The sequence below is a fragment of the Neisseria sp. P0009.S008 genome (genome assembly GCF_051958615.1).
In the GTDB taxonomy this organism is placed as follows: Bacteria; Pseudomonadota; Gammaproteobacteria; order Burkholderiales; family Neisseriaceae; genus Neisseria; species Neisseria subflava.
In genome coordinates this window covers 57,672-110,672 of the sequence record NZ_JBQCVG010000007.1, presented here as the reverse complement: position 1 = coordinate 110,672, position 53,001 = coordinate 57,672, and the positions used below count along the sequence as shown (strand labels likewise).

67 protein-coding genes and 3 tRNA genes (2 of these 70 running past the window's edge) are annotated in these 53,001 nt (G+C 52.2%); 24 read left to right on the top strand and 46 right to left on the bottom strand.

What is annotated here, in order from left to right; genetic code table 11:
* Positions 1 to 611 carry the 5' portion of a glutamate racemase gene (gene murI / locus ACTHSQ_RS07515; protein WP_049331752.1) on the bottom strand. Its footprint begins 199 nt before the window's first position, so the window shows 611 of its 810 coding nt (coding positions 1–611); its start codon is at positions 609 to 611; its stop codon lies off the left edge, out of view.
* A 61-nt stretch (positions 612 to 672) separates the two neighbouring features.
* Entirely contained in the window at positions 673 to 1,902 is a 1,230-nt protein-coding gene (locus tag ACTHSQ_RS07510; RefSeq protein ID WP_440371538.1) for a multidrug effflux MFS transporter, read from the bottom strand.
* Between the two features lie 241 nt (positions 1,903 to 2,143).
* Here ACTHSQ_RS07510 and ACTHSQ_RS07505 point away from each other — a divergent pair, with 241 nt between their 5' ends.
* Positions 2,144 to 3,673 (top strand): helicase HerA-like domain-containing protein, encoded by a 1,530-nt coding sequence (locus ACTHSQ_RS07505; protein ID WP_440371537.1) that lies wholly within the window; start codon positions 2,144 to 2,146, stop codon positions 3,671 to 3,673.
* Positions 3,674 to 3,740: 67 nt separating this feature from the next.
* Here the strand turns inward: ACTHSQ_RS07505 and ACTHSQ_RS07500 are convergent, their stop codons facing one another.
* From ACTHSQ_RS07500 to ACTHSQ_RS07490, 3 genes are all read right to left on the bottom strand, one after another.
* Positions 3,741 to 5,096, bottom strand: coding sequence for a PFL family protein (locus ACTHSQ_RS07500; RefSeq protein WP_440371536.1), 1,356 nt, complete (start codon positions 5,094 to 5,096; stop codon positions 3,741 to 3,743).
* A gap of 15 nt (positions 5,097 to 5,111) precedes the next feature.
* Positions 5,112 to 5,384 (bottom strand): ACT domain-containing protein, encoded by a 273-nt coding sequence (locus ACTHSQ_RS07495; protein ID WP_063076269.1) that lies wholly within the window; start codon positions 5,382 to 5,384, stop codon positions 5,112 to 5,114.
* Between the two features lie 107 nt (positions 5,385 to 5,491).
* Complete coding sequence (locus tag ACTHSQ_RS07490) at positions 5,492 to 6,637, bottom strand: polyamine ABC transporter substrate-binding protein (protein WP_440371535.1); 1,146 nt, start codon at positions 6,635 to 6,637, stop codon at positions 5,492 to 5,494.
* A gap of 328 nt (positions 6,638 to 6,965) precedes the next feature.
* On the opposite strand from ACTHSQ_RS07490, the gene ACTHSQ_RS07485 reads away from it, so the two are divergent.
* Both ACTHSQ_RS07485 and parE read left to right on the top strand, forming a co-directional pair.
* Positions 6,966 to 7,502, top strand: coding sequence for an RNA pyrophosphohydrolase (locus ACTHSQ_RS07485; protein ID WP_004520487.1), 537 nt, complete (start codon positions 6,966 to 6,968; stop codon positions 7,500 to 7,502).
* Positions 7,503 to 7,570: 68 nt separating this feature from the next.
* Positions 7,571 to 9,556 carry a DNA topoisomerase IV subunit B gene (gene parE, locus ACTHSQ_RS07480; RefSeq protein WP_440371534.1) on the top strand — a complete coding sequence of 662 codons (1,986 nt, stop codon included), beginning with the start codon at positions 7,571 to 7,573 and terminating at the stop codon, positions 9,554 to 9,556.
* 197 nt (positions 9,557 to 9,753) lie between these two features.
* Here parE and ACTHSQ_RS07475 read toward each other — a convergent pair.
* From ACTHSQ_RS07475 to ACTHSQ_RS07460, 4 genes are all read right to left on the bottom strand, one after another.
* Positions 9,754 to 9,830, bottom strand: a tRNA-Asp gene (locus tag ACTHSQ_RS07475).
* Between the two features lie 32 nt (positions 9,831 to 9,862).
* Positions 9,863 to 9,938 (bottom strand) — tRNA-Val (locus tag ACTHSQ_RS07470).
* Between the two features lie 124 nt (positions 9,939 to 10,062).
* Positions 10,063 to 10,656, bottom strand: coding sequence for a GTP cyclohydrolase II (gene ribA / locus ACTHSQ_RS07465; protein WP_003685106.1), 594 nt, complete (start codon positions 10,654 to 10,656; stop codon positions 10,063 to 10,065).
* Positions 10,649 to 11,314 carry a hypothetical protein gene (locus ACTHSQ_RS07460; RefSeq protein ID WP_036472873.1) on the bottom strand — a complete coding sequence of 222 codons (666 nt, stop codon included), beginning with the start codon at positions 11,312 to 11,314 and terminating at the stop codon, positions 10,649 to 10,651. Before ACTHSQ_RS07460 ends, ribA begins: the two co-directional genes overlap by 8 nt.
* 161 nt (positions 11,315 to 11,475) lie before the next feature.
* Here ACTHSQ_RS07460 and ACTHSQ_RS07455 point away from each other — a divergent pair.
* A tRNA-Leu gene (locus tag ACTHSQ_RS07455) sits at positions 11,476 to 11,560 on the top strand.
* A gap of 91 nt (positions 11,561 to 11,651) precedes the next feature.
* Here the strand turns inward: ACTHSQ_RS07455 and ACTHSQ_RS07450 are convergent.
* From ACTHSQ_RS07450 to ACTHSQ_RS07355, 20 genes are all read right to left on the bottom strand, one after another.
* Positions 11,652 to 11,828, bottom strand: a complete 177-nt coding sequence (locus ACTHSQ_RS07450; protein WP_440371533.1) for a hypothetical protein — start codon at positions 11,826 to 11,828, stop codon at positions 11,652 to 11,654.
* Positions 11,803 to 12,147, bottom strand: a complete 345-nt coding sequence (locus ACTHSQ_RS07445) for a hypothetical protein (protein ID WP_440371532.1) — start codon at positions 12,145 to 12,147, stop codon at positions 11,803 to 11,805. The genes ACTHSQ_RS07450 and ACTHSQ_RS07445 overlap by 26 nt, the downstream gene beginning before the upstream one ends.
* Positions 12,128 to 12,286, bottom strand: a complete 159-nt coding sequence (locus tag ACTHSQ_RS07440; RefSeq protein ID WP_440371531.1) for a hypothetical protein — start codon at positions 12,284 to 12,286, stop codon at positions 12,128 to 12,130. Before ACTHSQ_RS07440 ends, ACTHSQ_RS07445 begins: the two co-directional genes overlap by 20 nt.
* Positions 12,287 to 12,294: 8 nt before the next feature.
* Positions 12,295 to 12,813 (bottom strand): D-Ala-D-Ala carboxypeptidase family metallohydrolase, encoded by a 519-nt coding sequence (locus tag ACTHSQ_RS07435; protein WP_440371530.1) that lies wholly within the window; start codon positions 12,811 to 12,813, stop codon positions 12,295 to 12,297.
* The gene (locus ACTHSQ_RS07430; RefSeq protein ID WP_440371529.1) at positions 12,810 to 13,139 is read right to left on the bottom strand and encodes a hypothetical protein; all 330 of its coding nucleotides are present in this window, start codon (positions 13,137 to 13,139) and stop codon (positions 12,810 to 12,812) included. The genes ACTHSQ_RS07435 and ACTHSQ_RS07430 overlap by 4 nt, the downstream gene beginning before the upstream one ends.
* Positions 13,136 to 13,519 (bottom strand): hypothetical protein, encoded by a 384-nt coding sequence (locus ACTHSQ_RS07425; protein WP_088383353.1) that lies wholly within the window; start codon positions 13,517 to 13,519, stop codon positions 13,136 to 13,138. Before ACTHSQ_RS07425 ends, ACTHSQ_RS07430 begins: the two co-directional genes overlap by 4 nt.
* Positions 13,516 to 14,004, bottom strand: a complete 489-nt coding sequence (locus ACTHSQ_RS07420; RefSeq protein WP_440371528.1) for a hypothetical protein — start codon at positions 14,002 to 14,004, stop codon at positions 13,516 to 13,518. The genes ACTHSQ_RS07425 and ACTHSQ_RS07420 overlap by 4 nt, the downstream gene beginning before the upstream one ends.
* Positions 14,001 to 14,630: a hypothetical protein gene (locus tag ACTHSQ_RS07415; protein WP_440371527.1), complete on the bottom strand. Its 630-nt coding sequence runs from the start codon at positions 14,628 to 14,630 to the stop codon at positions 14,001 to 14,003. The genes ACTHSQ_RS07420 and ACTHSQ_RS07415 overlap by 4 nt, the downstream gene beginning before the upstream one ends.
* Positions 14,631 to 14,643: 13 nt before the next feature.
* A complete protein-coding gene (locus ACTHSQ_RS07410; RefSeq protein WP_440371526.1) occupies positions 14,644 to 15,753 on the bottom strand; it encodes a gp53-like domain-containing protein in 1,110 nt (369 codons plus the stop codon).
* 65 nt (positions 15,754 to 15,818) lie between these two features.
* The gene (locus ACTHSQ_RS07405; protein WP_440371525.1) at positions 15,819 to 22,439 is read right to left on the bottom strand and encodes a hypothetical protein; all 6,621 of its coding nucleotides are present in this window, start codon (positions 22,437 to 22,439) and stop codon (positions 15,819 to 15,821) included.
* Between the two features lie 10 nt (positions 22,440 to 22,449).
* The gene (locus ACTHSQ_RS07400; RefSeq protein WP_440371524.1) at positions 22,450 to 24,765 is read right to left on the bottom strand and encodes a hypothetical protein; all 2,316 of its coding nucleotides are present in this window, start codon (positions 24,763 to 24,765) and stop codon (positions 22,450 to 22,452) included.
* A gap of 10 nt (positions 24,766 to 24,775) precedes the next feature.
* Positions 24,776 to 25,432, bottom strand: coding sequence for a virion core protein, T7 gp14 family (locus ACTHSQ_RS07395; protein WP_440371523.1), 657 nt, complete (start codon positions 25,430 to 25,432; stop codon positions 24,776 to 24,778).
* Between the two features lie 10 nt (positions 25,433 to 25,442).
* Entirely contained in the window at positions 25,443 to 28,040 is a 2,598-nt protein-coding gene (locus ACTHSQ_RS07390) for a hypothetical protein (RefSeq protein WP_440371522.1), read from the bottom strand.
* A complete protein-coding gene (locus ACTHSQ_RS07385; RefSeq protein WP_440371521.1) occupies positions 28,037 to 28,618 on the bottom strand; it encodes a hypothetical protein in 582 nt (193 codons plus the stop codon). Before ACTHSQ_RS07385 ends, ACTHSQ_RS07390 begins: the two co-directional genes overlap by 4 nt.
* Positions 28,619 to 28,673: 55 nt before the next feature.
* On the bottom strand, positions 28,674 to 28,892 hold the full coding sequence (locus ACTHSQ_RS07380; protein ID WP_440371520.1) for a hypothetical protein: 219 nt from the start codon (positions 28,890 to 28,892) through the stop codon (positions 28,674 to 28,676).
* 9 nt (positions 28,893 to 28,901) lie between these two features.
* Positions 28,902 to 29,318, bottom strand: a complete 417-nt coding sequence (locus tag ACTHSQ_RS07375) for a Bbp16 family capsid cement protein (RefSeq protein WP_440371519.1) — start codon at positions 29,316 to 29,318, stop codon at positions 28,902 to 28,904.
* 11 nt (positions 29,319 to 29,329) lie between these two features.
* Positions 29,330 to 30,322: a major capsid protein gene (locus tag ACTHSQ_RS07370; protein WP_440371518.1), complete on the bottom strand. Its 993-nt coding sequence runs from the start codon at positions 30,320 to 30,322 to the stop codon at positions 29,330 to 29,332.
* Between the two features lie 12 nt (positions 30,323 to 30,334).
* On the bottom strand, positions 30,335 to 30,922 hold the full coding sequence (locus tag ACTHSQ_RS07365; protein ID WP_440371517.1) for a hypothetical protein: 588 nt from the start codon (positions 30,920 to 30,922) through the stop codon (positions 30,335 to 30,337).
* Positions 30,912 to 31,154, bottom strand: a complete 243-nt coding sequence (locus tag ACTHSQ_RS07360; RefSeq protein ID WP_126982144.1) for a Bbp19 family protein — start codon at positions 31,152 to 31,154, stop codon at positions 30,912 to 30,914. The genes ACTHSQ_RS07365 and ACTHSQ_RS07360 overlap by 11 nt, the downstream gene beginning before the upstream one ends.
* Before the next feature lie 203 nt (positions 31,155 to 31,357).
* Positions 31,358 to 32,236, bottom strand: a complete 879-nt coding sequence (locus tag ACTHSQ_RS07355; RefSeq protein ID WP_440371558.1) for a KilA-N domain-containing protein — start codon at positions 32,234 to 32,236, stop codon at positions 31,358 to 31,360.
* A 285-nt stretch (positions 32,237 to 32,521) separates the two neighbouring features.
* Between ACTHSQ_RS07355 and ACTHSQ_RS07350 the strand changes: the two genes are divergently transcribed.
* Both ACTHSQ_RS07350 and ACTHSQ_RS07345 read left to right on the top strand, forming a co-directional pair.
* Positions 32,522 to 33,274, top strand: a complete 753-nt coding sequence (locus ACTHSQ_RS07350; RefSeq protein WP_440371516.1) for a hypothetical protein — start codon at positions 32,522 to 32,524, stop codon at positions 33,272 to 33,274.
* Positions 33,275 to 33,282: 8 nt separating this feature from the next.
* Entirely contained in the window at positions 33,283 to 33,681 is a 399-nt protein-coding gene (locus ACTHSQ_RS07345; protein ID WP_440371515.1) for a hypothetical protein, read from the top strand.
* A 35-nt stretch (positions 33,682 to 33,716) separates the two neighbouring features.
* On the opposite strand, the gene ACTHSQ_RS07340 is transcribed toward ACTHSQ_RS07345, so the two are convergent.
* The 17 genes from ACTHSQ_RS07340 to ACTHSQ_RS07260 form a co-directional block, all read right to left on the bottom strand.
* Entirely contained in the window at positions 33,717 to 35,366 is a 1,650-nt protein-coding gene (locus ACTHSQ_RS07340) for a portal protein (RefSeq protein WP_440371514.1), read from the bottom strand.
* A 3-nt stretch (positions 35,367 to 35,369) separates the two neighbouring features.
* On the bottom strand, positions 35,370 to 35,693 hold the full coding sequence (locus tag ACTHSQ_RS07335) for a hypothetical protein (protein ID WP_440371513.1): 324 nt from the start codon (positions 35,691 to 35,693) through the stop codon (positions 35,370 to 35,372).
* A 5-nt stretch (positions 35,694 to 35,698) separates the two neighbouring features.
* Entirely contained in the window at positions 35,699 to 36,151 is a 453-nt protein-coding gene (locus ACTHSQ_RS07330; RefSeq protein WP_440371512.1) for a GNAT family N-acetyltransferase, read from the bottom strand.
* Positions 36,144 to 37,709, bottom strand: coding sequence for a hypothetical protein (locus ACTHSQ_RS07325; RefSeq protein WP_440371511.1), 1,566 nt, complete (start codon positions 37,707 to 37,709; stop codon positions 36,144 to 36,146). Before ACTHSQ_RS07325 ends, ACTHSQ_RS07330 begins: the two co-directional genes overlap by 8 nt.
* Positions 37,702 to 38,265: a terminase small subunit gene (locus ACTHSQ_RS07320; RefSeq protein WP_440371510.1), complete on the bottom strand. Its 564-nt coding sequence runs from the start codon at positions 38,263 to 38,265 to the stop codon at positions 37,702 to 37,704. The genes ACTHSQ_RS07325 and ACTHSQ_RS07320 overlap by 8 nt, the downstream gene beginning before the upstream one ends.
* Before the next feature lie 250 nt (positions 38,266 to 38,515).
* On the bottom strand, positions 38,516 to 38,917 hold the full coding sequence (locus ACTHSQ_RS07315; protein ID WP_440371509.1) for a recombination protein NinB: 402 nt from the start codon (positions 38,915 to 38,917) through the stop codon (positions 38,516 to 38,518).
* A 22-nt stretch (positions 38,918 to 38,939) separates the two neighbouring features.
* Positions 38,940 to 39,233 carry a Ref family recombination enhancement nuclease gene (locus ACTHSQ_RS07310; protein ID WP_440371508.1) on the bottom strand — a complete coding sequence of 98 codons (294 nt, stop codon included), beginning with the start codon at positions 39,231 to 39,233 and terminating at the stop codon, positions 38,940 to 38,942.
* Positions 39,234 to 39,450: 217 nt separating this feature from the next.
* A complete protein-coding gene (locus tag ACTHSQ_RS07305; protein WP_440371507.1) occupies positions 39,451 to 39,942 on the bottom strand; it encodes a RusA family crossover junction endodeoxyribonuclease in 492 nt (163 codons plus the stop codon).
* Between the two features lie 37 nt (positions 39,943 to 39,979).
* Complete coding sequence (locus ACTHSQ_RS07300) at positions 39,980 to 40,576, bottom strand: hypothetical protein (RefSeq protein ID WP_440371506.1); 597 nt, start codon at positions 40,574 to 40,576, stop codon at positions 39,980 to 39,982.
* On the bottom strand, positions 40,566 to 40,691 hold the full coding sequence (locus ACTHSQ_RS07295; protein ID WP_440371505.1) for a hypothetical protein: 126 nt from the start codon (positions 40,689 to 40,691) through the stop codon (positions 40,566 to 40,568). Before ACTHSQ_RS07295 ends, ACTHSQ_RS07300 begins: the two co-directional genes overlap by 11 nt.
* A complete protein-coding gene (locus ACTHSQ_RS07290) occupies positions 40,688 to 41,164 on the bottom strand; it encodes a hypothetical protein (protein WP_440371504.1) in 477 nt (158 codons plus the stop codon). Before ACTHSQ_RS07290 ends, ACTHSQ_RS07295 begins: the two co-directional genes overlap by 4 nt.
* Positions 41,165 to 41,167: 3 nt before the next feature.
* The gene (locus ACTHSQ_RS07285; protein WP_440371503.1) at positions 41,168 to 41,413 is read right to left on the bottom strand and encodes a hypothetical protein; all 246 of its coding nucleotides are present in this window, start codon (positions 41,411 to 41,413) and stop codon (positions 41,168 to 41,170) included.
* A gap of 10 nt (positions 41,414 to 41,423) precedes the next feature.
* Entirely contained in the window at positions 41,424 to 42,734 is a 1,311-nt protein-coding gene (locus ACTHSQ_RS07280) for a replicative DNA helicase (protein WP_440371502.1), read from the bottom strand.
* A gap of 2 nt (positions 42,735 to 42,736) precedes the next feature.
* Positions 42,737 to 43,558, bottom strand: a complete 822-nt coding sequence (locus tag ACTHSQ_RS07275) for a DnaT-like ssDNA-binding domain-containing protein (protein WP_440371501.1) — start codon at positions 43,556 to 43,558, stop codon at positions 42,737 to 42,739.
* Positions 43,530 to 43,679: a hypothetical protein gene (locus ACTHSQ_RS07270; protein WP_440371500.1), complete on the bottom strand. Its 150-nt coding sequence runs from the start codon at positions 43,677 to 43,679 to the stop codon at positions 43,530 to 43,532. The genes ACTHSQ_RS07275 and ACTHSQ_RS07270 overlap by 29 nt, the downstream gene beginning before the upstream one ends.
* Positions 43,676 to 43,903 (bottom strand): helix-turn-helix domain-containing protein, encoded by a 228-nt coding sequence (locus ACTHSQ_RS07265; RefSeq protein WP_440371499.1) that lies wholly within the window; start codon positions 43,901 to 43,903, stop codon positions 43,676 to 43,678. Before ACTHSQ_RS07265 ends, ACTHSQ_RS07270 begins: the two co-directional genes overlap by 4 nt.
* 62 nt (positions 43,904 to 43,965) lie before the next feature.
* The gene (locus ACTHSQ_RS07260) at positions 43,966 to 44,196 is read right to left on the bottom strand and encodes a transcriptional regulator (RefSeq protein WP_440371498.1); all 231 of its coding nucleotides are present in this window, start codon (positions 44,194 to 44,196) and stop codon (positions 43,966 to 43,968) included.
* 113 nt (positions 44,197 to 44,309) lie between these two features.
* On the opposite strand from ACTHSQ_RS07260, the gene ACTHSQ_RS07255 reads away from it, so the two are divergent.
* The 18 genes from ACTHSQ_RS07255 to ACTHSQ_RS07170 all read left to right on the top strand — a co-directional run.
* A complete protein-coding gene (locus tag ACTHSQ_RS07255; RefSeq protein WP_440371497.1) occupies positions 44,310 to 45,008 on the top strand; it encodes a S24 family peptidase in 699 nt (232 codons plus the stop codon).
* 78 nt (positions 45,009 to 45,086) lie between these two features.
* Complete coding sequence (locus tag ACTHSQ_RS07250) at positions 45,087 to 45,524, top strand: hypothetical protein (protein ID WP_440371496.1); 438 nt, start codon at positions 45,087 to 45,089, stop codon at positions 45,522 to 45,524.
* A gap of 16 nt (positions 45,525 to 45,540) precedes the next feature.
* The gene (locus tag ACTHSQ_RS07245) at positions 45,541 to 46,002 is read left to right on the top strand and encodes a helix-turn-helix domain-containing protein (RefSeq protein WP_440371557.1); all 462 of its coding nucleotides are present in this window, start codon (positions 45,541 to 45,543) and stop codon (positions 46,000 to 46,002) included.
* Positions 45,999 to 46,412 carry a hypothetical protein gene (locus ACTHSQ_RS07240; RefSeq protein WP_440371495.1) on the top strand — a complete coding sequence of 138 codons (414 nt, stop codon included), beginning with the start codon at positions 45,999 to 46,001 and terminating at the stop codon, positions 46,410 to 46,412. Before ACTHSQ_RS07245 ends, ACTHSQ_RS07240 begins: the two co-directional genes overlap by 4 nt.
* 213 nt (positions 46,413 to 46,625) lie before the next feature.
* Positions 46,626 to 46,838: a hypothetical protein gene (locus ACTHSQ_RS07235; RefSeq protein ID WP_440371494.1), complete on the top strand. Its 213-nt coding sequence runs from the start codon at positions 46,626 to 46,628 to the stop codon at positions 46,836 to 46,838.
* A gap of 55 nt (positions 46,839 to 46,893) precedes the next feature.
* A complete protein-coding gene (locus tag ACTHSQ_RS07230) occupies positions 46,894 to 47,154 on the top strand; it encodes a hypothetical protein (RefSeq protein WP_440371493.1) in 261 nt (86 codons plus the stop codon).
* Between the two features lie 9 nt (positions 47,155 to 47,163).
* Positions 47,164 to 47,346 (top strand): hypothetical protein, encoded by a 183-nt coding sequence (locus tag ACTHSQ_RS07225; protein ID WP_440371492.1) that lies wholly within the window; start codon positions 47,164 to 47,166, stop codon positions 47,344 to 47,346.
* Positions 47,346 to 47,657, top strand: a complete 312-nt coding sequence (locus ACTHSQ_RS07220) for a hypothetical protein (RefSeq protein ID WP_440371491.1) — start codon at positions 47,346 to 47,348, stop codon at positions 47,655 to 47,657. Before ACTHSQ_RS07225 ends, ACTHSQ_RS07220 begins: the two co-directional genes overlap by 1 nt.
* Before the next feature lie 102 nt (positions 47,658 to 47,759).
* Positions 47,760 to 48,335, top strand: coding sequence for a Sak single strand annealing protein (locus ACTHSQ_RS07215; protein WP_440371490.1), 576 nt, complete (start codon positions 47,760 to 47,762; stop codon positions 48,333 to 48,335).
* Positions 48,335 to 48,823: a siphovirus Gp157 family protein gene (locus ACTHSQ_RS07210; RefSeq protein WP_440371489.1), complete on the top strand. Its 489-nt coding sequence runs from the start codon at positions 48,335 to 48,337 to the stop codon at positions 48,821 to 48,823. Before ACTHSQ_RS07215 ends, ACTHSQ_RS07210 begins: the two co-directional genes overlap by 1 nt.
* Positions 48,824 to 48,835: 12 nt before the next feature.
* Positions 48,836 to 49,132 (top strand): hypothetical protein, encoded by a 297-nt coding sequence (locus ACTHSQ_RS07205; RefSeq protein ID WP_440371488.1) that lies wholly within the window; start codon positions 48,836 to 48,838, stop codon positions 49,130 to 49,132.
* A gap of 51 nt (positions 49,133 to 49,183) precedes the next feature.
* Entirely contained in the window at positions 49,184 to 49,675 is a 492-nt protein-coding gene (locus ACTHSQ_RS07200) for an HNH endonuclease signature motif containing protein (RefSeq protein WP_377078366.1), read from the top strand.
* Positions 49,672 to 50,082, top strand: coding sequence for a single-stranded DNA-binding protein (locus tag ACTHSQ_RS07195; protein ID WP_440371487.1), 411 nt, complete (start codon positions 49,672 to 49,674; stop codon positions 50,080 to 50,082). The genes ACTHSQ_RS07200 and ACTHSQ_RS07195 overlap by 4 nt, the downstream gene beginning before the upstream one ends.
* 15 nt (positions 50,083 to 50,097) lie before the next feature.
* Entirely contained in the window at positions 50,098 to 50,337 is a 240-nt protein-coding gene (locus tag ACTHSQ_RS07190) for a hypothetical protein (RefSeq protein ID WP_440371486.1), read from the top strand.
* A 69-nt stretch (positions 50,338 to 50,406) separates the two neighbouring features.
* The gene (locus ACTHSQ_RS07185; RefSeq protein WP_440371485.1) at positions 50,407 to 51,396 is read left to right on the top strand and encodes a hypothetical protein; all 990 of its coding nucleotides are present in this window, start codon (positions 50,407 to 50,409) and stop codon (positions 51,394 to 51,396) included.
* Positions 51,393 to 52,454, top strand: coding sequence for a DNA cytosine methyltransferase (locus ACTHSQ_RS07180; RefSeq protein ID WP_440371484.1), 1,062 nt, complete (start codon positions 51,393 to 51,395; stop codon positions 52,452 to 52,454). The genes ACTHSQ_RS07185 and ACTHSQ_RS07180 overlap by 4 nt, the downstream gene beginning before the upstream one ends.
* A 109-nt stretch (positions 52,455 to 52,563) precedes the next feature.
* On the top strand, positions 52,564 to 52,767 hold the full coding sequence (locus tag ACTHSQ_RS07175; protein WP_440371483.1) for a DUF1653 domain-containing protein: 204 nt from the start codon (positions 52,564 to 52,566) through the stop codon (positions 52,765 to 52,767).
* Positions 52,768 to 52,791: 24 nt separating this feature from the next.
* A protein-coding gene (locus ACTHSQ_RS07170; RefSeq protein WP_440371482.1) for a hypothetical protein crosses the window boundary here: on the top strand, positions 52,792 to 53,001 show its 5' portion. It continues 144 nt past the right edge of the window; the window shows 210 of its 354 coding nt (coding positions 1–210); its start codon is at positions 52,792 to 52,794; its stop codon lies beyond the right edge, outside the window.

The window sequence follows — 53,001 nt, the reverse complement described above, 5'->3', positions numbered from 1 at the left end:
TTTTGTGCTTCGCGGCCGATAAGCGGTTTGAGCAATGGAAAGTGGGTACAACCCAACACCAGCGTATCGATGTCGTCGGCCAAGAGCGGCTTCAAGTATTCGCGCACGGTCAGGCGGGTGACTTCGTGATCGAGCCAGCCCTCTTCTACCAATGGCACAAGCAAGGGCGCGGCTTGTGTGCGCACCAGCGTGTCGTTGTTTTTTGAATGGATGGCGCGTGCGTAGGCATTACTGTTGACGGTGGTATTGGTCGCGATAATGCCGATTCGGTTGTTTTTGGTGGTTTGCAAAGCGGCTTCCGCACCGGCAGAGATGACGTCCAATACGGGCATATTGCCTGCTTTTTGACGGATTTTTTGTCCGGCAACGGCGGCGATGGTGTTGCATGCGATAACAAGTGCTTTGACATCGTTTTCCAGCAGGAAATCGACAATCTGCATGGCGAAGGTTTCGATGGTGGCGCGGGATTTGGTGCCGTAGGGAACGCGTGCGGTATCGCCGAAATAGATGATGTTTTCCATCGGCAGGCGTTCCATCAGGGCGCGGACGTTGGTCAAGCCGCCGACGCCGGAATCGAATACGCCGATGGGGCGTTGTTTGCTGGTACTCATGGTTAATTTCTTCAATATAAAGTTGAGGCCGTCTGAAACCGTTTTTCAGACGGCCTGAAGGTTAAACATATTCTTTTTTATCGTTTTCCATCCAAGCCTGATGCGAGCAAATCCACAACAGCACGATACCGCACACGGTCGAGCTCAACATCATACCGGCCATCACCAAGGCGGAACCATTGTGCAGCCAAGTCGTTGCCATGCCGACTGATGCGCCGACAAGGGATTGGAACACGCCTAAAACCGCATTTGCGCTGCCGCCCTCTGCACTGAAATAGCTCATAAAGCAGGCCTGAGTGTTCGCACCGACCAAGCCTTGTGCACCGACTGAAAACATCACACATGGCACTAAAGCCCACAAAGGCGGCAAAGACAGCGACAACACCAAAACCGTCATCAGCAGATTGGCGGAAAATTGGACGATAATACCCCATTTGAGGATGTTTTGCGGATGCGTACCGGTTTTCAAACGCCATGCGGTAACGCGGTTAAACGACATCATGGTAATGATATTGAGCGCAAATATCCAAGCGTATTGGTTTGGTGAAACATGATACAGATGTTGGTACACAAACGATGATTCGGTCAAAAAGGCAAACATCGAACCAAAACTGAAAGCTTGGAAAAACAGATAGCCCATCGCGGCGCGCGTCCTCAAAACGCGTTTAAACCTGCCTGCCACCACGCCGAACACATCCATGCTGATTTTGCCTTTTTGGTGCGGCTTGGGCAGGAAATACCACATCAAACCCCAAAGCAGCAGCGAATAGCAGGCCAGAAAGCCGAAAATCATGCGCCAGCCGCCCAAATTCTGCAAGCCAGCACCAATCATCGGCGCCATCAATGGCACAATCATCAGAATAATGCCGATTAAGGCAAACATCTGCGCGGCTTTGCGTCCGGAATAATAATCGCGCACCAGCGCGCCGGAAATCACCACGGTCATCCCCGCGCCAAACGCCTGCACGGCACGCAAGTTCAGCAGCTGCTCGACATTATTCACCATCGTCAAACCGACAACGGCGGCAAAGTAAATGCTCAAGCCCACCAAGGCGACAGGTTTGCGGCCTTTAATATCCGAAATCGAACCGCCGACCACCTGACCAAACGCCACGCCAAACATAAAAAAGCTCAGGCTTTGCTCAATACGGTGGATGTCCGAACCCAGCGACTTCGCCATTTCGGGAATCGCAGGCAGATAGGCATCGACAGAAAACGGCATCAGCGCGACCAACATCGCCATCAGCACGGCCATGGTTTTTTCGCCCAAAGGGGCTTGTTGTGCAGTCATTCCGACTTTCGCTTTCGTAAAAAATATTCAAAAAACAAAGAAAACAACCGCCTTGTCAGACGGTTGCGGATTGGATGGAATTATAGCAGATTTCAACCTTGTCCAATCACTGCAAAAAAACCTTTGCAAAACTTAAGGCCGTCTGAAACTTTGCTTGGTTGAACCCCCTCGCCGCAAACGTTAAAATGCTTGTTTTTTAAGACAACAAATTGTTTCACATCACGGATTCTAAGGAATAATCATGACTACATTTCAAATTGCGCGTGCCGACGGGAAAACGCTCGAAATCCAAGGCAAAATGGCCAACCGCCACGGCTTGATCGCCGGTGCGACCGGTACGGGTAAAACCGTTACCCTGCGCCGTATGGCGGAAGCCTTCAGCAGCGAAGGTGTCCCTGTATTCTTGGTCGATGTCAAAGGCGATTTGTCGGGCATCGCGCAAGCCGGTGCCAACAGCGGCAAAGTGGGCGAACGCATTGCCGAGTTTGGTTTGGGCGAACAATGGCTGCAAAATTTCCCCGTGCGCTTTTGGGATGTTTACGGCGAAACCGGTATTCCCGTACGCGTAACCGTTTCAGAAATGGGCCCTATGCTTTTGGCACGCCTGATGAATCTGAACGACACGCAAGAAGGCCTGCTCAACCTCGTGTTCAAAGTTGCCGACGACAGAGGCTGGCACATTCTGGACTTAAAAGACCTGCGCAGCATGTTGAAACACGTTTCCGACCACGCTTCGGAATACCGCACGCAATACGGCAACGTTTCTGCCGCCAGTATCGGCGCGATTCAACGCCAACTGCTGACTTTGGAAAACGAAGGTGCAGAAAAATTCTTCGGCGAACCTTCCCTCAACCTGCAAGACTGGATGCAAACCGACAACGGCAAAGGCATCATCAACATCCTTAATTCCGAAAAACTGATGCGCTCGCCGCGTATGTACAGCGCGTTTTTGCTGTGGATGCTGGCAGAATTGTTTGAAACCCTGCCCGAAGTCGGCGATTTGGACAAACCCAAATTCGTGATGTTCTTCGACGAAGCGCATTTGATGTTCGACAATGCCGCCAATGCGCTGGTCGAACAAATCGAACAAGTCGTGCGCCTGATCCGTTCCAAAGGCGTGGGCGTATATTTCGTTACCCAAAACCCGCTCGACTTGCCCGATACCATTCTCGGCCAACTGGGTAACCGAGTACAACACGCCCTGCGCGCCTTCACACCGCGCGACCAAAAAGCAGTTAAAGCCGCTGCCGAAACCTTCCGCAGCAACCCAAATATCAAAGTTGCCGAAGCGATTGCCGAACTCGGCGTCGGCGAAGCCCTCGTTTCCTTCCTTGATGAAAAAGGTATGCCCGAGCCGGTAGAACGCGCCCTCATCCTGCCGCCGCAATCCGCCCTGACCCCGCTTGCTGCAGAAGAGCGCAACCGTTTGTTCCAAAACGACGATTTGTATCCAACCTATAAAGATATGGTGGACAACTACTCCGCTTTTGAAGCATTGGCCGAAGCAGACAGCCAGGCTGCCGCTGAAAAAGAAGCCGCAAATGCCGCCAAAGAGCAGGAAAAAGCACAAAAAGCCGCAGAAAAAGAGGCTGCCAATGCTGATCCCGGCATCCTCGGCGGACTGATTGGCGGTTTGAGCGGCGGACGTAAAAAATCCGGCCAAGGTTTGGGCTACAACGTTGCCGACGCCATCGGCAGCCAAATCAACCGCCAAGTAACCAACGCCATTTCCCGCAGCGTAATGGGCATTATTAAAAATATGTTCAAATAATCAGCCTGCGAAAATAAAAGGCCGTCTGAAAATCAATTTCAGACGGCCTTTTTATTCATCAACCCAATCAGTTTTTCATTGACTGAACCGGAGCCGGGATTCTGCCGCCTCGGTTGACAAACACTTCGCACGAACCTTCTTTAACCGGCATCACAGGCGCGTAGCCCAACAGGCCGCCGAACTCGACGCTGTCGCCGACGGTTTTGCCGGTTACCGGAATAATACGCACGGCAGTGGTTTTGCTGTTAATCATGCCGATGGCGGCTTCGTCGGCGATGATGCCGGAAATGGTATGAGCAGGCGTATCGCCGGGGACAGCAATCATGTCCAAACCAACGGAGCAGACGGCAGTCATGGCTTCGAGTTTGTCCAGTGTCAGCACACCAGCTTCGGCAGCCGCAATCATGCCCTCATCTTCCGAAACAGGGATAAACGCGCCGCTCAAACCGCCGACCGCGCTTGAAGCCATCATGCCGCCTTTTTTCACGGCATCGTTCAGTAAAGCCAAAGCCGCTGTCGTGCCGTGCGTACCGCAGACGCTCAAACCCATTTCTTCAAGAATGCGCGCCACCGAGTCGCCGACGGCAGGGGTTGGTGCCAATGACAAGTCGAGAATACCAAACGGGATATTCAGCATTTTTGAGGCTTCGCGGCCGATGAGTTCGCCCACGCGGGTAATTTTGAAGGCCGTTTTCTTCACTACTTCCGCAACTTCGGTCAATGTCGTTGCATCTGAATTTCCCAACGCGGCTTTTACAACACCCGGGCCGGACACGCCGACATTGATAACGGCATCCGCTTCGCCCGAACCATGAAACGCGCCCGCCATAAACGGATTGTCTTCCACCGCGTTACAGAACACGACGATTTTGGCGCAACCGAAACCTTCGGGCGTGATTTCAGCAGTGCGTTTGATGGTTTCACCTGCCAGCTTGACCGCATCCATATTGATACCGGCGCGCGTGCTGCCGATATTAATGGAGCTACACACGATATCGGTAGTCTTCATCGCTTCAGGAATAGAACGAATCAGCACCTCATCCGAAGGCGACATGCCTTTTTGCACCAGCGCAGAGAAGCCTCCGATAAAGGATACGCCGATGGCTTTGGCAGCCTTATCCAAAGTTTGCGCCACGCTGACGTAAGAATCGGCTTTGGTTGCCGCCGCGATTTGGGCAATTGGCGTGACTGAAATACGCTGATTCACAATCGGTACGCCGTATTTGGCAGACAGATATTTTGCCGTTGCCACCAAGTCTTTGCCGACTGTGGTAATTTTATTGTAAATATTTTGGTTCAACACATTGATATCGCTGCTGATGCAGTCGTGTAAATCAATGCCGATGGTAATGGTGCGCACGTCAAAATTCTGGTCGGCCACCATTTTGACGGTTTCTAAAATCTCGCCGGATTGAATACTCATGGCTCTCCCTCCGACTTAAATACGATGCATGGCTTGGAAAATTTCTTCGTTTTGCATACGGATATCAAGCGCGAGTTTTTTGCTCTCTTCCGCAAACAAATCCAAAACCTCTTGACGCGATTTGGTGCATTTTGAAGTGTCCACCAAAATAATCATGGTAAAAAAATCGTCCATCAGCTGTTGGCTGATGTTGAGAATATTGATTTGGTTTTCCGCTAAAATTTTGGAAACGTCGTACACAATGCCCACACGGTCTTTGCCGATGACGGTGATGACTGAATTGCTCATAACGCGGCTTCTCCTGATAGGATATTTGAAAAGTGTTGACAATTATAACACTCAGGCCGTCTGAAAAACTGTTTCAGACGGCCTGAGTATTCAAATTTCAATTTTGATTATCGCCCTGCTTTCAAACCCTGCCACAAGCGAACGCTGAGTTTGCTCGCATCGGTTGACTTAGGCGAAACGATGAAACTTTTTTCCATCAATTCTTTATTCGGGAAAATCGATGCATCAGATGTGTACTTTTCATCCATCAAATCACGCGCCGGACGACTGGCCGGAGCATAAGTTACATAGTTGCCGTTTTTAGCCGCTGTTTCCGGATTGAGCGTGTGATTAATGTATTTGTGTGCATTGGCCACATTTTGCGCATCACGCGGAATCATCAGCGAATCCACCCAAATACCAACGCCGCTTTTTGGCGCCAATACTTCGACTTCGACGCCGTTTCCTGCCTCTTTGGCACGGGTTTTGGCAATGTTGAGGTCGCCACCATAACCCACCGATACGCAAAGATTACCAGCCGCCATATCGTCGATATAACCCGACGAAGTAAAGCGTTTGATGTCGGGACGCACTTTTTTCATCATTTCAACAGCAGCTTTGATGTCGTCAGGGTTTTCGCTGTTCGGATCTTTGCCCAAATAATGCAAAGCCAAAGGAATCTGCTCTATGGCGCTGTCGAAATAGCTGATGCCGCAGGATTTCAATTTTTGGGTGTATTCAGGATTAAACACCAAATCCCATTCATTTTCAGGCAACTTGTCCGTACCCAAAGCCTTTTGAACCTGCAGTTTGTTGATTGCCAGCGTATTGATGCCCCAAAAATAAGGCACGGCATATTCGTTGCCCGGATCGACGGTTTCCATCATTTTCAACAAATCAGGATCAATATTGGCGTAATCGGGAATTTGCGATTTGTCGATTTTTTGATACGCGCCGGCTTTAATCTGACGGCCGACATTGGCAATAGACGGCGCAACCAGGTCATAACCCGACTTGCCGGTCAGCAGCTTGGCTTCCAGCGCTTCGTTGCTGTCGTAGTAATCGTAGCGGACGTTGATATGCGTATTTTTTTCAAACGCAGACAGCGTGGCAGGATCGACATAATCCGACCAGTTGTAGATATTGAGTTTATCCGTTTGAGAGGAAGAAGTTTGAGTTTGAGATGCGGAAGATTCTGCGGCGGTTTCTTTTCCACCGCTACACGCAGTCAAGACGAGGCTCACGATTGCCGCCGCCATCAAAGATTTTTTCATGGTTTCAGACCTTTTGTTCGGGGGGTAAAAATATTGCAGCGGTGGCAGATGCCACTTACAAAAGGGAAACTGTGGGGGCGGCCGGCATGTGTCCTTTGCCCTTGATTCAGCAAGGTTTGCATTAAACGGCAAAAAGCTTTTGAATGCAATACCTTAAAGCAGAAAAAATTCTCTCTTTTCAGACGGCCTGAAGCTATAGTTTTATTCATAAACAACATTTTTTCAGAAACGGTTTCATGCCGTCTGGAAAAAACTGTGGGCTTATTCAGACGGCCTCAAGATTTGTCAAAACCGCCCAATTTGTGGGAAAATTGCACGATTGAATTTAATGAAGGGCGACACCGTGTTAGACAGAGAAGGCTATCGCCCCAATGTCGGTATTATCCTGATTAACGAACGTAACGAAGTCTTTTGGGGTAAACGCGTACGCGAACATTCATGGCAGTTTCCGCAAGGCGGCATCAAGCCGGGCGAAAGTCCTGAGACTGCTATGTACCGCGAGTTGTACGAAGAAGTCGGCCTGTTGCCGCAACACATCAAAATCGTTGGCCGTACGCGCGACTGGTTGCGTTATGACGTTCCCAGTCATTGGGTGCGCCGCGAATGGCGAGGTTCGTATCGCGGACAAAAACAGATTTGGTATCTTTTGCGTTTGGTCGGCCGCGACAGCGACGTCAACCTCCGCGCCTGCCATCATCCTGAATTCGACGGCTGGCGCTGGCACCAATACTGGGCGCCGGTTGACGAAGTCATCGACTTCAAGCGCGGCGTGTATTTGGACGCATTGACCGAACTCTCCCGTTTCTTGCGCGGCATAGAAAGCTATGAAGACTTTATCCGTCGCAATCCAATAGAAAACCTATAACCCAAACGCTTTCAGGTCGTCTGAAAGCGTTGTTTTTCATCCTTTCAGACGGCCTTTACATTATTCCTATGGCTAAAAACAATCAATACAGCGAATCCAGCATTACCGTCCTCAAAGGCTTGGAGCCGGTCAAAGAACGTCCCGGCATGTACACCCGTACCGATAGCCCGACCCATATCTGTCAGGAAGTCATCGACAACGCGGCGGACGAGGCATTGGGCGGCTTCGCCACTGAAATCGACGTACGCATCCACGACGACGGTTCGCTTTCCGTACACGACAACGGACGCGGCATTCCCGTCGGGCTGCACCCTGTCGAAGGCGTGCCCGTGGTTGAACTCGTGTTCACCCGTCTGCACGCAGGCGGCAAGTTCAACAAAAAAGACGGCGGCAGTGCCTATGCCTTTTCAGGCGGTCTGCACGGCGTCGGCGTATCTGTTACCAACGCCCTTTCCACCCGCCTTGAAGTAACGGTCAAACGCGAAGGCAAAGTCCACCGCATCGTCTTTTCCGGTGGCGACGTCATCGAGCCTTTGACTGAAGTAGGCAAATGCGCGGTTAAAGACAGCGGTACCGAAGTGCGCGTCTGGCCGGACGGCAAATATTTTGAAAGCCCGAATTACAGCATTCCCGAACTCGAACGTCTGCTGCGCGCCAAAGCCGTGCTGCTGCCGGGCGTACGCGTTTCCCTGACCCGTCCGGTCAAAGGCGAAGACGAAGCACACACTCAAACCTGGCACTACCCCGACGGTCTGAAAAGCTATCTGACCGACCTGATTGCCGACGCGCAAGAGGCCGTGCCGCTGTTCTCCTGCGAAAACTACATTTCAGACGACCACAACGGCGATTTCAGCATCGGCGAAGGAGCCGCGTTTGCCCTGACCTGGCTGGAAGAAGGCTCATGCGCCAACGAAAGCTACGTCAACCTCATCCCCACCCCGCTGGGCGGCACGCACGAAGCAGGCTTGAAACAAGCCGTGTTCAACGCCGTCAACAACTTCATCAATCTGCACAACCTTTTACCGCGCGGCGTGAAAGTGCAAAGCGACGACGTGTTCGGCAAAACCGCCTTCGTCCTATCCGCCCGCGTCCTCGACCCGCAGTTCCAAGGTCAGACCAAAGACAAACTGACCAACCGCGACGCGCTGAAACTCGTTGCCGCCGTATCGGGCGACCCTTTGGAATTGTGGCTGAACCAAAACGTGGACTTCGGCAAAAAAATCGCCGAACTCGCCATCCGTCAGGCACAGGCGCGGATGCGTTCGGTTAAAAAAATCGAAAAGAAAAAAGGCAGCGGCGTCGCCGTCCTGCCCGGCAAACTGACCGACTGCGAAAGCGAAGACATCCGCGAAAACGAACTCTTCCTCGTCGAAGGCGATTCCGCCGGCGGCTCCGCCAAACTCGCCCGCGACAAAGCCACCCAAGCCATCCTGCCCCTGCGCGGCAAAGTGCTCAACAGCTTCGAAGTCCATCCCGACCAGCTCTTCGGCAACGCCGAAATCCACGACATTTCCGTCGCCATCGGCGTCGATCCGCACGGCATCAACGACAATCCCGATTTAAGCGGCCTGCGCTACGGCAAAATCGCCATCCTGTCCGATGCCGACGTGGACGGCTCTCATATTCAAGTTTTGCTGCTGACCCTGTTCTACCGCCACTTCCCGAAACTGGTCGCCGACGGACACATCTACGTCGCCCAGCCACCGCTGTTCCGCGTCGATGTCAACGCACAAGGCAAAAGCAAACCCGCCCGCAAATTCTACGCCCTCGACCAAAACGAACTCGACAGCATTTTGGAGCGGCTGCAAAAAGAAGGCGTCAAAGAAACCGCCTATTCCATCAGCCGTTTCAAAGGCTTGGGCGAGATGAACCCCGACCAGCTCAAAGACACCACCATGCACCCCGACACCCGCCGCCTGTTGCAGGTACAAATCCCCGAAGGCGCGGATGACGAAACACACGACATCTTCGTCAAACTGATGGGCAAAGGCGAAGCCGCCGCCCGCCGCGCATGGATGGAAAAAGAAGGCGATACGGCAGAATTGGATATTTAATCCATTGTTTCAATAGACTAAAGGCCGTCTGAAACTTTAAAAGTTTCAGACGGCCTTTTTTTTAAAATCATCAGAAATTAAGGTTAAACAGTATTTAACTTTCAATACTCTATACTTACCTGTTTCTATTTTTGCCACTTAATTGTATCTTTAAGACAAATAAAAAAGCACTGATATAATCAGTGCTTTTTAAATAATGGCGCGGCGGACGGGGCTCGAACCCGCGACCCCCGGCGTGACAGGCCGGTACTCTAACCAACTGAGCTACCACCGCGCATCCACTGTCAAAGACAATGAAAGGAAACTTGGTGGGTGATGACGGAGTCGAACCGCCGACATTCTGCTTGTAAGGCAGACGCTCTACCAACTGAGCTAATCACCCGACAAGCCGACATTAAATCAAAAAATCAGACCACGCGCAAGGTTTTTATTTAAATAAAAATATATCCCATTGAAAGAATGTAGAATATTTTATTTAACCGAAAAAACACCGTTATGCCTATCTATCAATCAAAAATCAAATGTCCCAATTTATCCGCTTTAGTATGCAGATAACGTTCATTTTCCACATTTTCGCCGACATGTAATGCAATCCGTTCGACCACATTAATGCCGGAATCTTTCAACGTTTGGATTTTTTCAGGATTATTGGTCAACAACCTGACTTCACGAATATGCAGATAATCATAAATCTGCTTGGCTAAAGTGAAGTCGCGCGCATCAACAGGAAGGCCGAGTGCAACATTGGCCTCGACCGTATCCAAGCCCTGATCTTGCAGACGATAAGCACGGATTTTGTTTATCAAACCAATGCCCCTGCCTTCTTGGCGCAAATATACGATAACGCCACGCCCTTCTTTCTGAACGGCCTGCATCGCCGCTTGTAACTGAGGGCCGCAATCACATTTCACCGAAAATAAAGCATCGCCGGTCAAACACTCTGAATGGATACGCGACAACACAGGCAGGCCGTCTGAAACATCGCCCATCGTCAATGCGACATGTTCCTGACCGCCCTCTTCTTCAAAGCCGTGCATGGTAAATTCGCCCCATTCCGTAGGCAAACGGCATGACGCAACAAACTTTAAGGCGTTACTCATTTTCCGCTTCCTCGTTTTCAGCCACGCCCAACAGATTTTTCAAAGAATCCGACAGGGCCAAGGCAAGGGCAATCCAAGCCACCAATACTTCGTCAGACACGCCGTCTTTGACATCAAACTCGGCATGCACCACACCTAAAACCGCACCGCTGGGCATACAGACAGGAACAGAAATCTGGCTCAAGCCGGGATGATTGCGTTCGCCCGACAATTCACCAATTTTCTGCCAATACGCCACATTCTGACAAACATTCATCCAACCGCTTTGCGCCGTACGCACAGCCAAAAAAGCCTGTCCGGCCTGCTCGTCGATTGGAATCATATTTTCCAACGGCACGCCCCAACGGCTCAGTCGAACCAGCGACAACGCGCCATCTTTCGGAAATGCTGTATAAACCGCTGCGCTTTTCAAATGCTCGGTGCGCTCGGCAACCGAATCCAAAGCCATAAAAATCTGTTTCAGCAACAATTCATGTTCGGCATCAACATAATCCGCCAACTGCCAACCGTCTTCAGACGGCCACAAAATCGAACGCTCAACCGAAGCATTGCCCATTTTAATCACAGCCTGGGCAGTCAAATAAGCCACATGTATCTCATCTGCAGGCAACTTCAAACCTTGCATCTGCAAAAAATCTTTAATCAATAAAGCAGGCATCTGCCCTTCCTCACCAATAGTAAAGTTGAGGCCGTCTGAAAACAAACCCTGCTTTCAGACGGCCGGAATAAACCATTATATAAGGGATAAGCCGAAAAATTCAAGCAAACAAGACTTTGCACCCCCATTAATCTTGTGTATAATCCACGGTTCAAATTAGTGCGGACGTGGCGAAATTGGTAGACGCACCAGATTTAGGTTCTGGCGCCGCGAGGTGTGAGAGTTCGAGTCTCTCCGTCCGCACCATCAACAATAAATAAATCAAGCACTTAAAACGTATTGGGACAGTTTAGGGACAAAAGACACAGGTCGCCTGAAATCTCAGACGGCCTTTGTTTTACTGAAGGGTATCAGATAACGCCTTATGTCGCGCCTTGCAATCATTGTACAAGCCGATGACTTGCAACGACCACGGCAACACATCCGCGCCTGTTCCGCCCTTAAGTTTAGGCAGGCTTGGGCATGGCTGTACCAAGTCGGCAGGCGGTTTAGTTGCCGTCGGCAGTGGCGGCATTGATGATTGACACGCCGTCAGAATCAAGACAGACGTTGCGATAGACAACACGTTCAATAAGTTTCGGCACTTGCACATAGCGCACCCTTTCTTTTTCCTCACGCACCGCTTTGCCCGATTGATACGTGGCGGACGTTTCGCGGTCTTGTTTCGCCTTTTCAATCGCGGAATCTTTCAGACGGCCTGAAATTTCCGCCGCCATTGATTCACGCCCGAGCCGATATTGGGCGGCATGGTCGTATTGCCACGCGCCCACAATCAGCACAAAACAAGCCGCAATCAGAATCAGTTTCCAGTTTTTAAGTAGCAGGCTGTTCATAGGTTTTCAGCATTGTTTGGTAGTTTTTAATTTCGCTTTCGGCAAACTCAAAGGCTTTCAGGTCTGCGTTTTCGCTCGCCTGTTTGCGTTTCTCTTCCCATTCTGCGATACGCGCTTTCAGAAATTCGACATGATTCATGGCCGTCCTTATGCGTGTAAGCCTTGCAAGTAAACAGTTTTGCCGTTTTTCTTGGTGGCGGTCAGAATCTGATTGCGCTCCGCCGAATTGTGGCGGCAGCCGAAATGCACCCAGCCTAATTCACCGCGTTCCGGGAATTCGTAAATCAGCTGGTCAAATGTGATTTCCCCGGCATCACGCATTTGGATAATATCGCGTGCCAGTTGCAGATTGCTGATGCCGGCCGCATCAATATCCGCCGCCGAGCCGAAGCGGTGTGCCGAAGTTTTCGAGCCGCCAACCGCGCCGTTTACCGCCGCGCTGCGGAAGCAGGATAAAACGTGGATGCTCACTTCGCGCTCGTATTTCTTGCCCAGCCAGGCGCGGATTTTTTCCAAGCGTTCCGCCGTTTTGCGGATGTTGGCCAACTCTTGCTCGTTCGGTTTGTTCTCCAGCCCGAGCCGCCTGCCGGTGGCGCTGTTGGTCAGCTCACGGTAGGTAAAGTGTTCTGTGATTTTGGTTTCCGGTGTCATTGCCTGTTGTGTCATTTCGTTTCCTTTCCCATTTTCAGGTAATCTTTTCCCTTGCGCTGCAATATCCCGGCCAGCAGATGGATACGGTGCGAGCGCAGCATAAAGTAGGCTGCCGCCGCCACGTTGAACATAACCTCCGTCCAATGGTGCAGCTGCCAGTTGCCCGCCGTGTGGCCGATAACCGCAATCGAACCACCGACCAGGAAGCTGTGAATCCAGTAATCGGGCTGCTTGGCCGTCCAGCGTTTCACCGAGAGCGAGCAGGCGGAGTAAACAAATATCGCCGCCATCGCCGCTACGTTTGCCATCATCAGCCCCAAGGTAATCATTTCCGAGCTCATCTTCTCCTGCCTCCCCATTTGTCAATCCAGCCCGCCCACAAACGGCGCAGGCCGTCGTTCAAGAGCGGCGTTGCCCAAGACCAGCCCAAGCCAATCAGCATCGGCACGGCGGCCTTGAACACCTCCTGCTCCAGCCCCAAACTCAAAGCCAGATAGGCCATAATCATCGGCGACAAAGAGCCGGCCAGTAGCATACTGGTGATGATGACCAGCATGCCGTTCTTGCGGCTGCCCGGCTCCTTCAAGCCGTGATGCAATGCCCCGGCCACCGCACCCAGCACCAAGGCTTCCAAAGGCATTCCGGCCAGCGTTCCGCTCAAGCCAATCATGCCCATGTTCAGCACATGGCCGGATGCGTTAGATGTTTCCAACGGTGTCATTTCTCCTCCCTTCCTATTCTTGCAATCACCGCTAAATCATTCGGCGAAAAACGCCAGCTTTCAGGTAGCCCTAAAGCCACGCCTACCCACTCGCTGCAAAACCAGCGCTTACGGTTTTCAGGTAGCCCGAATACCACGCCGAACGCGCCGGGCAGGTCGTAGCCTTGGCCTCGGGTTTCCGTCCATACCCGTTGCAGGCGTTCGTGCGCTTCGGAGGTTGACTCCATTTGGATTAAGTCCCATTTGGCCTCAGGCAGCGGCATTACTTTGCAGCGCACGCCCTTGTCGCGGATGCTGGCGGAGTAGCACTCGTATTCCTGCCCGCCTGCCGTTTCAGGCAGCCTCACCGCAATCTCGCAATGGCTGTATTGCCCGCGCGTGAGGAAGCGGGTGAGCCAATCCGAAAAGCGGGCCAGCCACACACGCCAGCCCGTGCCGTCGCGGCGGCCTTTGTACAAGGCCAGATAGATTTGGCGATTACTCATTTGCCCACCTCGCCCAGCTTGTCGGCAATCGGCTTAATCTCCGCCAAGATTTCCGCCGTGCGTTTGTCCACTTCGGCGGCAGTCTTCAGCCCTTTCAATTCAAACTTACGCATCCGCAACACACCCAGCTTGCCCATTACCATGCGCAGGTTGTCGGCTTGGGCAATGATGATGTCGGTGGCTTCGCAGGCGGTTTTCCCGGCAGGCTTGGCAAATGCCGCCACTTGCAGCGGTGCTTCGCCTTTACAGCCGCCGGCCTTGTAGTCCCTTGCCTGTTGTTCGCGCACTTCATATTCAGGCTGAAAACGGGTTACATGGCGATAGGCTTTATCCACCAAATCGTTAATTTCCTTAGTGCCATTGTCGATGGCTTCGGCCAGCAACTGGGAAGCGGCGGCATTATCTAACGTCCATTCTTTGCCGTTCCATTGGTGCAAATGACTGGGCGCGGGGTCGGCCAGTACGGGCTTGCCGTCTTTGCCCGGCATAATTACCTGCCCGGCAGATTGCCCAGCTAGTAACGCGGCGTGCTGCTCGGAGCTAATCTCTAGCGCATCATTAGGTAAGGTGGCGTGGATGGCGCTGTCGTAAAAGGCGTTGTTGGTTGTTGAATAATGGATGTCCATGCTTTGTCTCCGGTCAATAGCCGATAGCGATAACGAACAGTTGTGCCGCCTTACCTAAGGCTGCATTTACGAAATTGTTTTCCGTGATGCTGAAATGGCTTTTTGAATTGACGCCCAAACTGGTTACATAACCGTTTGCGGTTCTAGTCCAAGCATTCCCGCACAATGCGCCGAAACACCGGTTGGGGAAGGCGATAGGAAATTGATATTGGCCGCTATAACCACCAATGTTTTTATTAATCTGAACCCACTGGATAATCAACCCGTTGGGCAGTTTCAGGTAGCCGTTGTCGGATTTTTCAACCGGGAATGCCCCGGTTATGGCCGCAGCCAGCACCGAATCCCAATCGCTGATTTGCGTGTGGGTGTGCGTGTGGGCGGCATCGGCCTTGCCGTCCGCCAAAGTCTTTGCCGCTTCGGCCTTGCCGTCTGCCGCTAGGGCGGCAGTGGCGGCGGACACGGCTTTGTCGTCCGCCGCTAGGGCGGCAGCGGTGGCGGACACGGCTTTGTCGTAGGCAGTCTTGACTGCTTTGGAAGTTGCGGCGACGTCTTCGCGCTCACTATTTACTTCCGAACTAAGTTCTGTTGGGCGCAGTTGTGGGTTTTGCTCCAAAATCGCCAACAACCGAACCATCTCATCACTGGTCAATAACTGCCATATCCCAGGCAGCGAGCGGGATAATTCCACAATCTGCCGCGCCAATTCCTTGCCTGTAACGTTGTCCGTTGCCGGCACTTGCGGCGTACGGGCCTGCAACTCCATCAGTTGTTGTATCAGCATGATCAGCCGGTCGTGCACCGCGTTCAACACGTCGGGATAAAACCCGCCCTGATTGGTCAAATCCACCTGCTGCAGAGGGCGCACGTTACTTAACACCACCGCCTTGCTGCCGGGCGGCAATGGGGTATCCAGCCGCACCGTACCGCCCGGCTGCACGTCCTGCTCAGTGTTCAGCGACACTGTGCAGCCATGCCCGTGCGATAATGTGCGCTCCACCCCGCCCTCATTCAGCACCACCGCAATCTCGGTCGGCAGGAATACCTTAAAGCCGAACGGCAGGGCGGTGCTGCTACCATCGCCCAGATACACATCGCTGCGCCTGCTTTCGCGTTCAATCGTCATAAAAAATACCCTCCGGAGTTACCGTGTCTATGGTAACGCCGAAGGGTAAAAATCAAGTGTACCTGCTAGTTCTGCTCTTCGCTGAACATATCCAGCCCGCTCCAATCATCAATTTGCTCCCCATCTTTCAACACCCCTCGCACCGGCAAGCCGAGTGTCATGCTGATCAAGGTGGCCGTGTCGTACACCCCTTTACGTTTCTGCCGGTAGTTGGCATCCGGCTCTACCGCCTTGGCAACAGACCACGGCGCAAGCAAAGCCGCTTCCGCTACACTCAAGGCCGGTGCACCACCTAAGCGGCTGCCGTAAGTCTTGCCGTTGAAGCGGTTGTAAACAAAGGTGCCGACTTGGCCAACGCCTGGAATCATCGCCAACCCGTTCTTCACTTGACCGTCTAGCAAGGCAGTCTTCAGGATTTCGTCGGCGTAGCCGTCGCCGTCGTCATCCTTCAGGCCGTAGCCGGCGGCGGCAATCAGTTCCGCCACCGCCGCTGGAAGGAAGTAGCCCATCATATACAGGTGCGCCGCCGCCAGCTTGTTCTGGCGCAAACCGCCCTGCCGCATCAGCTTCACGAAGCCGTTACCCAATAAGTTGGCCTGCATATTGAAGTAGCCCATAAACTGCGTGAACAGGCGCACAAAGGCCGTACCGCCTTCTGCCCGGCTGATGTCCTCCGGCAGGGTCGAGCCTTGCGTTTGGCGGATTACCCCGTCGGCAAAGAACGCCGCATCCGTTTCACTCATCCCTTGTTCTAAAGCTTGTCGGTAGGCTGCCGTCCAGATGATCGGCTCCATGTTGTTGGCCATCAGTTGTTGCAGGAAGTAGGCATTGCGATTAGTCCAGTTCTGCGCCTTCTGTAATAGATTGGGGTTAATCAGCGTTTCTTGGATAAAGTCATCCATAGCTGCAATTTCGTTATCCATACGGCTGCGCATGAACTCTGAATGCTCTGCTACCGACTGCTTCATTTCTTTATAGTTAGAAACAAAGTCCAATGATGCCGCCGCCATGTAACGGGTTTTCACTTTCACCCCGGCCAAGAGAAAGCCGGTAATCTGCTGGATGGTGTTTACGATGTTGCCGAACATCAGCGCCATCCCCGCACGTTGCCGCATCACAGACCAGAAGCGGCTGAAGCCGCCGTCCTCTTGAATCTTGGTTACGGTGCGCTGTTTGGCCGCACGGTTCAGCCACGGCATCAGCATAGACTCCAGTGCCTTGTGTTGATGGCGGTTCAACTCCGGCGTGATATCAGACAATAGGCGGCGCACATCACGCACCGGCACTTCCATATTCGAGAACAAGGCTACCTGTTCGGCGTGGCTCATCAGCCGCGACAAATCCAACACCAGCGGGCGGTTGTATTCCACCCGCGCCTTGGTAAAGCCTTTCGCCGTGGTCGGGAAGGCATAATCCATATTCTCGTTTTCTTGGTTGGCCAGTTCGCGCATCTGCCCGTCCACCACCAGATCGGCATCAATCTGTGCCGGCACATACCCGCCGCGAAATTCGCCCCACGGGGTCTGAATCGGGTTGGCGGCAATCTCGTCAAAGTAGTAACCGAACACCTCGAAATGCGCCTGCTGGGCTTTCGGCTTGCTCTGTTCCAGCAAATCCCACACTCCTTGTGCGAACTGCCAATGCCGCTCTTGGATGATGCCTTCTTCCTGCATGCGGTGGATAAACGCTTCCCAGCGGGCGGTATTCAGCCCGTCCGGCGTGTCTTCGCCCCAGCTACGCCCGATCAGCAGCTTGCGCAGGTTGCTCTCGTTGCCGCTGTGCAGCATGGCGTGCAGCAGTTCGTTGAAGGTAAAGGTGTAGTTGAGTTCCGGGCTGTGGATTTTCGGGCGGTCGAAGTCTTGCTGGATGGGTTCCAGCAAAGCCTTAAAGCCTTGTTTGAACTCATTGGTTTGCTTGCGGTAGGCTTCCGCACCCTGCTTGATTGGTCGGTAGATGTAATTCAGGAAGCCTTGACCCATCGCTTCCGCCCAGCTTTCCACGCGGGTGGCGCTATATACTAGGCTGCGCAGGTTCCAACGAGACCTCTCCAACTCACCAACAGCTTGGTCGGTGGTTACGCCCTTGGCATCAGGCTTAGCGGCACGCAACTCTTCCCGCAGCACTTCGGCGGTTTGCTCGCGGTCTTGCAGCTTACCGTCAATCCGCACTTGGTGCTCGCGCTTGGCCTGTTCGCGCAAACCGGCCAGCTGGTCATGGATGGCCTGCAATTCGTCACGGCTCAATTCATTGAACTGCTTATGCTCGCCGTTGCGTTTCACATCACTAAGCGCCCGCTCCCACGCCTGCCGAACTGCCTCTTGGTTTTCGCCCTGATATTGCGAAGCGGTTTCCAGATATTCAGCCGCCGCCAAGCCTTTGCGCGGGGCAATGCCGTACAGCCCCACCACCGCCCGCACCACTTCAGTCAGGGCGGCATCATGGGTTTTCGCGCTTTTCTGTCGCGGCTTATTCGCCCACTTCTGCCATTGGCCGCGGATTTTATCCGCCTGTTGAAGTGCTTCGGTGGCGGCCTGCGCCAGCGCGGTTTGCAGGATTTGATTGCGCTTCTCCGCTGCCGCCGCTGCGGTATCGCCTTTCTTCAATGCGGCTTCCGCCTGCCGTGCCGCCTTGGCTGCCATACGCCGGTAGCGGGTGGGGTTCACATCTTTCAGCTGCAGGCGGCCGATGGTACGTTGTGCCGCTTCTTTCGCTGCCGCAGTCAGCAGCGTGCGGTTGCCCACCGCCTTGGCCAGCGCGTTGTATTCGCGGGTCAGCACGCGCAGCCGCACTTCGTTGTGCGCCGCCTCGTCTGCCGCCGCTTCAACTGCTTCCGGCGTGGCCAGTTCACCGTACCGTTGCAGCATCAGGTTGTCGGCCAAACCTTCCACCACCTGCTGCGGCGGCGGAGCCTGCACGATGGCACGGGCCAACTCTTCGCCCGAGCCGAAGTAGGGGTTACCGTCTTCATCCAGCACCATTTCGGCAATCAAATCCGGATGCCAGCCGTGAGCACTGTTTACCATCTTGCGCTCGCGCAGCAGCTGGATTTCGCTATCGTTCAAACCCAGTTCGCGCAGGCCGCCCTCGTCAAAGCGTACCGCATACACCGCAAACGGATTGGCCACCTGTTCTCCGGCCTTGGTTTCCTCGCGCGGCACAAAGGCCGTACTGTATTGCCGCTCGCCGCGATGCTCGTCAAAGAAGCGCTCTTCTAGGTCGCGTAAATCCCATTTACCGTTGCTGTCCAGCGGCAGGTAGCCATACTGAGCCAGCCGCTCTGCCATCTCGTCGATACCCAACCCGTTCTTTCGCCGCAATACCGGATAGCCCGCCGCCACCGCTGCAATCTTGTCCTGGCGGTCAAAACCCCATTCGCGCACCAGTTCGTCTTTATTCAGGCCGCCCAGTTTGGCAATCGCCGCAAACAGGCTGTCGTGGGTTTCGTCTACCTGCGGGCTGAACTTTGGCGTTTCTGCGCGGCCGATCTTGTCCGCATCAGTCAGTTTGGCAGTCAGCTTCTGCCATGCTTGATACACCGGCTGCCGCATCACTTCGCGCCGCACTTCGGTTTCTGCTTCGATGCGTGCCGCCTTGGCCTCGCGTTGCAGCGCGCGCAAATGCCTGATGCGGGCATTGCGTCCGTACTGCATATCGCGCACCGCCTTGGCGGATAGCTGTTCCTGCGCTTCGGCGGTGGCCGCCTGCCCCAGTGCCTGGTATTCGGCAAACTCTTCCGCGCTCATACCTGCGGCTTCAGGGTCATCAAACAGCATGGCCATGCTGCGGTTTTGTTCGGCCAGAGCAATTTCCTCATCGCTGGCCAGCAGGCGGTCGAACACCCCGCGCACCTCATCACTCAACTGTACATCCAGCCGGGTCAGGTTCTGATACACCCGTAGCATCCATGCCTTCATGCGCTGGAACACGCTGCGCATTTCTAAGCTGGGTGCCTTTCCTTCCATAACGTAGGCTTCAAAGCCGCGTGCCAGCTGTTCGTGGTAAGGCCGTTGCTGTTCGAAGGTAAGCGCATTCCATGCCTGCAAATCAGCCAAACCCAGCCAGTTCAAAGTCGCCTGCATATCCGTCAAGTGCTGCCGTTCGCCAACACTTAACGCTTCGCCGCGTGCCGCCTTCGCTTCCAGCGCATTGGCGATATTCAGGCCGGTGTGTAGGAAGTAATGCCCCAGCTCATGGATGGTGGTGGAGAGGTCAGCCTCTTTCAGTAGGGCAATGGTGTTACTGCCCGGCATAAATGCGCCGCGTGCCGCCTGGTGCAGCGTAGATTGTTGCTGTGCATCTTGATTGTTTGCGGTATCAGCGGTAGCATTACCGTATGCCCCCTCCCCGTTTCGGACGTTGAGGCTTTGGTCGATGATGTTCTTCGCAACATTTTCGGATATTGCCGTTGGGGGATACTTCCGCATCGAAACCGTGCGGAAGTCTTTCTTTTTGCGGCTGGCTTCGGCGATATAGACCACCAGCGCATCATCAAACCGTTTCAAATATGCAACCCGCTCCGCTCCCTGCTCAGACCGAAAACCAGTTACCACTTCATCGGGGGAAGTAACAATTTCAGGAATGCGCGCCAAATCTTCAGCCGTTACCGCAATCTGTCCGCGTGCCGCCTCCGCCTCGGCATCCCCGTGTTCTTTGTAGATGTGGTAAGCGGCAGATCTACTGATGGAGTGCGAGTATCCGTCAGTGCCGGGTAGTCCTGTGTCGGCCGCATTTTCCAGCGTCCAGAATACCGCCTGATTTTGAGCGGCTTCGTTTCCGTCTTCAGTCCAAACACTTAACGCATCCTGCGGATTGGTGCTGTGCACCCAACCCTTCGGCGGGGCGGACGCCAGCGCCTGATTCAACGCCGGCGCATTACCGATATCGCCTACGATATTCAATTTGTGCGCCTGCCACATTTCCGGAATGGAAATACCCAAGCGCTGCGCCTGTGTGGCCACATAGCTGCCCACCAGCGCCGCATAGTTCTGATTAGCCTTGCGGTCGAACTGCCCCACCTGTTCCAACTGGCCGGCTATTTCCTGTTCCACCGCCTGCCGTTCGGCCTGCACCTGCTGTTGTGCCGCGCGTTCCTGTTGTCGTGCCTGTGCTTCCAACTCCTGCTGGCCTTCTGCTTGGGCGGCCGCCTTCTGCTCCGCCGCTTCCGCCAGCGATACCCCGTCCGGCTCGAAGCGGGCAATCTGGCGCAGTGGGTCAACCAGCTCTTTATTGGGAGAAATCAGCGATACCCATTCATTCTGCGGCACTTGAATATCCCCGCCCTGTTGCAAGGCTTGTGCATATTGGGCGGCAATGCTTGGCGAAGCCTTGGCCGCTGCCTCTGCCAGCCCGGATTGGTTCAATGCCTGCGCATCCAAATACAGATGGTGTTTATCCCCCACCACCTCGTCCACCACTTCGCTAAAGGTTACCGGGTCGCGCTGCGCCAGCTTGGATTGCTGTGCCGCCTGGTCGATTTCAGCCTGCGCCTGTGCCGCCGCTTCAGCCCGCGCTTCGCGTGCCATCGCCCGGGCTTCGCGGGTGTTGCCCAGTATCTCGGTCGGCCCGGTGGCTAATTCGGTAAAACCTTCCATCACAATATCGCCCGGCTTGTATTCGCCGGTTAATGCTTGTGCTGTGGCTTCTCCGCCCATACCGCCGCCCACCTGCAATGCACCTTCGCCCCCTACCGCCAAAGCCGTCCTTGCCGCACCGCCGCCACGGGCGATATTTAAGAGCTTCCCGGCGAACCCAGCCGTAACCGCATCAAATGCAGCTACCGCCATGCCGCGCCGCTTTGCCTTACTACGGGCTTCCGCCATCCAATCCTGCCGCCCCAGCGCATAAGTCAGTGCTTCCACTTGGCTCATACCCCGCAACTGGTCGGCGTGTTCCTGCATGGTTTCGCTCAGGCTGGAGGCGTATTCGCTGCGGTAGCTGCCCATGCCCACCGTGGCGGCCATCACCAGCGGATGGATGCCGCCTACTGCCGCCGTTTCCGCCAATACCGGCGCCTGACTGCCGATGGATTCGACCGCCGTATTGGCCACAAACCACGGATGGGTAAAGGCGAATTTGGTGGCATCCCAAAGCGATCCGCTGCGGTTGATTTGCGCAAACTGCGCCGCATCCTGCTGGGCGGACCAATCCGGCGCGTGCGCATCAGCCTTGCGCCGCTGGTTCAGGTAGGCAATCGCCGTATCGGTATGCGGGTTGTAATACACCCCGTTGGCTTTCGCTGCGGTTGCCCGTTGCTTTTGCAGCCCGCGCATAATTCCGCCCTCTGTGCCTTCCACCAGAATGCTATTCGCCACTCCGGTGTGGAAGCCGCGCTGAATAGATTCGGTCAAATCCTTCAGCCGCGAGTTTTCCACCCGCATCATGCCGCCGTAGCGGTTGGTGTTTTCTTCCAGCTTAATCAGGTTATCGATATCATCCTGTGCTACCCCAAGCCTTGTCGGGTCGGATAATAACTGCTGCACGCGCGGGGAGCCTTGTATCCGCTCAATCAACTGCCGCGCCATCAGCAGATTGCGCGTATCCGTGCCGGTATGCTTAAACACCGTTGCCGGAATATTTACCGTCTGCGCCATCCGGTTGATTTGCGCCTGCTGCTCCGGATTAACCCCCACCGCCAGATAAGCGGTAGCCAGCATCTCGTCAAAAGTTTTCGCTCTTCCCTGTCCCATTATTTATTCCTCACAATTTCGATGCCTTGATAAGCGCTTCATTTATAATTGCCGTTCTCTCCTGCTCACTCGGTTGGCGGTTCAGTTGGTGGCTCGGTACTACCTGCGGCACGCCGTACTGTTCATACCGCATCCGCCCGCGCTGCTGTGGCGAAGCGATTAACGCCGGCACACGTTCCTGTTCCAAACTTTTCCAAAATACGCCGCGCAATATATATTCGCTCACATAGTTATCCATCAGCGTTTTGGTAACAAATTCACGCAATTCGCCCTGGGTCATATAGCGTTTATGGGTGCTATAAAAATCCCGGTTGGCCTGCATGATGTTGTCTATCAGCCAGCCGCGCTTCTGCAAATCTTCTGCCGAAGCATTGCTGCCTGTCTTGATATTAAGTTGTCGAGTTGCCCAGTTCAGCACCTCCGCTTCCACCTTCGGTACGGATTGGTCGCCGTCTCTCTCTTGGCGGCGCTTGCGTTCCAACAGGTTGTTGGCTTTATCCATGCCGATGGTCGGCGCCAGGTTGATGATTTGTTCTTCACTCATGCCCGTCAGTTTTTCCGGGTGGTAGAGAAAATCGTAGTAAATCGGTTTGGCCGCTTCCTCCATTTTGTTCTGTTCGCCGCGCACCAGTTTGTCGCGGTAGTCGTCCAATGCCTGCAATCTGGACGGGCCAAGTATCGTTTTGACTTCCGCCGGCAAATCCTGCACCCTGGCGCCGCTGGCAATCGCATCCAGCGCATTGCGGTTGGTTTTCTGTATCAGGTCGTTTTCCCCGCGTTCAATCATGGACACCCGGTCGCGGAAACTCCGCCGCACGTTCTCACGACGCCCTGGTGGCAACTGGTCAATTTGCCGCTCAATCGCCGCCATATCCCCTCCTGGTATGCGTACCATGCGTGGCTGCTGGGTAGCAGCTGGCTCACTGCCTCGCTCCTGTCGCCTGCCGCCAGCATTGGCCGCCACCGCTGCCCCAGCTGCGCCTTCAACCCTTCCTTCTTTCCATCCTTCCACCACCAACATAGCCTGCATGATGGCTTTGCGCTCAGCAGGGGTATAGTCGCGCATCCGCTTATTGCGCCCGCCAACTGCTGCCAACACCCGCTGTTGGTAGGCGCGGGTATTGTTTTCACTGGCCGGGGCGTAGGCGGCAATCATTTGGGTCAGTGTTTTATCGCGGTAGCCGATACCGGCACCGTAATCCAGCGGGTTGTTTGGCAATCGCTTGCCGCCGTTACTCTCAAAAATCAGCGCTTCTTTCGCCCGCCGCCCCGCCTCTTCCGTTGGGAAGATAGCAAAGCGCCCGTCCGTTCCAATTGCCCCATGAGATTTGGCAAACGTGCCATACTCCATATTGCCGGGATTATTGTTGCGCCAAGAGCGCGAACCGCCCACCTTACGGAAATTGCCGCCGCCCTGCGTAGTGTAGGTGCGTACATTGCCACTGCCTCCCGCTTTACCGGCTGGCGGAGTGGACTGGTTGCCCAAATCCACCATCCCGCCTTTATGATAGGCTTCGGCAAAAGCACGCCCCAGTTGCTCATCCTCTTCATCCATTTGGAATTTGGCGATACGCGCCTGCAAATCCAGCGCCGTTTTGCCGTCCATCATCGGGGCATATTGGGCAACCATTGATTTGGCTTCGTCGTAGGAATTCATGTCCATCAGCCGGTTTGCCCGCTGGCTCACTATTTCGCCCACCTTAGCGCGCAATTCCATCTGTGCTTTCTCCGGCGGCCAGCCTTCATGCGCCGCAATATCGCCGATGTTTCCTTCCAGCCGGGCAATCGCCGTGGCAAAAGCCTGTTCGGTCGGCGCCACCACCGCCCCGCTTACCGTTACATCCAGCCGCCCTTTCAACGTTTCTTCTTGGAACTTCCGGCCTTCCGCCATCATGTGCTTGGTTACGCCGTCGGAAAAATCCGCTTGGGTCGGCCCTACGCGATGCGCAAACATCTCCACTTGGGCGCGGTTATTCAGACTCTCCGCCTGGTCGGCAATAAACTGGTTCAGCTTATTGTTGTATTCATCCGCCAAGGAAAGGCCGCCTTCGCGATTCAGGGCGTTCAAGCCACGCTGCTGTTCGTATTCCTGTTGCAGCTGCAGCCGGTAGTTTTCCACCTCTACCCATTTCTGATCGGCCACGCTTTGGTTGGCCGCCATCATTTGTTGCAGGGCTTGTTCGCCGTAGTGCTGGCCCAGTGCCATCGATACCTTGGCCTGCTGCGTGATGGCTGCGCCGGGGTCGCCCATCTCCTGCGCGCCGAAACGGGTTTGCGGCAGGGTGTTGGGGGCTACCTGAAAATTGTCATAGGTCGGTGTCTTCATGGTTCTGCCTCTATCGTTTCAGGGTATGGATGCGGCTGGTGCGGCCGTAGTGATTACTGCCCAGCAATCGTTTCTCTTCTGCGCTCAGCTTGCCGCTACCTTTTTGCCGTGAATACTTATCCCAGTATTCCGCCACCATCGGCGCAGAGCCAAGCAAGGTTTGCAAGCCTGCACCGACAGGGTTGATGGATGAAGCCTGCGCCCGGCCCATCAATGCCTGATTACGGTAATCGGTAGCTTGGATACGGTAGCCCCAGGCATTACGCAGGGCGTTTTCCTCAATCGTCTGCGCATCGATTTCCTTCATGATGTCGGTAGCGGCCAGCATTTCCGCCGCGCTGCCTTCGTTCATCACCATGCCGTTGGCGGCCAGAGCTGCTCGTTGTGCAGATTTCAAATGCCCGGCCTGCAAGGTATGGCGGGCGTATTCCGCCTGGCCGCGCGCCAATTCCGTTTTCGCGCCGGTTTCGGCAATGCGGGCGTTGATTTCCGCCATCCGTGCCTGATGCTGCAGGTTGCGCTTCTGTGCCTTGGCTGAATAAAAGCTACCGGCGAAACCGCCCAGCAGGCCGAATGCCTGCCCCACCGCTGCGGCAATATCGGCCGCACCCGTGCCGCCGCTGTGCGGGCTACCTGAAAACCCGCCGCCCGTCGATGCAATCTTCATTCCTTCCCTCCTATCCGCCCAACACCACTTCTGCCGTTGCGCCCACCACCGTTAAAGGCAGGGGCTGGGTTTGGCGCACAAACACCTGCCCGCCGTCATCCCAAGTAGGCTGTATCACCACTTCGATATCGCCGCTGCGCAAGGCGGGCGGTTGGCCGTAAGGCTCATCGCGCCGCTGCTTGGCTTCGGTCAGTTTGTCGGCAGTCGGCCCTACCCAAATGCCGGATGAACGCCACACCCGCAGCAGTACCTTATTCACGTTCTTTTTGCGCCCTTGCCCGAAAGCACTATCAATCTGCGCCGCCACCGGCAGGGTTTGCATATCGCTCACTATCGGCAAGCCGACGTGTACCGTCTTGGCTTTTATCGGCAGACTGATCTTGCCATCGCGCACCAGCGTTTCCGGCAGCACCGCGCCGTCCGCCAGTATCGCCACCGTCTCGCCTTCCAAGTGTTCCAACCCCTGAATTTCGTTTACCGCCTCGCCTGAGTAGCTCAAGCCGCAATCCACGAAAAACGCCTCTTCCTGCCGGGCGAAGGCGCGGCTCTCCAACCGCTCGACAAAGCGCCGCGTGCCGCCGGCCAGCTCCCGGCGCACCACGCAATACAGCACATCTTCTGCGCCTTCGGCCACCACCGTGCAGCTCTCAAAACGCCCCTTGTGGGTATTGTGCCGATGCCAGGCGCCGATTTGCTGCTCAGGAATATAGGTATTCCCCAACAGCTCGCCGGATGAAGACACAAACCACACCACCGGTATGGGGGCCTTGCTGTAAGTCATATCCGCAATATCGAAGCCGTCAAACAAATGTGGACTGCGTAGCGACAAATCGCCACTCACATAGCCGCCTGCTTGCCATGAATACGCCATTTCGCGCACATGTCCGCCGCGTGCCGCGCAGTAAATCAGAGTTGAGTTCACCACCACCGGCTGCACGTTAGAAGCACCGATATAGGAATGAGGGGCTACCGATACTGAAGACGGAGTGAGTGCTTCAGAGTTAACGGTTTCCATGCGCCATTCCGCCGATGAAGTCAGCAGGATCAGCTTATTCAGTGGCACAATGTGGCGGATGGTATTGGCTTCACGCGCCGCCACACGGAACGCAATTCGGTCGTCTTCTCGGGTTGGGATTGAGTACGACATATTGCTTTCCGTGCCGCTCTTGGTCATCCAAATGTTCTGCGGTTGAGAATGCGTACCGGCAAACACCCTGCGCTGTGAGAAGTATGAAACTGCCGCCGGGAAGCTCTTGCCCGACACCGCCACCTTGCCAAATAGCGCACCGCTGCCGACAGCAGCCTGCACCGTAATACTGGGCGCGGTATAGTTGCTGCCTTTTTTCAATACCCGCACTGCCGTAATGCGTCCGTTTTGCACCACCGGAAACAGCTGCGCCCCGCTTCCTGTGGCATCGCTCACCACCAATTCCGGGAAACCATCCAAGCGCATAGATACTTCCGCCGACTGCCATGTCCTACCGCTGATTTGATCGCCGCGCTGATACACTTTGGATTCATTGCGGAACACCAAACGCGGGGCGGTGTAATCCCTCCCAGCCTGTATCCGGTCGATACGCACAATCTTGCCACCCTGTACCACCACATCCAGTTCCGCACCGCTGCCGCTGCGGTCTTCGATGCTGAAGAAGTCGCCGCTGCCACCCTGCGGATTAGGCGCACGGGTGCGGAATGTGCCGTCCTGAGGATAATTCTGCCCACCGCTCAGTACTGCGGCCGAAGCAATACCGCTCTTTTCCAGGTAGCCGCGCCCGCCATCCAATACCGCCACCGACAAAATACCGCCTGAAATAAACACATCGTCATACAATGGCGGCGTAGCCGACATATCCGCACTGATGTTGTCGTCATCAAACGTCGTGTCCGTAGTCTGCCCAATGTAGCCGTATAGTCCGTTATGCCGTTTGTACACTTTGTATCGGCTGGCGCCGTTTACCGGATTCCAGCGGATCGTGTTGTGGTGGCCTGATGTGTACAAATCATTTACCACCTCCACTTCAGCCGAAGCTTCTGATTCAGAAGTGCCATCTTGGGCGATCGCCGTGACCACATAACCAAACAGAACACCACCTCCGCCGTGCGCTGTGGCCGCCACTCCTTGCGGAGCATCTAACTCCGGCTTGAAACGGATGGTTTCCAACCGCCAATCTGCCGCCCCGTAACGCTTCAACTCCATCGGCGGATGGTTCGGATGTACCAAAGTCACAATATCGGCCGACTGCACATAATGCACATCGAACAACTCCGCTTCCTGATACGGCGTAGCCAGCTCATAGGGCTGGTTACTGCCGTCCAGTAGGGTTGCCCCTTGGGTATGAAAGCGGCAGTATTCATGGCCGAACTCAATTACTATCGTCTGTGTGGTCGAATAGGTAAACGGTAGCAGCCGCACCTTCCTATCCGCATACTTGGCCGCCCGCACAAGCTTCAGTCCGGCACGGTTCTCCACCGCGCCTTGCGGTTTCACTACGAAATTACGGCACAAAGCCAAGCCGCTCTGATACTTCTCATCCTCGATGCGGCCGAACATCTCAGGTGCGATTTCGCCGCCGGCAAAAGAATGTTTGAATAAACGAACACTACTCATCGCTGCTCCATCCACGCCACTTTATGCGTTATCGGTAGTTGATACTGGTTGGCATCCGCCTCTTTAGCCTGAGGCAAATACACCGACACCATCTGCAAGCAGCGCTTCGCTTCCGCCGCTCCAGCATCCCCTTTCAGTATCGGCCCGGCCAGCATCGAAGCCAACTGCCAAGCCAAAGCTTCCGTGAACAATGGCGGGAACGAATTAGGTTCTACTGTTCCGTCTATCCATTGCCCCCAAACTGAAGGCTGATTAGCCAGTACATTTTTCCCCTGCACTGCAAACGGCATACGTGCCCCATAGGCATCACGCACGGCCACCATTTCCAAAGATTCCGCCGGGAGGGCGAATACGTAAGCAAAGCGTGCATCACCCTCTCGATCCACCCGCTGCAGCGGCTCATAGCGCGTAGCAAACCCCCAATGGTGCAAAGCGAGCAGCGAGCGCAAAGCCTGCGGGTAGAAGCGGGCGCAATGTTCGGCCTGCACGCTGCCTTCCGGCGGCTGGATTGAAGCCACCGTGGCCGTATCGCCCAAGTGCGACAAAGCCAGATTGCAAATCGTTACTGCGTTGCTCATCATCTACTCCAAAGAAAACCGCCTGCCGGCCGGTTGGGCAGGTCAGGCGGTTGGTTTACTCTGCTTCGCCTTTAGCTCCCGGCTCTGCTTCATCTTCAGCTACCGGCTCAAACCACAAGGCTGTTTCCCCAGCGGCCACATAGAAGCGTTCGCCACGCTGTCGGATTTGTCCATAGAAGCCGACGGCGGTCGCCACCACCAACTGCAAGCCTTCGTACGGTGTTTGTTCCGGTGTTTGTTCCGGTGTTTGTTCCGGTGTTTGTTTGCGTGCCATTATTGCCTCCTACACAATGCGCGGGCTGTCGGCGGGCGGCGTGTTCGCCTGTAGTCCGGCCACAATCTGTGCTGAGAATTTGCCGATGCCCACCACGCCGTCCACGGTGTAGTTCAAGCGTACGAAGCGCTTATGCTTAATCGGCATCGGCAGCACCAACTGGGCGCCAGCTTTCAAATCAGCTGCCGGCACCACGCCGTTTAAGGCATCGGCATAGCCGCTGCCGGCAGTGTCGCTGTGCTGCAGGGCGAAGTTGATTTTGCCAGTACCGCTGACCGCTTCAGCCACGGTAACCACCACATACAAGGGCTGGCTGTTCAAGCCAAGATTAGGGGTAGGCTGGCCGAAGTCCACCTCGTGAGTAGAGGGAGCAGTAGAGATCACAGTCTGCTTGTCGGAAAGTTGCAGGAATTTATCGATAATCATGTCATCCCCCTTTATCTAACCTGCGCTTCGCTCAACAGAAGCGCATCACTGCGTTTTACCGGGATGCCGTCAAACGACACCACATGCTTGCCGGCCACCTGTTCCATGGTCAGGGTTGATCCAGCCACCTTATTGGCAATCTGGCGGCGCAGGAAGCTGCGTACTTTGCGGTTCACATAGAACACCGCACGGCCCATATTGGCGTTCGGCAGCAACTCAATAGCCTGGGTCATCAGGTCGATCAGGTCGGCACCGGCTTGGGCATCCTTGGTCAGCTGTTGCCAGTTGATATTGGCAATGCGCACCACATAACGCCAATCGCGCAGGGTCAGGCCGGCATCCCATTTGTAGTGGGTACGGTAGGCTTGATACTCGCCGCCGTCGGCATCTTTCACCGTATCTTCGCCCAAATCGCGGATAACCAAACCAGCCTTACTGCCTTTCGGATAAATGCCGTGCAGGGTATTCGGCCCCCATACGCACAACCAAATCGAAGTCAGGTCATTGCCCGTGCCGCCGGCATCAATGATGTTCTGGCCGTTTTCCGCCGCCTTGCTGTTGAAGCGCGGAGCCAAGCCGGTAAAGCGTTGCGGCGTGGCAGAGGTATCACCATAGAACAAGGTGCTGGCCAAGTTCTGGTTCATACCCTCCACGAAAGCACGCTCTTCACTCAAGCGCCAAGCGGCCGAATTACCGTTCAAATCAGCCAGCGCCTTATCGGTCAGCGCGTAGCTTTCCAGCATGCCCATGCTGTCTTTGATGGTAACCGTGGTCGATTTCTCCGGCTGCACACCATAGTTCAGCATACGCCAAGTACCCTGCGGCAAACCGCTGCGTACCGTGGTTTTATGCTCAGTGAAACCGTTGGCTTCCAGCCAAGTGGCATCCTCCAAGATTTCATTGGTTTCCGTCAGCATTTCGATGATATCGGAGATATTCCCCTTATCATCCATGCGGCTGGCCACATCGGCCAAAGTCGGATTGTTACTTTTCAATACACCCATTGCTTACCCCTTTTAAGGATTCATGTTGCTTGCGTTGTAAAAACTCTGCGCCGAACGCGCCTCCCCCTTGTTGCCATTGACCATGCCGTCTTCCCGCAAGGTCAAGCCAACCCGGTAGAACATCCGGATAAAGGCCGGATGGTTGCCCAAGCCGGACTGATTGAGTAAATCAGACAACTCCGGCGAGCCGTATTGCTGCAAGGCACGCTTCGCCACCGCCATGTTTTCGTTCAGCTTGTCGCCGCCAAACTCTGCATCCGTGCGCGATTGCTGCGCCCATTGATTGCTTAAAGCCTCCATCTGCGCACCATGGCGCTGCTCCAACATAGCCGACATACGACCCAGCATCAGATTGGCCTGATCGTTATCCAAGCCGATTTCACGCGCCGCCGCCTCGTATTCCTTCAGCACATCGGCATCGTATTCTTTGCCTTCTGTCACCGTGAATTGATACTGCTCCGGCACAGCCGGTTTTTCTTGCTGCTCAGGCGCGGCTGGCTGTTCCGGTTCGGCAGGCTGCTGCGCTTCCGCCACCGCTTGCCCTTGCTCCGGCGCTACCTCTTCCGCCGCCGCTTCCGTGATTAAAGTCTCATCGCTCATCGCGTGTTTCCCTCATCATCAAATCGTATTCATCCGGGCATTCACGCATTACCCAGTCCAACAGCCACAAGCCGAGATTGCGCTGCCCTTCGGCAAATGCCATCCGCAACGGCTCAGGGTTGAATACCGAACGCCACACGCCGGCCTGTTCCAGCAAACGCCACACCACCCGCCGTCCGGCCGGCAGCTTCATCAGCGCCCGAATATCCGACTGCATCGCTTCCTGTTTCATTGCCCCTCCAACTGTCTGCCGCTACTCTAATACAAGTCCTGAAAAATCAAGTGTAACTGTAAAATTTAGTAAAATATCAGGCAAAACAAAAGCAGCCCGAAGGCTGCGTGCAATATATTTTTAACTAACAATTTATTAGATGAAACGGGACTTTAAATTTGTCTGAGAAAATGCCGTCTGAAGATTCAGACGGCATTTTCTGTTTACCTTACCGTAGCCTTGCTGTAAATGCCTTCAAGACATACGGCTATGCGGTCGGAGGTGTCTTTGTCCGCATATCCCCGCAACACTTCGAGGGCTGCGACGGCTCTTTTCAGGCGTGAACGGGTTTCGTGCCAAACCGTCCACATCGTAACCGCCTGCCTGTTGCCAAGCTGTTTGAGCGGCGCGGAGATGTCTTTGCCCAATTCAATCATCCATGTGCCGTAATAAACCATAGCGGCAATGTCGGCTAAAGAGTTGCCGTCGATAGGCAGGGCTGGTTGCGGTGCGGGCAGTGGTTCACGGTCGAGGACTTCGCCGGTCAAGCCTGTGTGCAGGGTCAATGCGTGGACGTAGGCGACGGCTTCGGGCAGCTTCTCGGCGGGGAGGTCTTCAATCGCGCCGACGTTGAAGCGTTGGTGAATCATACTGTACGCGGAGGAGTAGTCTATGCCTTTGCGTCCGACAAGCGCGGCAACGGCTTGGCGCAATCCAGTACGGTCGTCGGCGGTGGTTTTGGCAGATGGCAGAGCTTCGGAAGAGTGCAGGCTACCTGAAATTACGGCGTCGAAGGTGCGGATAACCTGTAAGAAGAATTTAGCACTAATCCAAGTGGCATAGGCATACACCAATTCTTTGCATGCGTAAGTGCCGCGTTTGTTGCCGCCTTTAACAACTTGGATAACTTGTTGATTTTTATCCAAAGCAGGATTTCCTGCTTTGGAAATTTCATCAATTAAATCAGATGTTTGTTGATTCTGAAGCCATAGGGAGGGTTTGTGGCGATTTTCGCCACCACTGGCTTTGTGTAAATCATTGAGAGAATAAAGGTTGTCGAATTGACGGATAGCGACATTGGCTACAGAGATTGCGTTCATGATGAACTCCTAGACAGATTAGTTAGTGATTGCCGCTGAATAGGGCGGCGGGCTTCAACTACCGTGTCTAGACGGCTCGCAGTATTCCCCGAAGGTGTTGTATTTCTGCGTATAGACCCGCCAGAGAAACTTGGCGTTTTGTGCCGCTAATCTCATACAAGGAGAGAGCAACGAAACCGATAGGCACAAAAAATGCGCGCTTACGGGGCGGATATCCGCTAGACAATTTAGTAGTGGGGTCATCATAATTGTTGAGAGTATGGAAGTCAATATTATTAAGGATTACTTATGGAAAATCTCAGCCAAATCTTGCAAGCCGCATATAAAATCCTAGCTGGCATGCCAGGGAAACAAGGCCATGTATCTGATATTGCTATTGAAGCTGTCAGGATAAATCACAATATGGGAATGGATGCTGACACATTCAGCAACAAACTATCATCAGCGCTTGCTGCCCATGTGAAAAAGAAAGATGCCGTTTTTACTAAGGTTGCCAGTAAAAAAGATGCGAAAGGGAAGGTTGTTTCCTACAAGCGTGGCGTGTACCGTCTGAAGAAACTGAGGGTAGCCAACCCTACAGAACAAAACATTGCTCCGCCTGTGGATTCTGCATTTTTAGGCAAAGCTGGCGAGCTAGCGGTGATGAGCGAGCTATTATTCTGGGGCTTTAATGCATCGTTAATGGTAGTGGATAAAGGGATTGATATTGTCGCATCAAAAGAAAATATCTATTACCATATCCAAGTGAAAACATCTCAGCCGCGTGCCAATGGCAGTTTCGGTTTCAGTATCAACCAAAAATCTTTTGAAACCAACCACAGCGGCAATACCTATTATGTATTCGCCTTGCGCGAACTCACTAAAACATCCTTTGCCGTTATTCCGAGCAGCCACATTACTACGCTTAAAAACCGAGGTATCATCAAAGGTCAAGATTCACTATCTATCAGCATCTCAATTTTAGATAAAGGGAAGCTATATCTATTGAACAACAAAGATGATATTTCTACATTTATCAATAACTTTGGACAAATTAAATAGAGGAAACCATGAAGAAGCTGATATTGTATTACTCACTCCTTGTTTTATCAGCCATATCCCAAGCTCAACCAACCCTAGACCCTGACAGATGGGAATTGTTCACCGAATCATATGATGGAATTACAAATATATTCATTGATAAACAAACAGTTGGTAGAGATAATGCATGGTTTATTTTAACTAATGCTGTTGATGCAGCAGGAAATAAGACGAATATAGTAGGGCACGTCTTCTTTCGCTGCGGCCAACATAAGATAGCTTTTGGCAGGCAATCTGTCATAGATGTTGCGACGGGTCGAGTTATAAGGGTTGATTCTGGAGACCCAAGCTATTTTGTAGATGTTTTCCCATTATCAGTACAGGAGAACATATATATTTATTTCTGTAATAATTACCATCAAAAATAAAAGGCAGCCTAAGCCGCCCTTTATTCCTACTCCGCCTAAGCATAGCCGCTGAATGCATCCGTCACATCCGCATTGCCGGCGGCCTGGCTGACTTTCTGCATCGCCTCCGCTGCCTGGTTGGCCACTTCCATTTGCTGCTGTGCCTGTGCCTGCTGCGCCCGTTGTTCGCGCACCGCCTGCACCTGCTCTTCCGGCAACATGATGGATTGATCCACGCCCAAGGCCGAAGCATACACATCCGTCAGCCTGTCGGCATCAATCTTGTCCAACACCTCCGGCTTGAACTGTGCCACGCCGCCCACGGTCGAAATGAAGCGGTCGATGCTGTTGGTGGCCACAGCCTGCTGTGCCTGTGCCAACATTGATACCAGCTGAATATCAATATCCACGCCATCCAATTCCTCAGGCGGTGGCGGCAGCATCTGCGCCTCCTGCATGAAGTCGAAGGTGGTTTCAATCAGCGGGTCGAGCAACTCATTCTGCAAACGCTCCAGCACCGGCCCCAACATCAGCAGTTTTTCCTCATGCCGTTCCGCCACCTCCGTGGCCGTCATGTTCGGGTTTTGCTGATTGCTCAACATCAGGAATAAATCCGCATAGAAGGTACTGCGGATGCGCCCGCGCACATCCTGAATATCCTGCAACAGATGGTTCAAATCCAGCTGCACTTCATACAGCGGGCGGATGCCTGCCTGCGAACCGGCAGTGTCGTTGTACACAATCCCGCCCGGCAGCCTATCCACATCCCGATACTTTAGGCTGGTCGGCACTTGCAGCGGCGGATTGGTTTTGTAGTCTATCCCCTGCGCCTTGCGCAGCTGCTCGTGTTGCAACTGCTTAATATCGCCCAATGCCTCCATGCCCGGGCTATGGCCGTAAATATCCCCGCCCGATACCGTCCAACGCGGACAGAGTGCCGGGAAACGCCTAAAGCCGCTTTCACGCAGCACATCGTTTTCGCCTGCTCCTTTTTCCAAATACACCGAACGCCACGGCATATTTAGCGCATCACGGCGCGAAGCATCCCGTTCCAAGCGCGGCTCGATGGCATGGATGATTGTTACCCAGCCGTCATAGTTCGCATTGTCGTAGCGGCGGCGCAGGGATGGACTGCAATTATCGTAGCCAAATTCACGCACCGTCTCTGCCACCGTCTTCTGGAACTCACGATACAGCGTGTCCACCTCGCCTTTCCAGTTGGTCGCCACCGCATATTCCCCCACCGTCAGCGGGTAGTGATGCAGCACATCATCGAAATCCGGCAGGATGATGCTGGCCGCTGTGCCGAACGCCCCTAATTCCTCATACATCGCATGCAAAGCACGGTAGGTGTTTGAACGCTGGAAAATGGTGTGCATCAGCTTGGTCGTTTGGTCGAGCCACAACTTGACCGGCTGATACTGCATCAAGTCGGCATCCTCAATCGCCAGCTTAAACCAAGGCCGAGCCGGCGAAGTCATGCCGCTCATCATCCCAGCTGCCAAGATGCGCAGCGACTGCGTGCCTGTGCTGTCGTAAATCTCATTGAAGCGCTTATCGCCGCGATTACGCTCATCTGCCAAAAAACGCCCGGAACGCGGCAGCAGATGGCGGGAAATATCGCGCCAATGATCATCCCAAGAAGCACGCTCCTTCTTCAGGTCAGCGTGCCGCTTTAGGATGCGTTTGCGTAAATTCGTGTCCATGTTTTACCCCAAGAGAGAGGTTTTGCCCAACAGGTTTTGCTTACCTAATTTCAGCTGGTCGTTTTCAATCCCTTCCGAACCGGTCAGCATGGTGCTGCTTACGCCGCCGCCGTCCTGTTGAGCAGCCTGCAGCAAGCCGGCCGTGTTGGCTTTCTTGCTGTTGGCTTTATTGAAATCGCGCTCCGCTTGCAAAGCCTGCTCCTTCGCCTGCTTTTCCGCCTGTGCTTGCGCTCGTCTTTGCTTCTTGTCCGCACGCTCGCCGGAGTAAATCGAATAACTGGTTCCCACTGCCGCTGCTACGGCGGAGATAATCGGTGCTGCTGGCATCGTCTCTATCCTTTCGTCAGTTGCCGTAAATAAACCACATCCTCACGGCGGCAACGCCGCGCAAGGATGCCTTCAAAACTGCTGCCCGGCTTGGCATGCCAGGCCACATAAGCCGCGCCACGCCGTGCCGCTTCCCGCTCAATCGTCTGCACCAAGCGCAAACCGGCCATACCCACCCGATATTCCGGCAGCAGAAACAGCGCATCGTGCTGGCACACCAAGCAGTCATAATGCGGATGGCGTGAAAGGAAGGCTGAGCAGTAGCCCACCAGTTCGCCATCAACAAACGCCCCGGCAAACAGCAGATTACCCTCCGCCGCTACCGCCCGATACAGCTCACGGTTCAAGCTAACCTTGCCCGCCCAGTCCGCTTCCGTTTCCAAGCGGTGCGTCTCCGCCAGCTGCTGCTCAATCCAATCCATGTAGCGCAAACCATCATCTATCCGCACATCAAGCATAAGGGTTGTACTCCATCACTTTTTTATTCCCACCTGCCACACGCAGGCTGTCGATTTTCGGCGTGTCCAGCAGCGCCAAGCAATAGGCACTCGCATAGTCCGGCGAACGGCCGATCTTCGCCACAATCTCCTCACGGCTCGCCACATAGATTTCCGCGCCGGACAACTTCCAAGTCGGTGCACACAAATCCGCCAGCAGGCGCGAATCCGGCGGCAGGGCGATGCCCGTATTGTTGGCCGGGTCGAGCGCCTCGCGCATCCGCCACCACAACTGCGAACGCAGATTGCGGAAGCCCAAGCGCCCCGACTTATCCCGCGCCGTCGATTTCTCCGCCACATTCACGCCAATCACTTGCTGCCGTGCTTCCGTCAGAAAATCAAACGGCGCACTGCCCACCCCGATCACATCGATATGGATTGGCGCACGGTTACGCAAAGCCGCCATCACCAAGCCCGCCGTAGCCGGGCCGTCCGGCGTTTGGCTGCCCGGATACACCAGCGGCCGGTCAAACCACATCCCGTGCCGCCGCGCCAATACCGTCTCATCCTTGCCGCCGCGTGCCACGTCCACCCCCAGGCTGTCCATTTCAGGCAGCCTGTCCAAAGGCTTCCAACGCGCCATCGCCGCCTCCACCCATACAGTCGGGATAACCTGCCACGGGTCATCTTCAATCCCCGCACTGAAATCCCCGTTCAGCATTTGCGAGCGCAACGGCTCAGGCAAAGATTGCAGCGTATTCACATAGCCCGTGCCCATCAGATACGGGTTATCCGTTACCCTCGACGGGATAAACGTACGGGCCAACGGCTTCACCACTTCCTCCGGCTTAAAGCTGTTGCGGTCGAACTCATACACCGGCACCCCGTCCACCAACACAAATTCCCGTCCGTCATCCACCCACACATCCTTGCCGTCCACGCTGGCCGCATAGCGGATTTCCCCGCACGCCGCCAGATTAGGAAACTTCTTATCCAGCCACGGCGCAAAGAAATCCACAATCCAACGCCCCTCCGCCGTGGTCGGCGGGTTAAAGGTCAAGAGCGCCTGGCATTTCTGATTCGGGTCGGTCGAGCGCAGCCAGCCCAGCAGCGCCCGCACCTGAATTTCCAAAAAGTTTGCCGCCTCATCGAATATCAGCAAGTCATGCGGCCGCCCCTGATACTTCTGCCAGTCGTCCACATACAGGCAGCTGCCCAGCTCAATCTGCCGCCCGTCCAGCCGCCACACGCCTTTTTGGCTGTTGAAGCCGTCATCATTGCCGATCAGCTCGCGCAGCCTGTCCACAATCCCCTGCAACTGCTTGGCATCGCGGCGCAGAATCAATACCTTTTGATGTTGTGTCAGCGCCTTGCCGCAGGCCAAATCCGTCTTGCCGCCGCCTGCCGCCCCGCCGAAACCGATAATATCCGCCTGCGTGGTGTAGGCCGCCAGCTGCGGCCCCGGCAGCGGCAACCACAGCGGCAAATCCCGCAACAACCCGTCCATCTCCACCCGCTCCGCCTCAGTCAGGTAAGGCAGCAGCTCCGCCACCTCGCGCGGCAATACGTCATTACCCATCTTTCCTCGCCTTCGCCATTGCCAACAAGCCCGCAATCTTGGCCGAACGTTCCGCATCCGAAATCACAATCGCCTCCCCGTCGCGCCCGCTCAGTTCCGTCCGATCCACAAACATACCCAAATGCTTGCCGATACTGTCCAACGCCCCTTTTTTATCAATCAGCTTCAGCTTCTTCACCCGGCCAATCATCTCCCCGTCATCGCCGATTTCCACCACATCCAACGACCCAATCACCGCCGCCACATCATCATCCCATTGCTCCACCGGCTTAATCCCGCCGTCTGCCGTGAACAGCTTGCGCGGGTCGAAAAATGCAATTTTTGCATATTCCTCCAGCACCCTGTCAGCCGTGATTTCTGTTCTCTGTTGCTGTTTGCCGCGCGCCTCAGCAATCGCTTCCTGAATGTCAGGTTTTGTCAGGTTCTCGTGTCCAATTGCCCGCGCCGTACTCTCGCTATACCCCGCCCGAATCGCCGCCTGCGTGGCATTAAGATCCACCAAATATTCCTCAACAAACCTTGCTTGCTTTGGTGTCAGTTTTTCCATTTGTCCCATTGTAATCCTCCATCTCCGAATCCAAGTGTAACCACCTCTCCCCCCTGCAAATCGAACCCACCGTGCGTTGAGAAACTTGAAATGCCTCCGCCAGCAAGTGGTAGGCAATCCCGGCATGCCGCAAGCGCAGAATCGCCTTCGCCTCCCGCTCCGTCAGCTTTGCCATTCCATGATTTTCGCCCCGACACTTCATTCATCCCTCCGCCATTCCGCCAAAACCTGCCCAACCGTGTGATACATTTCCCGCCCCTTAAAATTCCCAAATTAACCCGAAGTTTCCTGCCGCCCACGCCTGTAAGCGGTTTTGATAGTCGGTCATCTCTACCGTGTTTAGCGTTGTCGTGCTGATTGGCGTTTTAAGCTCGCTACCGTCCGGCATGGCCTTTAGTTCATAGCCTAGAAACATCCCCTTGCAATACTCGTGCCACGTTTCCGCGCTGTACCGCCTGCCGTTTACCCATGCCTTATCTGCCAGTTCGCCGTAGATTTTCCACAAGCGTCGGTTTTGCTCGATACTGCGTTTGGATTTGTGCGGCCTAATACACACTTCAAGCTCTGAATTAGCCTCTAACCACACCCCTAGATTGTTGTAGATGGTCGTCATTAAAGGCCGCTTGTTGTCTTTCGTCAGCCTGTACGCTACGCTTTGCATTTAACGGTTCTTCCTTGCTGATTTACTGCCAATTTAAAATATTCTCAACCTGTTTCAACAATTCTCTTTCCGTGCCGTATAAGCTTTCAAACGTTCGCGGCGCGGCGTGAAAGGCTACCCCTACTCCACCAGTCCGATGATGTGCAGGGCATAGCGGTATCGTCTCAAAATGGCTGTTGCGCCGCCCCATGCCTGCACCGTTTCGGATATGGTGTACCTCTGCCGGTATGTTGTATCTCCCCTCATTACGACAGACGATACAACCGAGAGAAGCCACGCGCTCAAGGTGCTTCTTTTCCTCTTTGGTTTTACTCATTTATGCACTCTTCCCAAACAAGAAGAATGACAAAAGCAAAAACCCCCAGAGAATTGCAAACCACGCAACAACAAAAAAATACATAGGCGTAATTGTCGTTACATTTTTGGCATCAAGCCGAATGGTTATTTTTTTAGTCAAATCCAATTTGATTAAAATTCCAGCAAGAAAATAACCAAAGTGTAGAAAAATTAATGACGAAACAATCGAAAAAATTTTAACCACTTCTTAACTCCGCAATTCCTATATCAAGCCCGCCGTCCTCTCTTGGCTCGCTTGCGTATGTTGCTAAAATAAATCTGACTTGCTTGTCGTTGTGATAGACAACGCCTTGCAAGGCATCGACAGCGACTTTTAGGCAGTTATCAAGGTCTAGTATTACCTTGCTTGCCGTACCGTCCTTATTCATCTTCGGCACTAGGCTGACAAACAGGATTACATCTTTTTCGGACGGCCTAAAACCTGCTCTTTCCGCCGCGTGAGAAACACAAAGCTTGTACGCTTTCGCTTCCTTGCTTAATACTTGCCGATTCCGAAATGTTTTCCAGTATCGGTTCGTGCTGATTGGGTATGGCAGGGAAAGAACATTTGCCCTTTCCGCCGCCTCTACTATTTGCGCAATCGGGATTAATACGGCCAACTCCCACCCCCAATCATCGTCTTGGTTGCGTACTTTCTTTCCGACCCATTCAACAAAGCCAATCGCCAACACTACGACCGATACGCAAATCAAAATACCGAAAATTTCATAAATAACTCCATTTCATGCCGAATTGTTTGTAAATCTTTTGGGCTTCCCCTGCTTTCCAATACTGGTTACTCAACAGGGGGAATGCTTCGTTTGAAAGATTGACAGTATCTTCGACACTCAAGCCTTTAGGCATACACGTCAAATCCCATACGCTCGGTTTTTTTGGTCGTCCACGCGGATTACTCCATTCATTGCTTCCATGCTTCGCCATGTAAGCCGCTCTTTTGCACTCCTTGCACTGTGAGCTGTAAACCCAGATTCCGGCGCTGTTTGGATATTTTTTATAAAAGCTGTCTATCGGCTTTTCTTGCTTGCAGCATGTGCAAACTTTAGACTTAGGCTCAACTGCCACCGGCTTGCATGGCTCTTGTTTTACGCCCGTTCGCTTCTCTTTTTGTGTTTTCTGCCGTCGTTCGTGCTGTTTTCGGTCAATTTCATCTCGATTCTCTCGGATGTACTGTTTTTGATACTTGGCCTTGCAGGATTTACAATAAGCCAAGTATTTAAACTCCCCTGTTTCTTCATTCCTGCGTCTAGTCATTTCCGGTAACGGTTTCACTTTTCCGCATTTATTGCATTTCTTAGTTTCCATCTTCGTCCCCTTTCAACCTACAACCAAATTCATCAACCGGCGGCATATCTACCCAAAGAGTGATGCCGATCAGTGCCGCTATCGCACCAAGCCCAATTAAAAACAGTGTCATCATTTGCGGCCTCGCTTGAATTTATTGCGTTTCAGTAACTCCAATTCAGCTCGCAGACGTTGGATTTCTGTTTTCAGTGTCGTATCAGCTTTAACTTTTGAGATTGCGATAATCTCTGATTTAACCCTTGCAAGCTCTGCGTTCTTCGCTTCAATTTCCGCTTGCAATTCTTCGATTTTCTTGTTCTTCTCTTCAGAATTTTTTGCCGACCCATTAACAATTTGCCTTAATCCGCTAATTGTTCGATTCGCCTCGTTCAGACGGTCTATTGTTTCGGATAGATTCGCGCTGACCATTTCCGCCGCCTTTTCCATTTCGGCTTTTTCTGCTCTCATTTCGGCTTTTTCTTTCAGGCCGTCTGAAATCCTCTGACTGTAATCTGTCACAGTGCTTCTCAATCGCTCAGCGACCTGAATAACCTCCTCATGGTCTTTCTTACTCACGCCGCCCAATTTCTCGATTAACCAGTTTTTCATTTTTCACTTCCTTTTGTTGCGCCATTCTTCAAACTTTTCGCGCCGTTTCTGTATCACGATTTCATCGGCTGGCTGGAAACCTTTTCCGCCGCTCCAGTAATCGCCCTTGTCGCACTGATAGCCTCCGAAGTAGAAGCTCGCCCGTTGCTCAGGCGTTTGCGATTTCTCGCATCTTGCAAACCCTCTCATCGGCGTGTTTGCCTCTGATTGAAAGTTTGCGTGTTTGCAGTAGAAGCAGGTTTCACGCATTTACCGCTCCTTAGCTGTAATACCCATACTCGCAGAATCGTTGATACTGACCCTGCCACACTAGGTCCAAAACGCCACGCTCGCCGTCTCGGTTTTTGGCGATAATCAATTCAGCCGTTTCTTGCGGTGCGTCTGAATCGTAGTAACCCTCACGGTATGGCATCAGAACTAAGTTTGCGTTTTGCTCAATACCGCCGCTTCCTCGTAGGTCTGCAAGGCTTGGCCGCTTGTCTGCCTGTTTCTCCGTCGCTCGATTCAACTGTGCAACAAGCAAGACGTGAATTTGCAGTTCCATTGCCAAGCGTTTCAGCCGTGCCGTAATGTCATCAAGTTCAGCAACCTCGTTTACGCCTTTGCGCGGCATCAGGTGCAAATGGTCAACAACAAGCAGGTCAAGCCCTGATTTGCGTTTCTCTAGTCGGCATCGCGCGGCGATTACTTCAATTCCGACCATTTCCGTATCGATCACAAACTTCCAGTCTCTAGCTTCGTTCAGGTATTCAGCGAAGCCGTTATGCTCTTCACGCGTCATGCGATATTTTTTCAACCTGCCGTAATCAATCGAATGTTCCGCTGCCGCTCCTCGCTGTGTTAACTCAATACCTGACATCTCGTAGCTTTGGAATCGGACGGACAAGCCGTTTTTTGCACAATGCCGGGCAATGTTTTCAGCCAACACGGATTTACCCATGCCAGGCCTTGCGCCGATTACCGTCAGATTTCCGCGTTGCAGGCCGCCTGTCGCTTCGTCCAAATTGCTGAAACCAGTTGAGAAGCCAAGCATTCCGCCAGTTTCTAAAATGCGCTCCCAGTGGTGCAGTGTTGCTTCCAGTGCGTCCTCATAGCTCATTGATTCGCTATTGCCTGCCGCCGTGTCGCTGATTTTGTCCAGCAAGGCCACTGCCTCCGCCTGTCTGTCGGCAATACTTCTGCCGTCTCGCTCTGTTGCCAGCTTCCCGATTTGTTCAGCGGCAAATCTCAATTCACGCTCTGCCGCACTTTCCGACACCAGCCGCGCATATCGGCCAACATTCGCCGCCGATGGCGTGTTTTGTTGCAGGTCAATCAGGTAGGCAAGGCCGCCTGTTTCTTCGCTCAATCCACGCTTGCCAAGTTCGGCATCAAGCGTAATCACATCTACCGGCAGGCCGTCTGAAATCATCGACATGGCCGTCTTGAAAATCAGGCCGTTTTTATCGCTGAAAAAATCCTTTGGCGTTAATCCTGTCAGCAAGTTTGCAGAATCGTTGTCAATCAGGATTGCGCCCAAGACTGACTGTTCTGCTTCCAAGCTTGCCAAGATTTCAAATTGCTCAGTCATTTTCAAAATTTCCCCAATGGTCGAAGCCCTGATGATTTTTTAACTACCGGCATACCGTCAGCAGTTCGTACAGCTATGCGTTTGTGTGCAGGGTCTCGTCTTACCGCGCCCAATTCGCCTCTTGCCTTTAAGCGTGTCAGTGATTGAAAAAACTTGTGTTCCCACATCGCCTGCGTTTGCATATCGCCTCTTGCTCCCCAGTAGCCTGTAAACTCAATCAGCGCATCTTTGATTCGTTTGTCTCCAAGACTTGGAATCTGCGACCGTCTGAGTTTGGCATCAAACGCCGCTTTGTCTTTAGGCTCCCAGTCGTCAGTAATCGGAAAATCTCCAAAGACGTTGCTGATGTTTTTTTCGCTCGCAGAAGCGGCGTTTTCCGCGTCCTCTTCTTCTCCGTATTTGTTTATATTCAGTACTTGTTTATATTCAGTATTTACTAGTGTCGGCTCAGCCTGATTAGGCTTACCCTGATTAGGCTCAGCCTGATTAGGCTTACCCTGATTAGGGTTTTCCTGATTGGATTGTTGAATCGGCTCGTCGTAAACCGTGTAATCCGTTGAACCATCACTGTTTTTTCTTACTGAAATAAAACCTTTCTCTTTTAGCTCGTTGATGATGTTGTAAACACCTTCTCGACCTGTCGGCTTTTTCGTGTCCTTGGTAACATTCACAAGCTCTGCGACCATTACTTGCCAGTTATCAGGCTTTGTCAGCAGGTATCCGAGTAATCCCATTGCTTGCCAGCTCAGTTGATTCTTGTCGTAAATCTTGTTACTGACGACTGTGTAACTGTGTTCACGCTTCGTCCGAATAATTGCCATCATCAACCCCTTTCACAATTTCAGCCCACCTATCCAACGCTTCTTGCGCTTTCATGACATCTTCTGCTTGCATATAAGCCAACACCAGCAATCGGGCTTCGTGCATTCTTTGTTCTCGGTTCATAGTTCAATTCCTGACCTGGCGATCGAGTAATGCGCGACCGGATTTTTACAGTTGCCGACCTTGAATTTAGGCTTGTTGAAAACAAATCCCCTGCTTTCCAAGTCGATGATTCGTGAACATAACTGCGTAATATTCAAATACTTAGAAGCCTCTAAAGACGTGATGTGTCCGTTTGCGCGGATGTAATCAACAATCTTCTTGCATTGGGTCTTTTTATCGTTCATAATCTCGACTCCATAACGTGGTTTGAACAGCCACCTTAGCCCGTCATCCCCGACGGGCTTTTTTATTTGGGTTGGTCGTCTGCCAATTCCGGCCAGATTAAATGCCAGTTATCAGGAAACATTTCTTTTCGTGTCACCCTTCCGCTTGTTGACTTTTCAATCAACGCCGCCGACTGAATTGGGACAGGCTTCAATCCTTTAGCAATCTGATGGATGAAAGACGGGGAAATCCCTGTTTTCCGTGCTAAATCAGACTGATTGCCGCGTATTGCGCAATAATCTCTTAAATTCATTCCGACCTCTGTTAAATTAATTTAGCATGAGTATAGCATAGCTAAATATAAAATAGTAGCATTGATAAATATAGCTATGCTTTATATTTATATTCATTTGACGGAGGGATGACATGAACCGAGTAGATAGAATTAAAAATCTGATAGCTGGCAGGTTTAACGGCAATCAAGCTGAGTTTTCCCGGGCAATCAACAAGGCGCCGGCACAAATAAACCAATGGCTTAATGGATACAGGAATATTGGGGACGGCGTAGCCGCACAAATTGAGACCGCGCTTGGATTGCCGCGCGGATGGATGGATGGAAAAGATGATCCGGGCACCCCTGTTGATTCCATCAAATCAAACGCCACCATTATCGGCACTATTGACGCTTGGGATAGCAAAACACCGTTATCTGACGACGATTGCGAAGTTCCATTTTATAAAGACGTTTGTTTGTCAGCCGGTAACGGTTTTTCAGATGACATTGAAGACCATAACGGCTATAAACTGCGTTTCTCGAAATCGACCTTAAGACGGCATGGGATAAGCCCCGATGATGTTGTCTGCGTATCTGCCGACGGAGACAGTATGGAGCCGGTATTCCCCGATGGGGCTACACTAGGTATTAATACCGCCGATAAAATAATTAAAGACGGCAAAATCTATGCCATCAACCACGGTGGGCTGTTGCGTACAAAAATCTTGCAAAAGCTGCCTGATAACCAAGTACGCATCAAAAGCTACAACCCGGAATACAAAGACGAAACCGCCCCTTTAGACAGCCTGAACGTTATCGGCCGCGTCTTCTGGTGGAGCGTGTTGGATTAAAATACTTGAACAACTGATTTATTACCGCATATTGCGCGGTATAACTAAAAAGATATAATATATATAAAAAGGGCACTCATGGAGCTGACCGTCCACTTTAACGCCGAACAGGATTTAGACCGCCTCTTTGAAAAAGACGAAGAAGCGGTCGCTTATCTCGAGAACATCATTGAGATGATTCAGGCGGACTCTGCTATTTTTGATGGCTTATACAAAAACAAATACTTCAGAGAATATGGCGAAACCATAGGCCCGATTGATTTGGAAGTGAAACCCATATTGTCATTATGGGAAAAAGACATCAAAGTTTTGCGCGTCCGATCTGACAGCGAAGAAGTCGCCGGATACAGAATAATTTACGCACCATGCCATGAAAAACAGCCAAACGGCGCGTATATCCGCCGCATAGATATATTGGCTGTTGTAAACAAGAAGACAGACAAATTTAACTATCAGGCAGAACACCCAATCACAAAACGGATTATCAAAGACTATGAAGAACTGTACTCCAACTAACGGCACATGGTTCCAAATGGGCGCAACACTCACTGTTGCCGTGGCCGCCTGCACAGTATCAACACCTACATCCGCCACCCCCATCACCCACATAAACTGCCTGCGGATAAACGGGCAGATTAAATGCGTCAAACCGATAAGCCCCAACACTACCCCCGCCGTAGAACATATTGAGCATGTACGGAAAAATCCGCGCCGCAAAGCAGCGATGGACAGGGCGGCAGCGAAAATTGCCGATAAAATAGCCCTCAAAGCAGGCGGGGAGACATTTGTCAGCCTGAGGATGAAAAAGGGGTTTACCCAGTCTGAATTGGCAGCCGCCGCAGGATTGCGTCAACCCTATCTGTCCCGCATCGAAAACAGCAAACAATCCCTACATAATGAGACTGTACAAAAACTGGCAAACGCATTAGGCGTTTCCCCGCTTGAAGTTCGCGCAGCGTTTGAACAGCAGTACGAATATATGGAGCAGGCATGATCCACCTAAATGTCCACTATTGCGATGAAATCATCCGCCATGCGGAAAATGACAAATACAGTCTGATAGGTATATTTCCCGATATATGCCATATCCCGACACAGCAAGCTATTTTAGGCCGTCTGTGCCTGTCTATTTCATTTTCCGCCAAAGGAATGGATATACAGACCTTGCAAACCCGTCAAATTTTTCTGGAGATCGTCCGCAACGATGATGTAATCTCCGTATTTGAGATTCCACCATATGACGGCAGTTATACAGAAGAAAACGCGTCATTCATGCTACACCAAACAATCAGCGGACTACCCGTTTCAGACAACGACCGCATTTATGTAAGAATGAAAACACACAACCATATTCTCTCCGAGAGCCATCCTCTGTTTTTTTCTTGGCTTCCTTACCACTCATAACAATACCGAACCGCCCTAGGGCGGTTTTCTTTTTCATGATACACCGCCATTCGGGCGGTTTTTTTGCGCCTGCGAAATTTCAAAAATAAATTCTTTTAATAATCAAAAATATAGCAAAATATAGCAAAATTAGTATAGCTTTGCTATTGATTTATTGTTTAGCTTTGCTATACTACACCCATCGAAGCAAAACACACTAACTAGGAGCTAAAAATGAAACACATCGCAAATGCCATGCAATTTGAAGATTACTCAATCAATCAAGAATGCACTATCGGCCAAATTTTTGAAACTGGTCGCGGCAAGGCAAAAAAATTCATCGTTAAACAAGTTTGGGGCGGGGTAGTAAAAGAGTTCAAAACATATTTGGAAGCATGCCAAGCAGTCATCAACGCCCAACCGACAACATTCATTCGACCAATCTAAGTTTCTTACCCAAGCCGCTTCAAGCAAGAAGACAGCAAGATTTAAGGAAAAGCAAATGGCTACTTTGAACAGCTTACAAAACCAACATGACGCAATGCTTGACGATGATATGGACTATGACGACGCGCGTGTTGAGCAGATTGTCGAGGACTACCTGAAAGAGTGGTCAGCCGCCGACCTACTGGAAATCTTGAGCGGAAACATCTTAGACGGCGTGAACAAAGCCCTTAATCGAGAGGCCATCAAGCAGTGCAAGCGCGAAATTGCCGAAGCGCAGGCGGAATATGAGTACAACTTAAGAACATGGAACGACTAGGAGGGCATCATGAAATACGCAATTCGCACAGTTTTAGCCGTGTCAGCTATCACGGTTGCCGCTTACAGCTTTCCCAGCAAGACAGAGAAGCCGGAAGAGCCTGAAACCATCAGCCAAGAAGCACAGGTTGAGCAGATGTACAACGCCATGCCAGACGAAGTCAAGGTCATGGGAGACGCGGAGGTTAAATAATGTTTGCAGTATTTGGTAAGCAAAAGAAAAAAGAATATGAAAAGTCATTTAACAAACTTGGGGTGAAAGTCCAAGACGAAGAAAAGACTTTTGCTAAAGATACAGGCTGCTATCAAATTTCAGGCGACTTTTCATCCGAAAAGATAGCTATGGATTTTGTGGAACTTTGCAAAGGTCAGGAAGATTTTATTCGACCTGTTTATATAGCAATTCTCAAGCCTCGAGTTGATAAGCATGGCAATGAGAAGGTGGATAAGAAAACTGGCAAACCATCAATGCGATATTGCAAACACAAGGAGCTTCCGAAATGAACGGGAGTGTGAAAGGTTTAATCATGTGCCAAGAATTAATGTTTTATTGCCAAGTCATGCAAGAGCTTGAGCAACAAGAAGAAACCGAAAGGAATAAGGAAAATGAGTTTCCCTCAAGAAGTATGGAAAACCCTGTCAGCAGTGAACGTGAATGACAAGGTAGAGAAAAAGAACGGATTGAGCTATCTCTCATGGGCATGGGCATGGCAAACGCTGATGGAACACTACCCCGAAAGCAGTTTTGAAATACACCCTGAAAAGTTCTTTTCAGACGGCACGGCAGAGGTAGGCGTAACAGTAACAGTCAAAAAAGACGACCAAGCCATTAGCCGTTACATGTGGCTTCCAGTCATCGACCATCGCAACAAGGCGATTCAAAACCCAAACAGTTTTGACATCAATAAAAACAAGATGCGTTGTCTTGTTAAATGCTTGGGTATGTTTGGGCTTGGGTTGTACATCTACGCAGGCGAAGATTTGCCGGAGGTTGAAAAGAATCCGCCTTTTGACCTTGTGGCGTATGAGAAAGCAGTAGCCGAAGCGAAGACAGAAGATGAACTGAAACAAATCTTCGCTGACGCGTGGAAGCATACAGACGGCAAGCTACGCGCGAAAGTCAAAGACATTTACGAAAACCGGAAAGCCGATTTCCAAAACAACCAACAGGAGCAAGATTAATGAACATCACACTATACCAATGCGCCGCTGACGTACAGGCTGCCTTAGACCATCACTTCGACACCGAGGCGGAACGACAAGACACGCTTGAAGCTGTTATCGGGCAATTTGATGTTAAAGCCCAGTCCGTGATTGGTTACATCAAAAACCAAGAAGCGACAGAAACAATGCTTGAAGAACACATCAAGCAAATGAGCGAGAAACTCAAGGCCATCAAAGCGCGAAATCAAAGCCTGAAAGACTATCTGGAGCGCAACATGATTGCCGCTGGAATCAAAGAAATTAAAGCAGATGACGGCACTTTCAAAGCCTCATTCCGTAAATCCAAAGCGGTTGACGTTTTCGATGAAGCACAAATCCCTGCTGAGTTTATGCGCGAGCGTGTAACCATCGTTCCGGATAAGACGGCCATCAAGAAAGCGATCGAAAGCGGTCAAGAAGTTGCAGGCGCGAAGATTGAAGAGCGTTTGAACTTGCAGATTAAATAAACAGGAGTAGCCATGTTTGCCGTTTTCGGAAAAGTCCGCGCCGAAGAAGAAAAACGGCGGCGGCTTGTTTACAACAAAGATGATTCCAAGTGGTACGAGGATACCCGCAAATGGAAGCGGCTTAGCAACAGCCGCTACCAAATCAGCCCTGAATATTCGTCTATCGAGACCGCCGAAGAGTTTATCAGGCTGTCGGATGGGAATCCTGACATCCATATCGTAGGAATCAGACAGGCGCAGGAAGTGGACGGAAAGGTCGTCTGGAAGCCTGTCAAAACAGTTTTAAAAGGAAGCAAAAATGCTGAATAAAGTAATCCTCATCGGGCGTTTGGGCAAAGACCCTGAATAAGAGGAAAGATTATGCAAGAAACAAAAGAATGCAGATGCTGTGGTAGGGAGTTTTTTAAAAGGAAAAGAGACTCTCAAAAACAATGGGAAGAAAGAAATTTTTGCAGTATCAGTTGTAAAAATAAATCCGTAGAGCCAACACCAATTCACATTAGATTTTGGAATTTTGTTGATAAAAAACGTGATAATGATTGTTGGCTTTGGCTTGGGAGTAAGGATGAGAACGGTTATGGACGTTTAGCTACACAGCAGGGTGAATCAGCAATTAAGGCGCACCGTTTATCTTATGAACTTAGGAATGGAGCTATTCCTAAAGGAATGTTTGTATGTCATAAATGCGATAACCCTTCCTGTGTAAATCCATCTCATCTTTTTATTGGTACTCAAAAAGACAATATGCAGGATTGTTCTATGAAAAACAGAATTAATCCTAAATCATTTAAAAATTTAATAGCAGGAAAGCGCGGCTATCTAGGTGCTGCAATTGAAAGGAATAAAGTATGAGCTTAAATAAAGTTATCCTAATTGGTAGGCTTGGTCAAGAACCAACTATACGCTATATGCCAAACGGCGAGGCCGTCTGTAACTTTTCCGTAGCGACAAGTGAAAGCTGGAAAGACAGTAATGGGCAGAAGCAGGAGCGGTCAGAATGGCACAACATCACCATGTACCGCAAACTGGCAGAGATTGCAGGCAAATACCTGACAAAAGGCAGTCAAGTTTACTTAGAGGGCAAAATCCAAAGCCGCAAATACCAAGGCAAAGACGGTATCGAGCGTACGGCTTACGAGATTATCGCCAACGAAATGAAGATGTTGGGCGGTAATAGCCAAGCGGCGCAGGAACAGCCGAAGTATCCGCAAGCACCTGCCGCGCCTGTTGAAGATATGGCAGATGACGTGCCGTTTTAAATAAAGGATTAAAAAATGACTGAATATATTTTTAAAATTTCTGCCGATGACGTAGGAATTGATTTAGAAGCCCCAACCATCGAGCCAGTGCATGGAGATAATGTATCTGAAACAATTGCTTACTTATCAGCGGCATTGGTGTCTATTTTTATTAATGATATTTCCAAGCATATTAAAGAAAACCCAACTGGTTTTATTGTCACCGCCCAAACAATGGTTAATAACTCATTGTTCCTTGCAGGGGATGTGAACTAACTAACCCACAGGCAGACGGCCTAAAACGTCCGAGCCGTTGAGAGGACGGCAATTAAGCGAGGAAACAAAATGCAAATGCAAACAGTAGCACCACGCCAAACGGCGAAACAGATGATGGACGCCAAGAAAGCGGCGAAGAAATTGACCCAAGAAGAACGCGCATTGAAACGCGCGGGAGCGGTAAAAAATGTTGACAGAAACCGCCTATCCACATTATCGAAAGCGCAAAAAGAAAACATCGCCGAGATGTTGTCAGGCGCGAAAGTGTCCGAAGATGAGGCGGTAACGTGTAGCGTCAAAATGTGGTTATCAATGCAAGATATGCGCTACGCCTGCAATCAGGAGCTAATCAATTTCGCAGAACATATCATCAAGCAGGTGCAACGATTGGGCTTGTACTGTAACACAGACGACCCAGCGAACGAGAAAAGCGTGGAGTTTGCCTGTCGTGAAGCGTCGCAAGCGGTCGCGCAATGGACTAAGGATTTTGACGACCTAAGCCCGAATCAGCGTCAATTGGTATTGCGTCCGCTGTCTAATCTCTTCGCCGCGTATGAAGAGTTTTTGAAAGATGCTCCGGTGCGGTTAATCGCCGAAGTATCGACATACTCGCTCGCCGTCAGTGTTACCAAAAAAGCCATGACGTTTTTAGAACTTGATGGCGGTTTGATTTCGGCGGTTGATAAAGTCGTCAACGGCAGCGATTCCCGCGCGGAAGCCCGCCGCCTGAAAATGCCATACGCTGAATTTACAGACCGAATCATACACGCCGCCAACCTGCTTTACGATGTGGGTATTCACGCAGATTCGGAGTTATCGGCGATGTACGGAAAGCCGCTTAATCCTGTACGCCCGCAACGCATCGGCGACGTGCGGCAACCACTCATGAAAATGCTTGTCAAGAACAAGGGAGGCGCACTGGTTCAGGCTGTCAAGGATTCGGAAAACATTATCCGACATTGCGACAGCGGAACAGGCTTCAGTTGTTTCAACTGGACTAAGCATTTCAAGCGGGCAGCAAACCTGATTAGCCTTATGCGACAGGAAGCAGAAGCATGAAAGACCTAACATACGGAAGTGTTTGCAGCGGTATAGAGGCGGTATCTGTTGCGTGGAGCGGCCTGAATCTGAAGCCGATATGGTTTTCCGAAATTGAACCTTTCCCATGCGCGGTATTGGCGCATCATTACCCGACTATCCCAAATTACGGCGACATGACGACGTTACCGGAGCGGATTTTGTCGGGGGAAATTGAGGCACCAGATATATTGGTCGGTGGTACACCTTGCCAGGCTTTTTCGGTTGCCGGCTTAAGAAACAGCCTAAATGACGAACGCGGAAATCTTACGCTTGTTTTTGTAAGGATTTTAAATGCAATTAACACTATTCGAAGACGCTACGGACTGCCCGACGCAGTTGTACTGTGGGAAAACGTCCCCGGCGTTTTATCAACACGAGACAACGCCTTCGGATGTTTTTTGGCAGCTTTGCTTGGCGAGTCCAAAGAGCTTGTCCCAACAAGGGGCAGATGGACGGGTGCTGGTATTGTGCGTTCGGACGAATGCGAAATCGCATGGCGAATCTTGGATGCCCAATATTTCGGAGTCCCCCAACGTCGCCGAAGAGTGTTTCTTATCGCAGGTAATCGAGACAGACGTGCCGCCCAAATACTATTTGAGCAGCCGAGCAAAAGTAGGAATCCTGAGACGGGCGGAAAAAAGGGGAAAGAATCTGCCACATTTATTGAGGGAAGCTTTGGAACATTCCAGGCATCCAACACCGCCGGCACGTTAAAAAGGAAAGGAGGGGCTTTATCCGGAGGGAGCGAAACACTTATTGTCAATATTGGAGCAACGTTAACCACTGGGTTTGGTGGTAGAGGCGTAGATTCGGACCAGATTTGTGACGGCAACTGCGTTATAAATTATCCAAAAGTACGAAAACTAACCCCAGTCGAATGCGAGAGGCTACAAGGATTCCCGGATAACCACACGCAAATCCCGTGGCGCGGCAAACCCGCCGCCGACTGCCCGGACGGTCCGCGCTACAAAGCCATCGGCAACAGCATGGCGGTACCGGTTATGCGCTGGATTGGGGAAAGGATGTGCCGAATATGAAAGACCTAATTGCCGCCGTCCTGATTGCCGCCGTCCTGATTGCTATAGAGCTATCAGGAATCCCGAAAGTGGCGGTACAGATAAACGAATATCAGAAAGGACAGCAAAGATGAAAGATGATACACCTGAAATTTTATTGCAACGATTCCAAATCTACCGTCATTACAAAGGTGGGGAATATACATTTTTAGGGATTGCAAAACTGGAATCTGATTTGACAGATATGGCTATTTATAAAAAGGCTTATGTTGACGACGACACGGTTTTCGTCCGCCCATTGGAAGAGTTTAAAAAGAAATTCAAGCCTATTTAACAAATGACAAAAAGGAAAGATGCAATGACACCCGAAAGAATCGAACAAGAGCGCAAAGCGTTTGAGGCGTGGATGGCCGAACGGTATCCAACCGACCCGAAAACGGAACGAGAAGGCGACGAATACAGCCGCCTTGGTACTCAGTACAAATGGGAAGGTTGGCAAGCCAAAGCCGCGCAATCCGAATGGGTAAGCGTGGAGGATAGACTACCTGATGAATGTAACATGGTATTT

Bases quoted from the DNA above. Each gene is read 5' to 3' on its own strand.
- ACTHSQ_RS07510 (WP_440371538.1), bottom strand. From the start codon at position 1,902: ATGACTGCACAACAAGCCCCTTTGGGCGAAAAAACCATGGCCGTGCTG.
- ACTHSQ_RS07505 (WP_440371537.1), top strand. From the start codon at position 2,144: ATGACTACATTTCAAATTGCGCGTGCCGACGGGAAAACGCTCGAAATC.
- ACTHSQ_RS07500 (WP_440371536.1), bottom strand. From the start codon at position 5,096: ATGAGTATTCAATCCGGCGAGATTTTAGAAACCGTCAAAATGGTGGCC.
- ACTHSQ_RS07495 (WP_063076269.1), bottom strand. From the start codon at position 5,384: ATGAGCAATTCAGTCATCACCGTCATCGGCAAAGACCGTGTGGGCATT.
- ACTHSQ_RS07490 (WP_440371535.1), bottom strand. From the start codon at position 6,637: ATGAAAAAATCTTTGATGGCGGCGGCAATCGTGAGCCTCGTCTTGACT.
- ACTHSQ_RS07485 (WP_004520487.1), top strand. From the start codon at position 6,966: ATGAAGGGCGACACCGTGTTAGACAGAGAAGGCTATCGCCCCAATGTC.
- parE (WP_440371534.1), top strand. From the start codon at position 7,571: ATGGCTAAAAACAATCAATACAGCGAATCCAGCATTACCGTCCTCAAA.
- ribA (WP_003685106.1), bottom strand. From the start codon at position 10,656: ATGAGTAACGCCTTAAAGTTTGTTGCGTCATGCCGTTTGCCTACGGAA.
- ACTHSQ_RS07460 (WP_036472873.1), bottom strand. From the start codon at position 11,314: ATGCCTGCTTTATTGATTAAAGATTTTTTGCAGATGCAAGGTTTGAAG.
- ACTHSQ_RS07450 (WP_440371533.1), bottom strand. From the start codon at position 11,828: ATGCCGCCACTGCCGACGGCAACTAAACCGCCTGCCGACTTGGTACAG.
- ACTHSQ_RS07445 (WP_440371532.1), bottom strand. From the start codon at position 12,147: ATGAACAGCCTGCTACTTAAAAACTGGAAACTGATTCTGATTGCGGCT.
- ACTHSQ_RS07440 (WP_440371531.1), bottom strand. From the start codon at position 12,286: ATGAATCATGTCGAATTTCTGAAAGCGCGTATCGCAGAATGGGAAGAG.
- ACTHSQ_RS07435 (WP_440371530.1), bottom strand. From the start codon at position 12,813: ATGACACAACAGGCAATGACACCGGAAACCAAAATCACAGAACACTTT.
- ACTHSQ_RS07430 (WP_440371529.1), bottom strand. From the start codon at position 13,139: ATGAGCTCGGAAATGATTACCTTGGGGCTGATGATGGCAAACGTAGCG.
- ACTHSQ_RS07425 (WP_088383353.1), bottom strand. From the start codon at position 13,519: ATGACACCGTTGGAAACATCTAACGCATCCGGCCATGTGCTGAACATG.
- ACTHSQ_RS07420 (WP_440371528.1), bottom strand. From the start codon at position 14,004: ATGAGTAATCGCCAAATCTATCTGGCCTTGTACAAAGGCCGCCGCGAC.
- ACTHSQ_RS07415 (WP_440371527.1), bottom strand. From the start codon at position 14,630: ATGGACATCCATTATTCAACAACCAACAACGCCTTTTACGACAGCGCC.
- ACTHSQ_RS07410 (WP_440371526.1), bottom strand. From the start codon at position 15,753: ATGACGATTGAACGCGAAAGCAGGCGCAGCGATGTGTATCTGGGCGAT.
- ACTHSQ_RS07405 (WP_440371525.1), bottom strand. From the start codon at position 22,439: ATGGGACAGGGAAGAGCGAAAACTTTTGACGAGATGCTGGCTACCGCT.
- ACTHSQ_RS07400 (WP_440371524.1), bottom strand. From the start codon at position 24,765: ATGAAGACACCGACCTATGACAATTTTCAGGTAGCCCCCAACACCCTG.
- ACTHSQ_RS07395 (WP_440371523.1), bottom strand. From the start codon at position 25,432: ATGAAGATTGCATCGACGGGCGGCGGGTTTTCAGGTAGCCCGCACAGC.
- ACTHSQ_RS07390 (WP_440371522.1), bottom strand. From the start codon at position 28,040: ATGAGTAGTGTTCGTTTATTCAAACATTCTTTTGCCGGCGGCGAAATC.
- ACTHSQ_RS07385 (WP_440371521.1), bottom strand. From the start codon at position 28,618: ATGAGCAACGCAGTAACGATTTGCAATCTGGCTTTGTCGCACTTGGGC.
- ACTHSQ_RS07380 (WP_440371520.1), bottom strand. From the start codon at position 28,892: ATGGCACGCAAACAAACACCGGAACAAACACCGGAACAAACACCGGAA.
- ACTHSQ_RS07375 (WP_440371519.1), bottom strand. From the start codon at position 29,318: ATGATTATCGATAAATTCCTGCAACTTTCCGACAAGCAGACTGTGATC.
- ACTHSQ_RS07370 (WP_440371518.1), bottom strand. From the start codon at position 30,322: ATGGGTGTATTGAAAAGTAACAATCCGACTTTGGCCGATGTGGCCAGC.
- ACTHSQ_RS07365 (WP_440371517.1), bottom strand. From the start codon at position 30,922: ATGAGCGATGAGACTTTAATCACGGAAGCGGCGGCGGAAGAGGTAGCG.
- ACTHSQ_RS07360 (WP_126982144.1), bottom strand. From the start codon at position 31,154: ATGAAACAGGAAGCGATGCAGTCGGATATTCGGGCGCTGATGAAGCTG.
- ACTHSQ_RS07350 (WP_440371516.1), top strand. From the start codon at position 32,522: ATGGAAAATCTCAGCCAAATCTTGCAAGCCGCATATAAAATCCTAGCT.
- ACTHSQ_RS07345 (WP_440371515.1), top strand. From the start codon at position 33,283: ATGAAGAAGCTGATATTGTATTACTCACTCCTTGTTTTATCAGCCATA.
- ACTHSQ_RS07340 (WP_440371514.1), bottom strand. From the start codon at position 35,366: ATGGACACGAATTTACGCAAACGCATCCTAAAGCGGCACGCTGACCTG.
- ACTHSQ_RS07335 (WP_440371513.1), bottom strand. From the start codon at position 35,693: ATGCCAGCAGCACCGATTATCTCCGCCGTAGCAGCGGCAGTGGGAACC.
- ACTHSQ_RS07330 (WP_440371512.1), bottom strand. From the start codon at position 36,151: ATGCTTGATGTGCGGATAGATGATGGTTTGCGCTACATGGATTGGATT.
- ACTHSQ_RS07325 (WP_440371511.1), bottom strand. From the start codon at position 37,709: ATGGGTAATGACGTATTGCCGCGCGAGGTGGCGGAGCTGCTGCCTTAC.
- ACTHSQ_RS07320 (WP_440371510.1), bottom strand. From the start codon at position 38,265: ATGGGACAAATGGAAAAACTGACACCAAAGCAAGCAAGGTTTGTTGAG.
- ACTHSQ_RS07315 (WP_440371509.1), bottom strand. From the start codon at position 38,917: ATGCAAAGCGTAGCGTACAGGCTGACGAAAGACAACAAGCGGCCTTTA.
- ACTHSQ_RS07310 (WP_440371508.1), bottom strand. From the start codon at position 39,233: ATGAGTAAAACCAAAGAGGAAAAGAAGCACCTTGAGCGCGTGGCTTCT.
- ACTHSQ_RS07300 (WP_440371506.1), bottom strand. From the start codon at position 40,576: ATGGAAACTAAGAAATGCAATAAATGCGGAAAAGTGAAACCGTTACCG.
- ACTHSQ_RS07295 (WP_440371505.1), bottom strand. From the start codon at position 40,691: ATGATGACACTGTTTTTAATTGGGCTTGGTGCGATAGCGGCACTGATC.
- ACTHSQ_RS07290 (WP_440371504.1), bottom strand. From the start codon at position 41,164: ATGAAAAACTGGTTAATCGAGAAATTGGGCGGCGTGAGTAAGAAAGAC.
- ACTHSQ_RS07285 (WP_440371503.1), bottom strand. From the start codon at position 41,413: ATGCGTGAAACCTGCTTCTACTGCAAACACGCAAACTTTCAATCAGAG.
- ACTHSQ_RS07280 (WP_440371502.1), bottom strand. From the start codon at position 42,734: ATGACTGAGCAATTTGAAATCTTGGCAAGCTTGGAAGCAGAACAGTCA.
- ACTHSQ_RS07275 (WP_440371501.1), bottom strand. From the start codon at position 43,558: ATGATGGCAATTATTCGGACGAAGCGTGAACACAGTTACACAGTCGTC.
- ACTHSQ_RS07270 (WP_440371500.1), bottom strand. From the start codon at position 43,679: ATGAACCGAGAACAAAGAATGCACGAAGCCCGATTGCTGGTGTTGGCT.
- ACTHSQ_RS07265 (WP_440371499.1), bottom strand. From the start codon at position 43,903: ATGAACGATAAAAAGACCCAATGCAAGAAGATTGTTGATTACATCCGC.
- ACTHSQ_RS07260 (WP_440371498.1), bottom strand. From the start codon at position 44,196: ATGAATTTAAGAGATTATTGCGCAATACGCGGCAATCAGTCTGATTTA.
- ACTHSQ_RS07255 (WP_440371497.1), top strand. From the start codon at position 44,310: ATGAACCGAGTAGATAGAATTAAAAATCTGATAGCTGGCAGGTTTAAC.
- ACTHSQ_RS07250 (WP_440371496.1), top strand. From the start codon at position 45,087: ATGGAGCTGACCGTCCACTTTAACGCCGAACAGGATTTAGACCGCCTC.
- ACTHSQ_RS07245 (WP_440371557.1), top strand. From the start codon at position 45,541: ATGGGCGCAACACTCACTGTTGCCGTGGCCGCCTGCACAGTATCAACA.
- ACTHSQ_RS07240 (WP_440371495.1), top strand. From the start codon at position 45,999: ATGATCCACCTAAATGTCCACTATTGCGATGAAATCATCCGCCATGCG.
- ACTHSQ_RS07235 (WP_440371494.1), top strand. From the start codon at position 46,626: ATGAAACACATCGCAAATGCCATGCAATTTGAAGATTACTCAATCAAT.
- ACTHSQ_RS07230 (WP_440371493.1), top strand. From the start codon at position 46,894: ATGGCTACTTTGAACAGCTTACAAAACCAACATGACGCAATGCTTGAC.
- ACTHSQ_RS07225 (WP_440371492.1), top strand. From the start codon at position 47,164: ATGAAATACGCAATTCGCACAGTTTTAGCCGTGTCAGCTATCACGGTT.
- ACTHSQ_RS07220 (WP_440371491.1), top strand. From the start codon at position 47,346: ATGTTTGCAGTATTTGGTAAGCAAAAGAAAAAAGAATATGAAAAGTCA.
- ACTHSQ_RS07215 (WP_440371490.1), top strand. From the start codon at position 47,760: ATGAGTTTCCCTCAAGAAGTATGGAAAACCCTGTCAGCAGTGAACGTG.
- ACTHSQ_RS07210 (WP_440371489.1), top strand. From the start codon at position 48,335: ATGAACATCACACTATACCAATGCGCCGCTGACGTACAGGCTGCCTTA.
- ACTHSQ_RS07205 (WP_440371488.1), top strand. From the start codon at position 48,836: ATGTTTGCCGTTTTCGGAAAAGTCCGCGCCGAAGAAGAAAAACGGCGG.
- ACTHSQ_RS07200 (WP_377078366.1), top strand. From the start codon at position 49,184: ATGCAAGAAACAAAAGAATGCAGATGCTGTGGTAGGGAGTTTTTTAAA.
- ACTHSQ_RS07195 (WP_440371487.1), top strand. From the start codon at position 49,672: ATGAGCTTAAATAAAGTTATCCTAATTGGTAGGCTTGGTCAAGAACCA.
- ACTHSQ_RS07190 (WP_440371486.1), top strand. From the start codon at position 50,098: ATGACTGAATATATTTTTAAAATTTCTGCCGATGACGTAGGAATTGAT.
- ACTHSQ_RS07185 (WP_440371485.1), top strand. From the start codon at position 50,407: ATGCAAATGCAAACAGTAGCACCACGCCAAACGGCGAAACAGATGATG.
- ACTHSQ_RS07180 (WP_440371484.1), top strand. From the start codon at position 51,393: ATGAAAGACCTAACATACGGAAGTGTTTGCAGCGGTATAGAGGCGGTA.
- ACTHSQ_RS07175 (WP_440371483.1), top strand. From the start codon at position 52,564: ATGAAAGATGATACACCTGAAATTTTATTGCAACGATTCCAAATCTAC.